We start from the raw sequence: 56032 nt of genomic DNA on the forward strand, positions 1-56032 counted from the left end.
CATCAGTTCGCGTGAATTGCACTGACGTTTGTCGTTATCATAACTGAATGCATAGATAAATCCCGTGGAACTTTAGAGCCTTTTGTTGATTAGCACCCAATGATGTTTAACGAATATTTTAACCAGCCTTCGCGATGGTTTAATGGTATAGATGCAAATGGTAATCCTGACAAACAACAATGGAAACCTGACTTCATTATCATTGATGAAAACATTTTGGATAAAGACAAAGACAGGGTCGAAAACTATGGGAAGTTTGATTCACTCGACAAGATCATTCATGAGGTTAAAAATGGAGCAGATTTGGCTGACACTGTCATTAAATACCGTCAAGAGGTGTATCTTGATGACGATAAAAAAAACTTTGAAGACAAACCAATTACTTTCAAAAGTGCTGACCAATACACAAGGGATTATGACCAAAGAAAAACAATCCGCTTTTCACCCTTGCTGAGGCAGTTGGCAATGTTTGCAAAAACTAAAGATAAAAGCTTATTAAAAGGTATGCGGGTTGAAAATGGTAGCCTTGTTCAATCAGTGATTAAAGTTGAAGCGGGTCGCCATCAAAACATCCCAACACTTTATCTTGATGCTACTGCCAATAAAGAAATCGTTAACCATTTATTACCAAACGTTCAATTCTACTCGATTCAAGTTAAGGCCAAGTCTGATATTAATGTTTATCAACTGGCCAACACAACAATTTCACAAAAGACACTCAATGACCAAATACAGCGAAACCAACTTATCAATGGGCTGAAAAATTTAATAACCAATAAGGGTTACAGAAACATTGGTTTGATTAGCTATAAAAACATAAAAGGTATTTCAGGTAACTTTGCCAGCCATTTGGCAGGTGAACTTGGGATTAAGCTGTTTGGCCATTTTGGTCATCTTAGGGGGGTGAACAAATTCGATGAAGTTGATTGTTTAATTATTCTGGGGCGGTATTCCTTACCTCCAATAGCACTACAAGAATACACCTATGCTGTGTTCGGTCATTGCTTTGATAAAGATAATCATTATCAAGATAGATTGGTAAGAATGAAGGATGGTTCAGTTTCATCAATTAATACCTCCATCCATAATGATCCTGATGTACGGGCAATATATGACCATTTCTCTGTAAGCGAAACCAAACAGGCCATTGGTCGTGGGCGATTGATTTACGGAAAGTCAAAAGACATTTACTACCTTAGCAATGAGAGCATTGGGACTGATATTGAAATTACAGGATTTATCTACAAAGAGGATATTTTTTATAATCCGTTAATTACAGATGAAAATTGGGGCAAGCTAATTAAAACGGGTTTTATACGCGACAATCAGCCTGACCTGATTCAGTACCTTAATTTGAGTAAAAATATTCTACGAATAAATCGAAAGAATCTTGAATTTGATTTGATCGAAAAGGGCTTTGGATATTATTCAGTAAGCTTCACAGACAAAAATAGAAACCTTAGAAATTGGGCTTATTTTGTCAAAGACCAAGAAAAGCTTAAAATTTATTTGGTGGCTAAGGATATTATAAATCCTAAAATAGAATCAAAAGTATTGTAAGAAATCGCTTTATATAGTTAGTAATGCGTAGAGTAAGAGCATTATCTATAGTAATATTATATAGAATATAACACTAAACAACGAAACAACTTAATGTCTATCTTAATTAACATTATAGATTTAACTAATTAAGAAGCAATTCTTATTTTTTTATTTAATCTATTGAAAATATAATCATTATTGATTAATCAGTGAAACTGATATTTTATAGCATATTGTTTCTACGATCCTTTTTGGTAAAAATGTTCATAATCATGTTTTTCATTATACAAACAAATAAATATAGCGATTGCATTTATGAGTTGAATTTACCTTACTTTGAGTCATAGAGATAATGTACAGATTATGCTTAATGTAGAATCAAATCGCTGATAAGAAACAAGGAGAATATGAATTACGACATCATAGGTGACATTCACGGGCAAGCAGAAAAACTTGCCAACCTATTAAAAAAAATGGGTTATTGCAAAAACAACAATGGAGTGTGGTGTCATTCTGAACGACAAGTTGTTTTTTTAGGTGACTTCATTGATCGTGGACAACACCAATTGGCAACAGTGAAAATTGCCCGTGACATGGTGGATGCTGGAGCTGCTTTAGCCATATTAGGAAATCATGAACTCAATGCTATTGCATGGCATACACCTCATCCAAAAAGAGAAGGCGAATTTCTTCGTCCACGACCTCCTCACAAATCAGGTGATAAAAATCGTCACCAGCATGAAGCTTTTCTTAACGAAGTCGAACATCTGCCAGAGATACATAAAGACATCATCGACTGGTTTTTAACCTTACCGCTTTGGCTTGATCTGCCTGGAATTCGCGTTGTACATGCGTGTTGGCATCAGAAATACATGGATTGTCTAAAACCCTATCTTGCACCTGATTTCAGTGTTCCACGGGCATTGTTGTTTGACGTAACTAATGAGTCTGACAATTCAAAAGAAGAAAATGCCAAACCCTCACTGTTCGAAGCAGTAGAGACATTGTGCAAAGGTATAGAAGTAGAATTGCCTCCAGGACATTTTTTCCTCGACAAGGATGGCGTTAAAAGAACCCATACGCGTGTACGCTGGTGGGACAAGTCAGCTTTAACTTATCGTCAGGCTGCCATACTTCCTGATACAGAACGTGAAAAACTGCCAGATTCACTTATTCCAGAACATACCCGTATTAATTTTCCAGTTGATAAGCCCTTATTTTTTGGACACTACTGGATGACAGGCGAACCTTCTCTACTTTCCGAAAATGTTGCCTGTTTAGATTACAGCGCAGGAAAAGGTGGCTCACTGGTTGCCTACCGCTGGGATGGCGAAACAAAACTCGATAATTCAAAGTTTATTTTTTAGTAAACCAACGAAAAGTAAGCAAAAAATAGAGTATTATTCCTGCTCCCCTAAGGGTAATCTATTGCTTACAAAAAACCCCCTCATTTCAGAGCAGCAGCATTGGAATATCGCCAATACTTTACGCGGTACAATGAATAGCTTTGAATGTAGAAATAGCGTTCTAGGCTTTTATCTTCTGAATAATCAACATCACTAGGAAAAAATACCTTGTTCAAGCAAGTCTTTAAAAATATAGACGATATCCTGCATAAAGACGCGGGTTGTGGCAGTGAATTGGATTATGTCGAACAAACCTCTTGGGTCTTGTTTTTAAAGTATCTGGACGATTTAGAACGGGATAAAGCCACCGCTGCTGAACTGACAGGCAAGACCTACATTCCTATCATTGCGCCTGAATATCAATGGACTGTTTGGGCAGCGCCTAAATTAGAAAACAAAAATATCGACCACAACGCACTCACAGGCGATGATCTGGCTGATTTTGTCAACATTCAACTATTTCCCTACCTCAAAAAGTTTAAAACCTCTGCTGATAGTGCGGATACCATTGAATACAAGATTGGCGAAATTTTCTCGGAATTAAAAAACAGAATACACAGCGGTTACAATCTGCGAGAAGTCATCAACCGTATTGATGAATTGCGCTTTAGAACCCATGCAGAAAAGCACGAAATGAGCCATCTGTATGAAGACAAGATTAAAAACATGGGTAATGCAGGGCGCAACGGTGGCGAATATTACACGCCCCGCCCTTTGATTAAAACTATTGTTAAAGTCGTAGCACCCGAAATAGGTAACAAAATTTATGATGGTGCGGTGGGTTCAGCGGGTTTCTTGTGTGAAGCCTTTGAATACTTAAAGCACAGCAAAAAATTGACTACTGCTGATACGATCACCCTACAGAAAAATACTTTTTACGGTAAAGAGAAAAAATCATTAGCCTACATCATTGGCACGATGAATATGATTTTGCATGGTGTGGAAGCCCCCAATATTGTCCATACCAACACCCTTGCTGAAAACCTAGCGGATATACAGGAAAAAGACCGCTACGATATTGTATTGGCTAATCCGCCCTTTGGTGGCAAAGAACGTGCTGAGGTGCAACAAAACTTCCCCATTAAAACAGGTGAAACCGCGTCTCTGTTCTTACAGCATTTTATAAAGATAATGAAAGCAGGTGGCAAAGCAGGTGTTGTTATTAAAAACACCTTTTTGAGCAATACTGATAATGCGTCGATCAGTTTACGAAAATTGCTATTGGAAAAATGTAACCTGCATACTGTGTTAGATTTGCCAGGCGGTACTTTTACAGGGGCAGGTGTAAAAACGGTCGTGTTGTTTTTTGAAAAAGGCAGTGCCACCCAGGATGTGTGGTTTTATCAACTCAACTTAGCTAGAAATTTGGGCAAAACCAATGCGCTGAATGAAAAAGATTTGGCAGACTTTGTTGAGCTACAAAAAACCAAAGCAGAAAGCGAGAATTCTTGGAGCATCAACGTCAAAAACATTGACCCAATCACCTTTGATTTAAGCGCCAAAAACCCCAACAAAAAAGAAGAAACCGCCCTACGCCAACCGCATGAAATTTTAGCAGCTATGAAAGCCTTGGATGAAGAAAGGGAAGCTATTTTAAGCTCAATCTTGGAGCTGATATGAAACAGGGGTGGGAAACAAAAAAATTAGGTGAGGTTTTGACAATTGAACGTGGTGGTTCTCCAAGACCAATTGACAAATATATGACCACTTCTCCCGATGGAATAAATTGGATTAAAATTTCTGATGCCACTGTTTCCGATAAATTTATTTACGAAACAAAAGAAAAAATAACTCGTGATGGCTTACATAAAACAAGGATTGTAAATGAAGGAGACTTCATACTTTCTAATTCTATGAGCTTTGGTAGACCTTACATCATGAAAACAACAGGTTGTATTCATGACGGATGGCTTGTATTAAAAGAGAATGGCAAAAAAATATTTGAAACTGAATTTCTTTATTATTTATTGTCCTCTCCATTTGTTTTTCAACAATTTAATTCTAAGGCTGCTGGTTCAACTGTCCGTAATTTAAATATTGCCTTAGTAAGTTCTGTTAATGTTCCTATTCCCCCACTCCCTGAACAACAACGCATAGTAGCCATTTTAGATGAAGCTTTTGCAGCCATAGCCAAGGCAAAAGCCAATGCAGAACAAAATCTCAAAAATGCCAAAGAGCTTTTTGAGAGTTATTTGCAAACTGTGTTTTCAACTAAAGGGGAAGGTTGGGACGAACGAAGATTAGGGGAAAGTGATTTAATAGAAATAATTGATGGAGATAGGGGTAAAAACTATCCAACTCAAAAGGATTTTTTAGATAACGGATTTTGTCTTTTTATGAATACGAAAAACGTTAGACCAAATGGGTTTGAGTTTAATACAACAATGTTCATAAGTGAAGCAAAAGACAAAGCAATGGGGAAAGGCAAATTAAAAAGAAATGACGTTGTAATGACAACAAGGGGAACTATCGGAAATCTTGGTGTTTTCAATGATGAAGTTGAATATGAAAATATTCGTATCAATTCAGGAATGTTGATTTTTAGACCTAATCAAAAACAAATAACGTCTGAATATCTTTTTGAAATATTAAGGTCTGGAATTATAAAGGAACAAATTAAAAAGCATGTTTCAGGTGCAGCACAACCGCAGTTGCCAATTAAAACCCTTGTTAATTTTGAAATTCCAGTTCCTAAATTAATAAAAGAACAACAAACCATAGTCCAAAAACTCAATTCCCTGTCTGCCCAAACCCAAAAACTAGAAGCCATCTACCAACAACACATTAATGATTTAGAGGAATTGAAAAAATCAATTCTGCAAAAAGCATTTAATGGCGAATTGAAAACCACAACAGCGCACTAACCAGATGAACGAAGCAGAAACCAGAGCTGAACTTATAGACCCCCAGTTAAAAGCCTGTGGTTGGGGCGTTATTGAAGGCTCTAAAATCCTTCGTGAACATACCATTACCGTAGGAAGAATACAGGCAGGTGGTATTCGGGCTAAAAAACTAACTGCTGATTATGTACTGGTTTACAAAGGCATCAAGCTTGCAGTTGTAGAAGCCAAAAGCGATGAATTGGCTGTAGGCGAAGGGGTAGCACAAGCAAAACAGTATGCCCAAAAATTAGACTTACAAACCACGTATTCCAGCAACGGAAAAGAGATATACAGCATCTGTATGCTTACGTGTAAAGAAGGCTTGGTTGCCAATTACCTTACACCCGATGAGTTATGGAACAAAACCTTTGCTGTTCAAAATGAGTGGCGGGAGAAGTTTTCTGCTATTCCGTTTGAAGATAAAGGCGGTACCTGGCAATTGCGGTATTATCAGGAAATTGCAGTAAAAAACACCTTAGAAGCCATCGCCAACAACAAAGATCGTATTTTACTGACTTTAGCGACAGGTACAGGAAAAACCGCCATTGCTTTTCAAATAGCCTGGAAGCTATTCCAAACCCGCTGGAACTTAAAACGCGATGGCAGCAGAAGACCACGGATATTATTTTTAGCAGATAGAAATATCTTGGCTAACCAAGCCTTCAATTCGTTCTCTGCCTTTGCTGATGATGTGCTGGTGCGTATTAGCCCGAAAGAAATCAGCAAAAAAGGCAGTGTACCTACCAATGGCAGTATTTTCTTTACCATCTTCCAGACCTTTATGAGTGGTACTGATAAGGAAGGTAAACCCGCCCCTTACTTTGGTGCATATCCGCCAGACTACTTTGATTTCATCATCATAGACGAATGCCATCGAGGTGGTGCTAATGATGAAGGTAACTGGCGAGGAATATTAGACTATTTTTCACCAGCGGTTCAGTTGGGTTTAACTGCTACACCCAAACGTAAAGACAACGTAGACACTTACAAATATTTTGGTGAACCCGTTTATATCTATTCCCTTAAAGAAGGGATCAACGATGGTTTCCTTACGCCTTTTAAAGTAAAACGCATTCAAACCACGCTGGATGATTATATCTACACCAGCGATGATGACATCATTGAAGGCGAAGTTGAAGCAGGCAAGCGGTATATCGAAGCTGACTTCAATAAAATCATCGAAATAAAAGAAAGGGAGGCCAAGCGTGTCCAGATATTCATGGATGAGGCCAATCAGAACGAAAAGACCATTATTTTCTGTGCCACACAAGACCATGCAGCCATCATTCGTGATTTGGTGAATCAATACAAAAAATCCAAAGACCCGAATTATTGTGTGCGTGTCACCGCCAACGATGGCGAAATTGGCGAGCAATTCTTAAGGGAGTTTCAAGACAATGAAAATAGTATTCCCACCATTCTGACCACCTCACAAAAATTATCCACGGGTGTCGATGCGCTGAATATCCGCAACATTGTGTTATTGCGCCCCGTTAATTCTATAATCGAATTTAAACAAATTGTAGGCAGGGGCACGCGCTTATTTGAAGGCAAAGAGTTTTTTACCATTTACGATTTTGTTAATGCCTATCATAATTTTTCCGATCCTGAATGGGATGGTGAACCTGTAGAAGAAGAGTCTTGCGCCAAGTGTGGGCAAAATCCTTGTGACTGCGAAATCAAACCACCAAAGCCCTGCAAGCTATGCGATAAACAACCTTGTGAATGTGAAGAAACAGCACCGAAAACTTGCTCAAAATGCGAACAACAGCGTTGTGCATGCATAAAGAAAGTCAAAATAAAATTGAAAAATGGCAAAGAACTCGATATTCAAGCCATGATGTCAACATCATTTTGGAGTGCTAATGGTAAACCGATTTCAGCAGAAGAATTTTTAAATACCCTGTTTGGTGAATTGCCTAGCCTATTCAAGAGTGAAGCAGAATTAAGGACACTGTGGAGCAATCCCATGACCCGACGCATTTTGTTAGAGAAGCTAGACGAAGCGGGTTATGGAAAAGAAGAATTAGCCACGCTGCAACAACTCATTGATGCAGAAAAAAGCGACTTGTTTGATGTACTGGAATATGTCTTTAACAGTGATGTTAAGCCCATCACCAGAGAAGAACGGGTTGCAGCAGCGCAAGCCAATATCTTTGCTTTACTTAATGCCCAGCAAAAGGAATTTATTGATTTTGTATTGAGCAAATACATAGAAACAGGCGTGGAAGAACTGGATCAGGAAAAATTACCTATTTTGCTAACCAACAAATATCACTCGTTAGAAGATGCCAAGGACGTTTTAGGCAATGTTGCGAATATCAGTTCGTTGTTTATTGAATTTCAGAAATATTTATATTTAGAGATTGCTGCTTAATTGCACCGATAATAAATTGTTATTTTCAAGGCATTCGTAATTTATCAAAAAGGCTAAAGTCGAGATAAGAACCAGTTACATATTTTTTTTTGCTTGATTGGGTACGCAGATAAATAATGTATGATTTAGTGAGTAATTGAAAATTCGAACTCTTAAATCATGAGAATAAGGTTTCATTTTAATCTCCAAATTCTTGTTTACTACTGAACAATAAGGCAAGTAATGCAATTATAAGCTCAACAAGTTAGTAGCTAATTTAAATTGAAAACGCTGTATCTAGAAACATTATCTTGTATCGCTAATAATTGGCAATAGGAGCGGTTAGCTTCGGAAGGTGCTTTTGTATAGTTGTTATTACATTTGTTAATTTAACTTTTGTGAGTATGCTTTGCTTGGCAGAATAATGTTTCATTATAAGAAGCTAGCATACTGTAAGTATAGTTTTTAATATTTTAGTCGCCAACTAAATTTACTTTATAAATACTCCCTATTTACCAAGTTATAATCAAAAATTAAGGATCACCTCATGAATATAATAGTTTCTTTTCTATCCAATCCTATAGTAGGATTAATTGGTTATGTATTCTCATTTATTGCTGCATTAATAGCAATGAATCAGTTTTTAGAAAAATCTAAAGCGCAAAAAGAAGTAAGAGACTTAAAAATTGAAATCAAAAATTTTAAATCTAATACCTTGAATAAAAACAAAATTAAACAGGGTGATAAATCACAATATTTTCAAGAAAATTCAGGCCCGGTCGTTATTGATAATAGGGATTAAATATGACAAAAGGAGTTACATTTAATGGTAATACTGGCCCTATAACTGTTTTAAATAATACTGGAATTCCTCGCCCATCAATTCTTGGAAAGCTTATAGAAATAATTGCAATAGGCAGTTGTAATAATCTAAGCCTAAATAGAATCCCAGCTGATATTGAGGAAAAAATACATTTCAATAATCTATATAAATACAATTGGTTGATTAAGGAATTTATTTCCTCTTCACTGTTAATAGAAGAATCTATTCAGGAGTTAAATCAAACAATTTTAAATGGAAGCACAAAGTTAAAAAAGCAAATGAAGCTTTTTTATTTTAAAGCTCTAAATAAATTTTCTATAAATACTAGTCCAGTTGATTTAGATAAATTAAAATTACACTCAGATTCCATTGTTGAGGAAGTTATTTCTCTTACAATAAATTTTGTTAAGTCTTCAACTGATCTTAAAGATGGCTATTTTGAGGAGGACATTGAACAAGGCGTAGCTTTAATAATAAGCTATTCAATCATTGAATGCATAGTTTTGGAAAACCCTAATGATCACAATTGATTCTGACCCAAAGCTAAATCCAATAAATATTGGAGCTTTTATTTTGTTAAAAATGTCTAATAATGATTACAATGAAGTAGAAATTGACATGCTATATAAGAGTGTCAAAGATGAATTTAACGCTTCTTATGATATTTTTGTATACACACTTGATTGGCTGTTTATTGCTGGAGCAATTCAATTGAATGAAAAAGGATATATCAAACATGCAATTGCTTGAATTATCTATCTATAAAAACAAAAGTTTAGTTAGAAATATACATTTTAAAAAAGGACTTAATTTAATTATAAATTCAGCTTCAAGTTCAAATAAAACGGGAAATAGCGTTGGAAAATCTACCCTTTCTAGATTATTGGATTATATATTTCTATCTTCAGGTGAAGACATCTACACGGAACCAGAATTTAGTAAGGTTATACCTGAAGTTTACAGCTTTATATCCAATAATATAATTTATGTAGAACTTTATTTTAAAGGACACGATCAAAGAAATTATAAAATAGGGAGAACATTAACTACTAGTCCTAAGGATTCCGTATTTTATGTTGATGGCAAAATCTCAGAAAAAATTAATTATATTACATTAGTTTCAAAACAGATTTTTGGACAAACTTCAGAAAAGCCTTCTATACGGACAATTGCCCATAAATTCATAAGAAATACACATGAAAAAATGCAGAATACTACCAGATTTCTGCATAATACAACTAGACCAGATGTTTATGATCAACTCTATCTTTTTCTATTCGGATTCACTGGTCTTGAATTGCTACGAGATAAGGCATCATTGAATAATCAGATAAAAACTAAAAATAAACATTTGTCTGCATATAGAGCTCCTCATAGGGAAAGCGCGTTGCAAAAGATGATCAGCCCTCTAAAAGCAGAGGGAGCCTTGCTACAAAATAGAATTAATGATTTTGATTTTAAGGAAAGCCAAGAGACAGATGTTAAAGAGTTAGTAGATATTCAAAGAAGAATATCTGATTCAACAATAGAATATTCAAATATAAAAACTCGCTTAAACTACCTAGATAGGTCAATATTGAAATTAAGAGAAAATGCTTCAAGTGTTGATGGGCGAGAGTTGTCAGCAATTTATGAAGAGGCTGGGGTTGTTCTAAACGGAAATTTAAAGCGTTCTTACGAAGATTTACTGGTTTTTCATAATCAAGTTATTTCAAATAAAATTCATTTGTTAATTAGTGATTATGAAGAATATAGATTAGAAGAAAATAAAATTAAAAGGCGTCTCGATAAATTACATGAATTGGAGTCGGGTATTTTTAAGCATATTAAGGAACCAGACACTCTTAAATCAATTGGACAGATTTATAATGAGCTTTCTATAGTAAAGGAACAGATAGCTGGTATATCTACATTGCTTCATAAAATTGAGGATACCAAAGCTTTAATTGAATCACTCGAAAATAAGAAGAAAGAAATAATATTAGAAATATCTAGAAATACTCAAATTCTTGATGAAAATGTTGAGAAATTTAACGAATATTTTGGGGCTTTAAGTAAATACTTCTATGGTGATCGATATATCTTTGACCTTGAGTTTGATTCAGAGAAGGAAAAATGTCGTTTTGAAATTGTAAATTTAGCGCCAAATCCTACGGGCGGTAAAAAGAAAGGTGAATTAAGTGCATTTGATTTGGCCTATATTGAATTTATTAACTTCAAAAAATTGAAGAGGCCTACATTTATAGTTCATGATAGTATTGAAGATGTAGATGTTAATCAAGTATTTGATATATTTCAAAAGGCAAATCAATTAGAAGGACAATACATAGTTTCATTATTAAGTGATAAAATAGCTGGCTCCAAATTTTCTAATTTCAAAAAAGATTCTATTATCCTTGAGCTTTCAGAAGATGATAAGTTCTTTAAAATTTAATCTAAAAATTGAGAAGGTTATTAGTTAGCTTGGCTGTGGTATAAAATTTGGCAACATTATCCATTTGGATGTAATTATAACTTGCCTAGTTGTAATCAAATTTTGAAAATTACTATTTAGCACGAAAATAATTTTTTACTTTATAATTTATGCAAAATAAATGTGCGGACAGGTAAATAGGCAAGTAGACCCTGACTTAAAAATCAATTTTAAGTAACACGCACAAAATAATCTGGAGCAAGGTCATGCTTCGCCAAGCTCAGCAAGAAGAGGAAATTTTTTTTAGAACTACTCAATTTATTCGTGCACATTACTTAGATTACCTAATTAAATTGGTAAAGTCGCTACTGTGGTTGTAGTTTGGAAAATCTAATTCAATGCTACCAAGATATCTGTATAACTAGGCTACGCTCAAACTACACACCTTCAACCTAGACAAAAAGTGTGTAATTTAAGTTCTGTACTTGTTTTTTACACACTAGTATAATAACATCTTAAATTCTAATTATACAGGTGCAGGATGATTTTCAACTATTTGAGGGTTTCGACCATCGTCCAAAATACCGAGCGCCAATTATTAAATATTCACTGTGATCGGGAATATGTTGATAAGGCATCGGGCAAGGATATGAACCGCCAGAACTTCAAGCTGATGATGGACAATTTAAGGGCGGGCGATTTGGTTAATGTCCACTCACTCGACAGGGTTGGACGTAATACTGCTGATATTTTAGAATTGGTCAAACAGATCAAAGCGAAAGGTTGTTCAATCAAGTTCCACAAAGAAAACTTAAGCTTTGATGGTACACAGGCAGATTTATATTCTGACCTGATGCTAACCATTTTGGCTGCTTTCAGTCAATTTGAGAGGAATATCATCCTTGAGCGTCAACGGGAAGGCATTGCGATTGCTAAGGAAAAAGGCAAGTATAAGGGGCGTAAGGCTAAGTTGGACTCAGGACAGTTAGAGTCTATGAAAATTGATTTTAAAGAAGGTATGGAAAAGACTAAAATTGCTGAGAAATACGGTGTCACTCGTTCTTATGTTTACCAGTTGGTCAAAGAAGCGTCAGTTTAAAAAATCGAATGTAAATTTATTAGCAAATGGATAGCAATTTCAGCCTTTGATGAACAGAGAATTTAATGCCACAACTCATTGAATATATCGATGCCATAGCCCGTAAAAAACAGCGTGATGTGTTATACGTAACATTTACTCCAAAATATGCTTCAATTTTTTTCGACTTGATCGCTGGCTGTGACGACGATGTAAATGCCAGCGATGAGCGTAATAGTTACAGCTGGGAGGAAGACCCCATGCGTGAGAAGGTCTGCAAATGGCTTACCGAACATAATGTTACTTGGCGAGAATGTGATCATTTTGCCTCTGAGAATGGATGGTTTAGCTATGAAGGGCAAATTTATCTGGATGTACCGTACGATGAGAACGACCTCAAATATCAGTTGGTACGGAACTTTTTAGAGAATCCCGATGGCAGCATGTGTTTTGAATCGGTTACCCTTTGGCTAGTCCCCCTAGAACAAGCAATGGAAAACAAGCATCATGATGAATCTGGCTTTTGGCGAAAATGGGGAAAGAACTTCTAACGATAGTGCGAAGCTGATTTTTAGTGCCAGACTGTTTTATTCAAGGTTTTACGTTTGTGAATTTTAATTTTGATATGTCGTGAAACCATTATGGAGTTTTTATAAAAAATGAACGAGTCAACGTATTTAAAAGTTGGTGAAAAATGTGAACGCTGTGGTACCGAACGGGTTGAAATAACCCACGCCACACTTCAGAAAATGCAAGAATTGCGACCTAATATTCGTTCTATCCCATATAGTATTGTTAATGAGGGGAGAGATTTATATGCAATATGCCCATCTTGTGATGCTTATGCCCTTGGTGCTGATTTAGTTCAACCATTTCCTTTTAAAGATAAATTTGGCTCAATTAAAACAATTCGTGAATACTGATCGAACAAGACTTGAAAAAGCAGAAAACTAAACAATGAATCACAGAAGGGAAATCTTAGAACAAGTAGCATGAAGCTACTTGAAGAACAGTAAGTAATACATCGTAAGATGAACTTTCACAAATACATAATCAATAATTAATTAAAAACCATAGCAGAAATACACGACAAGGTTAGCCATTATGCCTAACCTTACCCGTAAGGAAACAGTATGATTTTACATATTCCCCACGCTGGAATTAATACATTAGGCAGAAATATTGAGAAATATGATATCGACGAATTAACCGATTGGTATACGGATAAATTATTCCATCACCAAGCTGCTGATTCTTTAATTCAAGATGTTTCCAGATTTGTGTGTGATGTTGAACGATTTCCTGATGATAAAGAATCAATGTTTCTGCTTGGCCAAGGTATCTGTTATACAAAAGGAACCAGAAATAATACTATTGAAGTTATTGATAAAGAATACATCATCAATATTATCTATAATAAATGGCACATCGAACTGAATAAAAAGGTAGCATTTTTACTCTGTTATTTTCCTATAGTGGTCGTTGTTGATTGTCATTCATTTGCAGATAAAGAGGGTTATCCTGATTTTTGTATAGGAACAACAGAGCAAACTCCAAAAGAATTAGTAGATTTAGTTCAAATATTTTTAATTGGTTCTGGATATGACGCAAGAATAAACTTTCCATATAGTGGTGCGATGATTCCAACAAATTATATTGGTAATAAAGATGTTATACCTATCATGATTGAAGTTAATAAAAAAATATATCTTAATAGTGAAAATTATTTTAATAACACTAAGAAGGTGATAAATAGTTTATTAGACGTAATTTCAAACTATGAAGATAAAGAATAACAATGGCAACTATAAAAGCGTTGGATATAAGGCATCACAATCATCCAGTTTTTCTATTGCTTAAATAATACCGTAGTAATAATATGCGGGTTTTTATTTTTAATTTTTTAATCGTTACAACTATCTAAAAATGAACAAAGTCAAAAGAGAAGAAACCAGAAAACATGAAGAAGCCCGTCGTGGGCTTTCTGACGATCAGATTGCAGCATTAAATTTAGAAGACGCCTTGAAAGCGAAGGTTCATGAACTGGCTTTAAGCATTCATGCTAAAAATTTTCATGAAGAATATGATTTAATCTATGACAGTTATGCGGATGTTCTTGATAGGCGTAAAGGAATAAATCCGATGAGCCAGGAATATATTGAACAAATCAGACAAAAGAGAAAAGCACTGGGCGTTTCGCAATTATCTGATGAAGGTTTAGCGGTATCTGAAGATACGTTTATTGTGTGTGAAAATGAGGCAAAGAAACAAATTTACGCTGACGTAACCCTTAAACGACCACCCGCTAAAACCTGTGTTTTTTGCGATAAGTCTCTGGAAGAAGTAGGTGGCAGACGTTTGGTTGCGCAAAGAATTAAAGGCGTTAAACTGTCTGCTGAGTGCATGGGGGGCGGTAATCCTGATTTCCCCTATAAATCAGTGAAGCTGTTTGACGACCTGAAGGCTTATGTCGTTGTTTGGGGAGAGAAAAGTTTATGGACAGAGTCAGCAGTCAACAAAGCAAAAAATGAATTTCTGACGGGACACCGTCCGTGGTTCTGTCAAATTTGTGGGGTGAGAGCTTGTATGCAATGTGGCTCACCCATAAACCACCCGTCTGGTTCGGATGTTTTATGCAGTGATGGAAATACTACTCATGCATCAATCCTTCCTTGTGACTGTGGTTGCATAAATCCGACTTGTAAGAAGTATCAGTCATTCAAATCTGAATCATCACAATAAGCGTATTACTGACTTGATGGTGAACTTCTATGTTCCCAACTCTAGGATATTTTGTAAATAGTCATTTCAAGTTGTTATCGCAATCTGTTTTTTCTGGGTGGTTAATAAATACGTTTTTGTAAGTTAAGATACTCTGTTACAATAGCTTGGATAATTAACAATAACTTATTGTATTTATTAACTTATTTATTTTGCTAGCTGTTCCTCTTCTCGGTACCAAAATTATAAAAATATCAGATAGTTAGGTCTGCTTACTTATAAGCATCCATGGAAAGTACATTTTATCCCTGGTTTTCTACTGTGACATCAATGTAACAGTTTACCTAACAGAATCTTAAGTCATAAATTACAATACAAACAACTAAACCTTGTCTAGTTTTTACTGGATCAAGGTTTTTTATTGCCTTGGGGTTTGGCGCAGTGGAACGCAAGCTGGGTCAGTGCCTTTGCTGATGCGTTTTTGAATCGCCCGCAGTAACCTAGAACACCAGACTTTCTTGCCCGCACAGAAAATTCAATAAAAATTCAATTGTTTATGACTGCTGAATCGCGTAGCGGTCGCGTAATTTATGTACGTTTCTAGACCTCAGTTTTAAATCTTCTGTTTACGTTCCGTTTTTATCCTTATAAATTCAAAAATCTTCCAAAGCAAAACACAAATCTAAAATACCTCGATTAGTTGATCTAATAATAGTTATATCAACTAATAATTTATTAAAATAAATTTATTAGTAATAAACAATTAAAATTATTATAATAACGTGTATTGTCATTTTTCGATGTCTCGCGCCTTGATTAATCAGCTATACCGCTATAAAAAACGATTTACAATTGACTGAAGAGAGTGCTTTATGCCAAAAATTACCGACACCTACGCCAATGCTTATGCCTGCTGTGATCAGGTGTTAATGGAAACAGGCAAATTTCCTACTATAGATGCCATAAAAACGCGCATTGGCGTGAATAGCCCTAACACTATCAACAACGCGATTAAAGCGTGGACGCAAGCTTTTGCCGAAAGGCAGCTAGATAAGCAATCGCGTCCTGATATTCCACCTTGTTTATTGGAGGGGGTTGAGCAAATATGGAAGCTAGCGGCTCTTGAAGCTGAAAAGATATACTCAGAAAAGGAGGTCGCGTTTAAAAATGCGCTGGCTGAGTCGCAAAAAACAATTGAACAACAACAAAAGGCATTGATGCAGTTGGGTGTCCAAGTTGAAGAGCTGCACGCAGACAATGGACAGTTGCGGACTAAAATTTGCAGTGCAGACGCATTGAATACTGAAATAACTCAAGAAAATAAATTACGACAAGAACAAATAGCAGCATTAGAAACTCAATTAATAAGCAAAGAAGCTCATTTTTTGGAGCAGGAAGCAAAATGGCAAGAGCGCCAAGAGCAAGATCAGCAATGGTTTGCCCGTCGGTTGCAGGAAGAAAAAACCTTTATTGAACAAAACTGGCGCGAAAAAAACCAGCGCCAACAAGAGGCCATTCAATCCTTAACGCTTTCGGAAGAATCTTTGCGCCAAACCTGCGTATCATTAAGTCGTGATCACAAAAAAGTAACCGAAGAGCTGAAAACACTGCAAAAAACAGTAGACAAAAAACGCAGGGGCGTTTTAAAAAATAAACGCTTTCCGAAAACTTTCTAAGTAGAATTGGCTATCTAATTTGACGGCACTTTAAAAAAATCGAACACACCCCATCATGGAATTTAAATTAAAAAATACTGACGGCCATGCCCGTCGTGGTCAACTGACTTTTGCGCGTGGTGTGGTACAAACGCCTATTTTTATGCCGGTTGGCACTTACGGCACGGTTAAATCCCTAAGTCCAGAAGAGTTAAACGGTGTTGGCGCACAAATCATTTTGGGCAATACCTTCCATTTAATGTTGCGCCCCGGTACAGAGGTTATAAAAGCTCACGGTGATTTGCATGATTTTATGCACTGGGATAAACCCATTTTGACTGACTCCGGTGGTTTTCAGGTGTTTAGTTTGGGTAAATTACGCAAAATTACCGAAGCAGGCGTAACCTTTAAATCGCCTATCAATGGCAGTAAAATTTTTATGGGGCCGGAAGAATCGATGCAAGTGCAACGGGATTTAGGCTCAGATATTGTCATGATTTTTGATGAATGCACGCCTTATCCCGCAACAGTACAGGAAGCTGCCGATTCCATGCGCCTGTCACTGCGTTGGGCTGAACGCAGTAAAACTGCGCACGGCGATAATCTTTCAGCGCTGTTTGGCATTGTGCAAGGCGGGATGTATGAACATTTGCGGCAAGAATCAATTGCCGGCTTGGTCGATATTGGCTTTGATGGTTATGCGATTGGCGGTTTATCGGTAGGTGAGCCCAAAGAAGAAATGATGGCGACACTTGATGTTGTGCATTCTAAGATGCCCGTCGATAAACCGCGCTATTTAATGGGCGTAGGCACACCGGAAGATTTGGTAGAAGGGGTGCGGCGCGGTATTGATATGTTTGATTGCGTGATGCCGACCCGCAATGCCCGTAATGGTCACCTGTTTACCCGTTTTGGTGTGGTAAAAATCAGAAACCATCAATACGAATCGGATACCCGGCCTTTGGATGAAAGCTGTGGTTGCTATACCTGTCAGCACTATTCGCGGGCTTACCTGCGCCACTTGGATAAATGTAAGGAAATGCTAGGCTCAAGGCTTAATACGATTCACAATCTTTATTACTATCTAGAGTTGATGCAAGGCTTGCGGGACGCCATTGAAAATCAGCAGCTGGCGGTTTTTGTCAAGTGCTTTTATGATCAGCGAGGAAAAGCTGTGCCAGTTGTGGCATAATGCCGAGTTTTGTACTTTCATTATAATAATAATCGAGGATAACAATGAGTTTCTTTATTTCTGATGCGTTAGCGGCTCCTGGCGCTGCTGCTGGACCTGGCATGGAAGGTATGTTACTGCCACTGGGGATACTGGTATTTTTCTATTTTTTGTTTTTACGGCCACAATCCAAAAGAACCAAAGAAAAGAAGCAAATGCTAGCCGCCATGATTAAAGGCACCGAAGTGGTGACTTCTGGCGGTATTTTAGGAAAAGTCGCTGATTTAGATGATAATTTTGTCAAGCTGGAAATCGCTGACAATTTTTTTATTCAGATACAGCGCCACCACATCGAAACCATGATGCCTAAAGGAACCTATAAAGCTGTCACAAAAAAAGGTAGCGTGGAGCTTAATAAGCGATAACGTTCATTATCGCTTTTTGTCGCGCCAAGTTGTCGGCAGACACTTGATGGCGCGACGCAGTTTAAATTATCGGAATTAAAAAATGCAAAACCATTTCCCACTTTGGAAAAATATATTAATAATCATGATTTTTGTGATTAGTCTTGTTTACTCGTTGCCCAATTTGTATAGCGAAGATCCTTCTGTACAAATATCGACTAACTTGTCGACCGTATCGCTTAAAGATCAGGCTTCAAAAATAGAAGCCGCCATTAAAGCCGCAAATTTGCCATTTAAAACCTTTGAAACCCAAGAAAAGCAAATTTTGGCACGCTTTAATAATACCGATGATCAACTAAAAGCAGCGGATTTATTAAGGGATACGCTTGGCAATGATTATACGGTGGCTTTAAATTTAGCACCGACTACCCCCAGTTGGCTACGTGCGCTAGGTGCCGATGCCATGTATTTGGGATTGGATTTACGCGGTGGTGTGCATTTTCTACTGGAAGTTGACATGGATGCCGCTGTTAAGCAGGCTGAAGAGCGTTATACCGACGACATACGCACCGCCTTAAGAAACGCCAAAATTCGTTACCTGGCCGTTTCCAAAGACAGCGACACGATTAAAGTTAAATTAAAAGCTGTTGAGGACAAACCAGCCTTGCTGGCGCTGTTAAACAAAGAGTTACGCACACTTAAAATTACCGAGCCACCTGAGCAAGATCAAGTGTGGTTGAATATTTCTGAAGTGGAAGTGCGTGAGATTAAAAAATCTGCGGTTGCTCAAAACATAACTACCTTGCGTAATCGGGTCAATCAGCTGGGTGTTGCAGAGCCCGTGATTCAGCAACAAGGTGATAATCGTATCGTGGTGCAATTGCCAGGCGTACAAGATACTACCCGTGCCAAAGAAATTTTGGGTACTACCGCAACGCTTGAATATCGTCTGGTCGATACAGAGCATGATGCGCAACAAGCCTTACAAGGTCATGTGCCGGTTAACAGTAAATTGTATTACGAAAAAAATGGCAATCCCATTTTGTTAAATCGCCGCATTATTGTCACGGGTGACCAAATTGTGGATTCATCGTCAGGCGCTGATGAAGATGGCAGGCCGTCGGTGAACATCACGCTTAATGGCGTAGGTGCGACTAAAATGGGTAAATTAACCCAGGCCAATGTCGGCAAACCGATGGCGGTGGTGTTTATTGAATATAAGGTCGATACCAAAATCGTCAATGGCGAAAAAGTACGTCATAAAGAAAAAGTTGAAAAAGTCATCAGTGTGGCCACTATTAACGGTGTGTTCAGCAAACGCTTTCAAACTACCGGTTTAGACAGCCCGCAAGAAGCCAGAAATTTGTCGTTAATGCTACGCGCCGGTGCTTTGGCTGCGCCGATTGATATCGTTGAAGAACGCACCGTCGGGCCAAGCCTGGGGCAAGATAACATCAGCAAAGGTGTACTGTCCTTTATGGTGGGTTTCGCACTGGTTGCGGTGTTCATGGTGCTTTATTACAAACTGTTTGGTTTGTTTGCCAATGTTGCCTTAATATTTAACGTCTTCATTATCATCGCCATTTTATCCATGCTACAAGCGACGCTGACGCTGCCAGGTATTGCGGGTATTATTTTAACAGTAGGGATGTCAGTTGATGCCAACGTATTGATTTTTGAGCGCATTAAAGAAGAGATAGGCAACGGTGTCCCCGCGCAAAGTGCTATTTATATCGGCTTTGAGAAAGCATTTGCCACTATTCTTGACTCTAATATCACCACGCTGCTAGTAGCGGTGATGTTGTTTGCGTTTGGTACCGGCTCTGTGAAAGGCTTTGCAGTTACCTTGATTATCGGCCTGTTATCTTCCATGTTTACCGCTATTACCGGTACACGCATGATTATAAATTGGGTATATGGCAACCGTGACATTAAAAAGCTATCTATTTAACGCTGTCATCTTGGCCGTCTCTTAACACTAACGATTAAAATAACATGTCTAGTAGAAATATTAATTTTATAGGTAATCGAAAAATAGCCCTGATCTTTTCAGGTTTGTTAATGATTATTGCCATCATCTCGCTGGCAACGCGCGGCCTGCAAATGGGTATCGATTTTACCGGCGGCACGTTAATTGAAGTGGGTTATCAAAAATCCGCCGATCTAACTGCATTGCGTAAAACGCTGGATGAGATAGGTTTTGGTGATGCCACCGTGCAAAACTTTGGTACGGCAAAAGACGTGTTAATTCGTTTAAAGCCACGCGAAGGTGTGAGCGGTAACGATATCAGTGCCAAAGTGCTGGAAGCCATCAATAAAACCACGACTGAACCTGCCAGTGTGCGCCGTGTGGAATTTGTTGGCCCACAAGTCGGTGATGATCTTGCCGAAGATGGCTTTTTAGCGCTGCTGTATTCGACTATTGGTATTTTAATTTATGTCGCTTGGCGTTTTGAGTGGAAATTTTCGGTAGGGGCGGTTATCGCCACCTTTCATGACGTGATTGTGACCTTGGGCGTGTTTTCAGTCTTTGGTCTGGAATTTGATTTAACGGTATTGGCAGCCATTTTGGCGTTGATCGGTTATTCCTTAAACGATACCATTGTGGTCTATGACCGGATACGCGAAAATTTTAGAGACATGCGTAACACGTCAACGGAAGATATCATGAATCTCTCGGTTAACGTGACTTTAAGCCGTACTATCATGACTTCGTTTACCGTATTTTTGGTATTGTTGTCCCTGTTTTTCCTAGGCGGTGAAGTGATTCATAATTTCTCGATTGCCTTGTTATTCGGTGTGGTTTTTGGAACCTATTCTTCTATTTTTATTGCTAGCCCAATGGCGCTCATATTCGGCATTAGCCCTGAAGATTTAATGATACCCATCAAAGAAGGTTCTGATCTGGATCAGATGCCTTAACCGCACAATCACTAATCGGGTATAATTACCCGCTTACCCTATATTAACTGGAGTTTTGAAACACATGGCGATAGAACGCACTTTCTCAATCATTAAACCCGACGCAGTAGCTAAAAATGTTATCGGTGACATTTACAGCCGCTTTGAAAAAAACGGCTTAAGCATTGTGGCAGCAAAAATGTTGCACCTGACTCAAGCGCAAGCCGAAGGTTTTTACGCTGAACACAGTGAGCGTGGCTTTTTTAAAGACTTGGTAGCATTCATGGTATCAGGCCCTGTGATCATGCAAGTCTTGGAAGGCGAAAACGCTGTACTGAAACACCGCGAAATCATGGGCGCAACTAATCCTAAAGAAGCGGCAGCTGGCACCATTCGCGCAGATTTCGCCAGCAGTATTGATGAAAATGCCGTACATGGGTCCGATGCGGTAGATACTGCTCAGCGCGAAATTGCTTATTTTTTCTCAAATGACGAACTTTGTGCTAGAACCCGTTAAAACCAAAACTATCAATCTGCTGGATTTCGACAGAAAAGGCCTTGCGGATTTTTTTGTCGCGTTAGGCGAAAAGCCGTTTCGTGCCACCCAATTACTCAAATGGATTTATCAGGAAGGCGTTGAAGACTTCGACCTGATGACCAATTTCAGTAAGACTCTACGGGCTTACCTGAACGAGCATTGCACGATTCTGACACCGGAAATTGTTGTCGAACAAGTTGCCAGTGATGGCACCTGTAAATGGGTAGTACAAACGCATTGTGGCAATCGTATTGAAACGGTTTTTATCCCGGAAGAAAATCGCGGCACTTTATGCGTTTCCTCGCAAATTGGTTGCGCGTTAGCCTGTACGTTTTGCTCAACCGCACAGCAAGGCTTTAATCGTAACCTAGCAACCTCGGAAATTATCGGCCAGCTTGTGGTGGCGCAAAAACGTTTGGGGGCTGACAAAAAAATCACCAATGTCGTCATGATGGGTATGGGTGAACCGCTGCTTAATTTTGATAATGTGGTTGCAGCCATGAACCTGATGATGGATGATTTTTCATTTGGACTATCCAAACGCCGCGTTACTATCAGTACATCAGGTGTTGTACCGGCCATGTACCGATTAACCGAAGTCTGTGATGTCAGTCTGGCGGTGTCTTTACATGCTTACCATGATGAATTACGTGATGTGTTGGTGCCAATCAACAAAAAATATCCGCTAAAAGAACTCATGGAAGCGTGCCGCGATAACGCCAAGATTGCACCACGGCGTACGGTTACCTTTGAATATGTCATGCTAAAAGACATTAATGATTCTATTAAAGACGCGCAAGGCTTGGTAAAACTGTTGAAAAACGTGCCCGCCAAGCTTAACTTAATCCCGTTTAACCCGTTTCCCAATTCAAATTATGTCTGTTCGAGCAAAGACACTATGTTGCGTTTTAAAACATTTTTGAATGATGCGGGCATTATTACCACGATAAGAAAAACGCGCGGTGAAGATATTGATGCGGCCTGTGGTCAACTCGTAGGGCAAGTAGCCGATAAAAGCCGCAGACACCTTAAGCTGCAAAAGATGGCCGCTGAACATGTTGCTTAATCGTCGAATTCTACAATTTGTGGCTTGTTCGGTAGCATTAACACTCTCCGGTGGTTGCGCACTATTTTCTGGGCAAAGCGCAGCAGAATCTGCTGATGTTTATGTACAGTTAGGTATGCGTTATCTGAGCATGAATAAATTTGATTCTGCAAGAGATAATCTAAGCAAAGCACTGGAAAAAGATCGTAATAATGTGCAAGCCCACAACGGCATGGCATTTTTATACGAAAAAATGAATCTGCCCGCCGAGGCGATAAAACATTACGAAATAGCGCTACATTTGGATGCTACCGATATGGGTGTGCAAAACAATTATGGCCGGTTTCTCTGCGAACAAAAACAGTACGAAAGAGGCCTGTCGTTATTAAAGCAGGCCGCTACCACACCTTTCAATAACAGGCCTTGGTTAGCCTTAACCAATGCCGGGCGTTGTGAAATGGCAATGGGACAACAGCAAAAAGCTGAACCGTACTTTCAACAAGCTTTATTAACCAATAGCAGCTACGCGCCCGCTTTAGCGGAACTGCAAAAACTCAGTTACCAGCGCAATGACTTTAATGCCGCAAACGACTATTTACAACGCTATTTAACTGTATCATCCCATACGGCAGAAACCTTATGGATAGCCATTCATACTGAGCGTGCTTTAGGCAACAACGAATTAGCGACTGAGTACCAAAATTTATTGCTAAAAAAATTCCCGCTGTCAGACGAAGCCCATAAAATTAAATCTGTATTGTGGTAACCGCTAGAAACAAATATGGCCAATAACATACAAGCAATTCGGGGTATGCACGATGTATTACCCCACCAAACCCCACTCTGGCAATCCACCGAACAGACACTGAGAGAAGTGCTCGGTGCTTACGGCTATAGCGAGATACGTCTGCCGATTGTCGAAAAAACCGAACTCTTTAAGCGCTCTATCGGAGAAGTCACTGATATTGTCGAAAAGGAGATGTACACCTTTGAAGACCGCAATGGCGACTCTTTAACGCTGCGTCCGGAAGGTACCGCAGGATGTTTAAGGGCATGTTTAGAACACGGTTTATTACACAACCAGACGCACCGTTTATGGTATTACGGCCCCATGTACCGTCACGAAAGACCGCAAAAAGGCCGCTATCGGCAGTTTATTCAACTGGGCGTTGAAACTTACGGCATGGCAGGACCTGATATTGATGCCGAGCTGATTTTGCTGATGGACAGATTATGGAAAAGATTAGGTATCCGTAATAAGGTCAGCTTGCAGTTAAATTCTTTAGGCACGATTGACGAACGCCTGGTATACCGTAAAAGTTTGGTTGAGTATTTCGAACTGCATCTGGAACAATTGGATGAAGACAGTTTGCGGCGCTTAAAAACCAATCCGTTACGCATCTTGGATACTAAAAATCCGGCCATGCGCGATGTCGTTGCCAATGCACCCGAATTAATGGCCTTTTTAGGCACTGAAAGTCTTGAACACTTTCATGCCATCACTGCCGTGCTTGATGATTTAGCAATCGACTACACCATTAACACGCGCTTGGTGCGCGGCCTTGATTATTACAGCAAAACCGTGTTCGAATGGGTGACTACTGAACTGGGTTCACAAGGTACAGTGTGTGCCGGTGGCCGCTACGATACCTTGATTGAACAATTAGGCGGCAAGCCTAATCATGCCGTTGGTTTTGCGATGGGCATGGAGCGTTTATTGGCGTTGCTCGAAACAGTGACTGACACCAGCACTGCCAATAACATCGATGTTTATATGGTACGTACCGGTGCGGTTGCTGAGCAGGAAGGTTTGCGTTTTTCCGAAACACTGAGAAACGAAATGCCGCGCTTAAAGTTGCAAGTTAATTGCGGTGGTGGTAGCTTTAAAAGCCAATTTAAAAAAGCCGATAAAAGTGGCGCCAAATATGCGATTATTCTGGGTGATGATGAGGTGGCTCGTGGCGAAGTGGCTATTAAATCTTTACGCGATGAGCAAGCACAGCAGAACATGTCCCAACAAGCGGCGCTTGAATTTTTGCAAACTAAACTGTCTGGCAGCACTATCTAGCAGCCTCTTATTCACTAGAAAGATATAGAGAAAATAACGTGGAAATATACGATACAGAAGAAGCGCAGGTTGAAGCTTTAAAACGATGGTGGAAGGAAAATAGCCAGTCCGTCGTCATTGGCCTAGTGATGGGTATTGCTTTGATTTTGGGCTGGAATTATTGGCAAGATCATAAAAAACAAAATCTTAACAAAGCCTCGTTATTATTTGAACAATTGCAAAAAGCCGCTGAAGCCGATAAAAAAGATTCAGTAGATAAATTGGCAGCTCAAATTAAAGACCAATTTGGCAGCACAGAATATGTCGGTTTTAGTGGCTTGATACAAGCCAAATTAAAAGCGCAAAGCGGAGATTTGGCGGGTGCTAAAGAAATCTTAAAAGCTATTGCTGCCGGCCAAAATAAAGAACTCAGCAATATTGCCAAACTCAGATTGGTACGATTAATGTTGGCTACCAAAGAATATGAACAAGGCTTGCAATTAATCAACAGTATTGATCCTGCGGCTGAGTCCAGTTTTTCGGGCAATTACGATGAATTGACCGGTGATTTATACGTGGCATTAAATCGTGTTGATGAAGCGCGTACTGCTTATCAAAGTGCACAAAGAAATGGTCATCAATCGCCGTTGCTACAATATAAAATTGATGATTTGGCGACTGCTGAAAGCTTGGCTCCTAAAAAATAATGCGCCGTCTTACCTTATTTATTATCTGTTTGTATCTCACCGCTTGCGCTAGTGATAGCGGAACTCCTGTAAAAGACTTTTTTGGGGGTATTTCCGATTACTTTCATGGCGGTGCAGACAATTCTGAACCACCGGCTAAACTGGCAGACTATACCGAAGAAGTTAAAGTTGATACTTTATGGGACGAAACCATTGGTGTCGGTGCGGATGATCAATCTTTAAAATTAGTGCCCGCTATTGGTTTTGGCAAAATTCTGGCCGCTGATAAAAACGGCTTGGTACAAGCCCGCGATTTAACCACCGGCAAGCTAATCTGGGAAGCGGAAGCGCAAGATGCCCGTGAAAAAGATGTGCATTTTTCCGGCGGCCCTGGCATAGGTGCAGGCACAGCAATTTTGGGGTCTAGTGATGCGGAAGTCGTTGCCTTAAATATCGAAACCGGTGCTACGCTGTGGAAATCCACGGTATCCAGCGAAGTATTATCGGTACCGGTAATTGCCCACGGTATCGTCGTGGTCAGAACCATTGATGGCGCAATTGTCGCCTTCGACGAAAAAACCGGCAAAAAACTATGGCATTACGAACAAACTATTCCTGCATTAAGTGTACGCGGCGTGAGTGCGCCACTTATCGTTGAAGACAAGGTTATTTGTGGTTATGACAGTGGCAAATTAATCGCCTTGCGTTTAGAAGATGGCAAATACGTGTGGGAAACCAGCGTAGCAATGCCCAGCGGTCGTTCTGAAGTGGAAAGGCTAGTCGATTTGGATGTTGATCCGGTGGAAGAAGCGGGTGTTATTTATGTGGCCAGTTATCAAGGCGGTATCAGTGCAGTCACGCAATCTAATGGCGAAGTGACTTGGCGTAATCCGGAAATATCTTCACATACCGGTTTAAGCAAAGATTCTCAGTACCTGTACTTATCTGATTCCGAAGGCGATTTGGTACAGATTGAGCAGCAATCTGGCCGATCCTTGTGGAAACAAAAAGAACTGCACCAACGGCAACTCACCGCCCCCGCTGTCTATGGCAGTTATGTGGTGGTGGGTGATTATGATGGCTATGTCCACTGGCTTAGCAACAGCGATGGCAGGCAGTTGGGGCGTATACGTATAACCCACGCTGCTATTGATACCAAACCTCTCGTTGTAGACGATATCGTTTATGTTTACGCAAAAGACGGCACTCTTGCCGCATTAAAAGCAAATTTACCTTAAAAACTTATGTTACCTGTAATCGCCCTTGTGGGCAGACCCAATGTTGGTAAATCAACCTTATTTAACTATTTAACCCGTAGCCGTGAAGCATTGGTTGCTGATTTTCCAGGCCTTACCCGTGATCGCCAATACGGGCGTATCAAACACGGCAATCGTCCCTGTTTGGTTGTCGATACCGGTGGGATTGCCGATGATGCTGAAGGCATAGAAAGCATCGCCAGAGAACAGGTGCAAATCGCGCTTGAAGAAGCTGATGTCATTGTGTTTATGGTGGATGCCCGTGAAGGCTTAAGCGCCTCAGATCGCGCTATTGCCGCCACGGTCAGAAAGCTGGCCAAACCGGTTATCTTAGTCACCAATAAAGTCGATGGTATTGATGCCAGTATCGCCGCTTTTGATTTTTATGCTTTAGCACTGGGCGAACCTGTATTAGTCGCAGCCTCTCATGGACGCGGCGTACCTGAGCTACTGGAGCGTGTTAATGCCTTGTTGCCGCCAGAGATTCCAGTTGTTGAACATGATAGCAAAAGAGACATTGCCATTGCCGTTGTGGGCAGGCCTAATGTGGGTAAATCTACCTTAATCAATCGGTTATTGGGTGAAGATCGGGTTATTGTCTATGATGAACCAGGCACTACGCGCGACAGTATCTACATTCCTTTTGAACGTAACGGCAAAACCTATACCCTGATTGATACTGCGGGTATGCGCAGGCGCTCTAAAGTTTCTGAAGTTATTGAAAAATTCAGCGTGATTAAATCATTGCAAGCCATTGAAAAGGCTAATGTGGTGATTTATTTGGTGGATGCCAATGAAGGCATCACCGATCAGGACGCACATTTATTAGGCTTGGTGCTGGAGGCAGGCCGCGCTTTGATTATTGGTTTAAATAAATGGGATGGCATAACACAGTCACAAAAAGAAACGGTTAAGCGCCATATTGAAATTAAATTGGCGTTTCTGGAGTTTGCCGAAAAACACCCGATTTCAGCGTTGCACGGTAGCGGTGTAGGTAAATTATTTGAAGTTGTGCACTCGCTATATGATTCGGCGATGGTGGATATGTCAACACCCGTGTTAACGCGTATTCTTAAAGAAGCTACGGCCGAACATCAACCGCCTATGGTGCACATGCGTCGTATCAAACTTAAGTATGCACATCAAGGCGGTAGAAATCCGCCGGTGGTTATTGTGCATGGTACACAAACTGATGCCTTGCCGATATCGTACAAACGCTATTTAACCAATTATTTTCGCACCAAGTTACATTTATCCGGCACGCCAATACGGGTAGAATTTAAATCAACAGCCAATCCGTTTGATGGTCAAAAAGTGAAGATGACTGACTGGGAAACCAAAAGAAAACTGATTATTGCCAGACGCGTAAAAAACAAAGAATAGAACCGTGTAAACTCAACAACAGGAAACTCTCATGGCAAGTATTACATTTCAAGGCAATCCACTTCATACCTCTGGCAACTTACCTGCGGTAGGTAGCAAAGCGCCTGCTTTTACACTGGTCAACAGCAAGCTTGAAGATGTCACTTTGGCAAGCTATCCAGGAAAAAAGAAAGTCCTGAATATTGTGCCTAGTTTAGATACACCTACCTGTGCGGCATCTACACGTAAGTTTAATGAAAAAGCCGCTGATCTGGATAATACTGTGGTATTGGTTATTTCTGCCGACTTGCCTTTTGCACAATGCCGTTTTTGTGAAGTCGAAGGTTTAAAAGACGTTACGGCTTTATCGACCTTTCGTTCAACATTTTCGGATGATTATGGCGTAACGCTCATGGATACCATTCTTTCCGGACTTACTGCACGCGCAATTGTTATTATTGATGAAAATGATACCGTCATCTATACACAATTAGTGGCTGAATTGGCTAATGAGCCTGATTATGACGCTGCATTAGCGGCACTTTAAGGGTTGTAAGGTCATTTCAAGCTAAGATGCTTTGTGCGTTTTAACACCAGCTTAAGCATTGAGCTTATTTTACGGAACTGCCGCACGCTATGATCCTATCATTTTGGCTCCATGAGTATTTGCCTATTGAATAGTAATGCCTTTAAGGCGTATGCTATTTGCAGTGAATGTTTAAAGGAGTTCTGTCATGAGCCATCATTTAAACCTGCTGCGAGCCATATTTCAGGATCCGGTCAGCGGTAACGTCCACTGGCGCGAGATTGAATCTTTGCTTCATCATTTAGGGGCAACGGTTGAGCCAATTCATGGCGCCCGTTTTCGAGTAGTGCTGAATAACTTTGAAGGTATTTTGCACCATCCGCACCATAGTAGTGTATGCACCAAGCAAGATATCAAAAAACTACGAGAATACCTTGTCCATGCCGGCGTTAGTGCATAATCATCCTGAAAGCGGACTCCGGTTGTACTTGTAAGTCACAATGGATAAGGTAAGTGCCTTATTTAATGTAAGTTTTGTTTTGCATAAACTAAAGATTTGAACATTAAAATTAAAAGACTGACATGAGTCGGCTTAAACCTCGCTGTAAAAATCTTAACATTATTCCTCAGTAAATCTAACCATACTCAAAGAACTACCCATGAAAAACCGACTACTTCCATTCTTGTGTATCCTAAGCCTAGTCGCCTGTACAACACCAGTGCTCATACCTCCACAAACAGCCATACACGCACCACATCAACAGCCAGTGCAATCCGAGGCGGCTAAAAAACTACAGATGGCCGAAGCAAAGTGGCAACAAACCAAGCCGGTGCATTATTCTTATACTCTACAACGTACCTGTTTTTGCCCCAGAGAATATAATCATCCGATTGAGATTAGAGTGCTGAATGGCGTAGTTCAAAAAGCTATGCTGCCGCTAGAGCAAGAACCCTTACCGAGTGTACGTATGGATGAAGCGCTCACTATCAACGACCTGTTTATGCTTCTCCATAAGGCTGTCGACAAAAAAGCCGCCAGCATTGACGTTAAGTACGATTGGAAATATGGCTATCCTAGTTCAATTGCTATTGACTGGGAAAAAAAAATGGCAGACGAAGAAACTTATTTTACTGCGCGTGGTTTACGGGCAAGGTAAAGCAAATAATAGACGATCAAAACAATAGGATGAGCCGGAAATTTAAACTCCAATGGTTAATAATTATCAGTTACGAAAAATCCCGTAACCGTTCGCTTAAACTAACGCTCATGCGGCTTAAAAAGGCCAGTGAACTGATATTAAGGCTTCTATCCAAAAACCAGAATAAAGCAATGATAGCGATGGCTCCGGAACCAAAACCCAAGGTGAGTTTTTGATAATACCAACTGCGTCTAACCCAAAAAGCGATCGGTAAAAAAACACTCACAATGGCAAATTGCCCCATTTCCACTCCTACATTAAAACCTAATAGCGCCACAATCAGCGAATTTTCAGGCAAACCTAAATCGGTCAACACGCTGGCAAACCCCAAGCCATGTATTAAGCCAAAACCAAAAGCCACCATCCAAAGCCGTGTTAATACCATGGGGTAAATATTGTTTAGTGCGGCTAACAAAACGGATGCCGCAATTGCCGATTCTACCCAGCGCGATGGTAGGTTAACCAGCCCTAGCGTTGCTAAACTCAAGGTAATGGAATGCGCCAGCGTAAATGCCGTGACAATTTTTAACACATCAAAAAACGCTGTGCGAAAGCGTAATACCGGCTGCCACTGCTGGTTATTGCGCCACACCACGGCAGGTAACAATAGGCTAATCAAAAACAGAATATGATCATAGCCTATCCAGATATGCCAGACCCCCTCTTTGGCAAATTCAAAAAACTCACGCAGACTGCTTTTTGTACCTAATTCAAACGTGCGGGCGGGTTGCTCTGGGCTAAAAATGGCAGTTTGAGTCGTGCCAGCTTGTTGCAGACGTAATAAGCCACGATGGCTGGGATCAAGATCAAAAAACAGCTTGTAGCTGAGGCCAAGTGCTTTCGGCAGCACGGGGCAAACCACAGCGAATCGCAACACAGCGTAAGCGCCGTCAGTGTGTTTATCAACTAACTGCTCCAGAGCTTGCGTTGTACACGCTTGGTTATTAGCATTAATACTTAAATGGCTTAACGCATAAGCCGATACCTGTTGCTGATGTTGTTGCAATTCTCCCCAGGTAATTTTGTTATCACGGTTATCATCCAGTCCCACGGCGTAATCAAGATCGCGCAATGCAATGTCCCATTGTCCAGATATTTTATTATTTTGCGTTCCAATGGCCAGATAACTGTCGCTGGGTTTGTGTCCAAAAACGGTAGATGAAAACAGTTCAAGTAAAACCAAAATAAACATTTTCACGAGCCTTGCTCCAACTGCGCAACATGCTGTTGTAAGATTTTATCTTGTAATTTTTTTTCTTTCAACCAAGCTAAAAGCGGTTGTGCTGCAACCCTATCCTGGCATGCCAAAGCGGCATCGATTACCAATCTTGCATCCGCTGGTTCACGTTGTACCTGCCAATTCTGCAATGCTAGCTTTAGGGCTTCCTTCGGTTGTTTGAGTAATTCCAGGTAAAAGCGGGCTTCTTCGCGTTGATGAATATTTTCATCGCGTAATCGGTATGCTTCAATACGTTGTTGCATTTCTTCTTGGTGTTCAGTTAAAGAAGCAGTGCCTTCAATTTGCTCAGCCAATGCCAAGCGCAGTAATAAACTGTCGGGACGCGTATCATTTTTCAGTAATTCAATCACCTGCTTTGATCTTCCTTGATCAAGCAAAAAATCACAATAGCTGGACAATAAATATACATCACGTTGATTTAATGCCAAGGCCTGTAAAAAATGCGTTTCAGCCGCTTTATCGTCACCGAGTCTAACCGCGATTTCGGCTAATAATGTCAGCGCCCAGCGTTGTATTTCTGTATCGGGTGTTGATGTGTTTTCTACCGTTTGCTTCAGTAGTGCATAAGCTTGTTGTGCGGAGCCGCTTAAACTGGCAGCATTGCTCAGACAGGCTATTTCGGTCAAATGGCTGGATAGCCGCTTTAAGTGCAAACAGCTGATGCGCGCATCCTCATAATTACCCTGCACACTTTGAATAACGGCGAGACTTAGCCACGCTTGGCCATTGCTAGGGTTTTCAGTAATAACAAGGCGTAAATCACGTAAAGCCGCTTCAAAATCATGGCGATGCTGGCGTAAATTAGCACGTATCATTAACACAGAAATCGGCGGTTCAGGTTGACGCCACCATTTTTGCACGGCAGCTTCCGCATAACCGTAGTAGCGAGGGTCAGATTCGGAACGTGCCAGTTCAATAAAGCGGTTGGCCACCGCTGAGGCTACTTGTAAGTTATTGGGTTCGGCACTGAGTTGGCGTTGCAGCTGCTGTAATTGCTTATCGGTGCGATTATTGAGCAGAGGCAGTTGCTCTAAAATTTCATCCGATGATTGCGGAATATAAGGCTTAGCGCAGATTGTATTGGTTAAGCCCAAAAGCATCAATATACCCACAATCCCAAAACTATTTTTACCGGTAAACACAAGCATGACGCTTACTCAAGTTAATAGGAGGAGTGTGAGCCCAAAGTTTCTTTGGACTCACAAGGTTAATAATTCCCCAGCTATTTTTTAATTAACAAGGGTTTGCACCGCTTTCATCACAGTCTATGTGTCTACGATCACGGCCATCATGCGGTGTGGGTAAAAACGGAAATACCGTATAAATACCGTTGGCGGTAACATTACTGCTTTCAGTACCAATATTGAAGTTAACGCCGTCTCCCAGATTAGGTACGGTTGCGCCTTTTAACAGTCCGGCTACCACACGCAAAGCCACGTCGGTAACATCATCATTAGGACGACGACCATTCGGAAAACCTGCTTTATCACCTGCAAGTACAGTTAAACGTTTTTGGTTGGCGGGCAGAGTAGGGGCAACACTGGTATCTAAACGCAGTAATTCCGAGCACGGGTTATTATCAGTACAGCTTTTAGGATCTTGGCCGGGGTATTTCAGTAATGCACCTACCAAATCAGTACGGCCTGTGGTAGGGAAACTGGTTCCAAAAGCGGCATTTAATAAAACCGGCAAAGTTGGGCTTGTGTAATAGTTAATAAATTTCTTTTCTTGCAATGGCTCGGTGGCATTCCACATATCTTTATCACCTGTGCCAATAATCACTTCATTAATAAGTGGGTTACCCATACGCGAAACTTGTTGCAACCAACCCCAGGTTTGGCTCTTTTTACCGGAGTTCAGCATCTTGTATTGCGATCTACTGGTGGAAGCGTACATGCCTATAATGGGTTGTTTGGCATCGAGAATGACTTCGCTAATGGGGACTTCAATGGCAATAGTATTAACATTAAAACCTGAGAACATATCATTGCCAAACGGATTGGCGCTATCGTTGGCATCTTGGGCAGCGGTTAATATGGGTGTTTTTCTGAAATTAAGCGTGTCAAAGGTGGCGCCCAAATCAATGTAAAACGTTTCATCGCGTTGGCCTGCAAACACCCTGCCGCCATTCTTTAGATTATAAATACCTTGTTGACTTAATGCTTCATAATTAGGCATCGTGCGTGGGCCAATATTGGAAGGCACCGCAACTTGCAGACCCTTATTTAAACTATGGCTGTGGCCATTTTTAATTTCAGTAACGCTGTAAGTTTGCCGCATTCCAAGTCCCAGTGAGGCAGGGCCATCCAGTGCAGTGATCGCTGGCGGTAATCCAGCAACCCCGTTGACACCGGCATAAGCGACGGGTAAACCGGTAAACGGTGGGCGAATTTCGGTTTTAAAATTAACCCGATAAACCACATCGCCAGCCTTACCATTTTTATTGTTGTCAATATTAATATCGTAAGTGACATCATCGGCAAAGTTAAAATAATTAGGTCCTGAACTGGGTTCTTGTGCAGGGATGACATTCATGATGAACACCACTTTTCCGGGGTTTTCCCAGCTACGGAAAGCATAGACATCAGTAATGTCCGCGGCTGGGTCAAATGCCATCGCTGGCGCTTCGCGGTGGCTAGCGGCAAAACTGACCGAGGATAATGCAGTCGCAATGGCTACAGTGAGTAATTTACAGGCTGTTTTCATGGTGGTATTCCTTTTAAAGTTGAATAGCTGAGTTTTTAATTCAGTGTTGTAAATCAAGATGTGAAATTTTGTTTCTCCTCTGGCTCAAAAATGACATATAACGTCCTGACTCTTTACAAGGTTCCGCTTTTTCACTGATAGAGTCCGTGCGATAACGAACATAGTCGCAATTCATCACTAAATTTATTATTAATATATGTTTTATAAGATAAAATATTAAAAAATAAGACATTGATGCTATTACTTGAAAACCTCATATTTGTGTCTTGGATGGAAGTTAATAAATAAAAATAAAATATTTTTTACATTGTTGGGCATTGGCACAGATCTATACGGAGTAATTGAAAAATTAGATGCAGCATGTACAAAAATACTAAAAATTTAATTTATGAGTGTGGCAACATGAGATTTAAATACAGTAATAACATCAGCCATAAGTAAACGTATAATTGACTCTTTCGCTCATTTTGGTACTGTTCTAATTATTGAGCATTTTTGTCGGGTCTTTTTCTATGTCTAGTTTGCTTAACTCACCTTCCACTGATGCTTTGCAGGATTTTATCTCTACGCCGCTAGATAGTTTGCTAGCAACGAACAAAAGCATTGGTCCTGAAGATAAAGTCTTCGCTTTGTTTCATCGTTGTGTCGCAGAGGTTCCGGCCTACCGGCAGTTTTTAAAATCACATGACGTAAATCCGCAGGAGATTACTAGCTACTCAGCTTTTAAGAATTTACCGCTGATGAATAAACCTAACTATATGCAGGCTTATTCTTTACCGGAACGTTGTTTAGGAGGGAGTCTTAAACATGCGGATCGTGTTGCAGTATCGTCCGGTTCTACCGGCCAACCGACTTTTTGGCCACGCTCTGTTAAGCATGAGCTGGATGTGGCCGTGCGTTTTGAGCAGGTATTTTCTGACAGTTTTAAAGCCCATGAACGCAGCACTTTGGCTGTGGTTTGCTTTGCGCTGGGTAATTGGGTAGGCGGTTTATACACGACATCGTGCTGTTGGCATTTGGCCACTAAAGGTTACCCGATAATGGTAGCGACGCCGGGCAACAATAAGGCAGAAATTTTTCGCGTGGTACGTGAACTGGCTCCACATTTTGAACAAACCGTATTACTGGGTTATCCGCCTTTTATTAAAGATGTGCTTGATGCAGGCAGTGCCGAGGGTATCCATTGGCCAGACCATAACCCTAAACTGGTTTTTGCCGGTGAAGTTTTTAGCGAGGAATGGCGTAGTGTGTTGGCACAGCGAATAGGTTCAACATCTTCGTGCTTTGATTTTGCCTCGCTGTATGGCACTGCCGATGGTGGCGTACTCGGTAATGAAACGCCCTTGAGTATTTCGATTAGGCGCTGGTTGGCAAACCATCCTGATGCTGCCCGGGGATTGTTTGGTGAATCACGATTGCCTACCTTGGTGCAATATGATCCGGCCAGCCGATTCTTTGAAACCCATGAAGGCACGCTAGTGGTTTCTGCGGAGAATAGTGTGCCGTTGCTGCGTTATCATATTGCCGACAAAGGCGGTTTGTTGAGCTTTGATGATATGTGGGATTTTTTAAAAGGGCAGGGGATAGATTCTCTTGGCGCGTTAGGGTTGGATGAATCTTTTCAGCCGCGTAACTTGCCGTTTGTGTATGTGTTCGGGCGGGCTGATTTTACTGTGTCTTATTACGGTGCCAATATTTACCCTGAGAACATCACTGTTGGGTTGGAACAGCCGGAAATCATGATTTGGGTGACCGGAAAATTTGTGCTGGAAACACAAGACACCAAAGATGGCGATAAGTATCTGCACATTATTGTGGAATTATTGCCGGGCATTGATGCTGAAATAGCATCCATCCCAACGATAGCTGCATCCATTCAAACCCAGTTATTACGTTTGAATAGCGAATTTGCCAACTACACGCCAGCAGAGCGACAACTGCCGCGTATTACCCTGAAAACTTTTGCCGATCCAGAGTATTTTCCAGTAGGCGTTAAACATCGTTATATCCGTAAATAAACTTGAGATTATCGCAGTGCAATTAAGCATACAAGAGCTTGTAAAGACAGCATGGCAGTAGAGAAGATGATAGAGCTAATATCACTGGAGAATGTATCGGCATTTGATCAGATAGCAATCCCGTTGGATTTAAGCGGAAGCGAGGGAGAAAATCGTGCGACTGAAAGCTGTCGCATTGATGCCGATAATGATCTTGCCGCTATTAAAAGCTGGCTGCGTATTAAAGGCGAAAATCCCAAAACCTATCAAGCCTATCAAAAAGAATTAGAACGGTTTTTGCTGTGGGCAGTTATTGAACGCGGCAAAGCCTTTTCATCTTTAAACACCGATGACTGCCAAGCCTATATTAACTTTATTAAGCAACTGCAAGCTGATAACAGCCGTTGGGTAGCGATAACACCTACCAACAAAGGCCACGGGCGCTGGAAACCGTTTCAATATCGGGTGTCCAAAAAAAACACAGATACTACAACCGTGTTATCTATTCGGTCTGTTAATTACGCCAATACCGTGATTTCAAGCTGCATGGATTGGCTGGTTAGCCAAAATTATCTTAAATACAATAGTTTTTCGGGCATTGCCGCGAGTAAATCGGCATCTTCTGGTATGCAAGTGAGCCAACGCTTATTTACCCGTCAACATATACAATTAATGCTGGATTATGCGCACTCACTGTGTGATAGCAGCCAGCCTGATCATTATGCACAGCTGCGGGTATTGTTTATTTTGAAATTTGCTTTTAATACTGGGCTACGATTGCATGAGCTGGCAGCAGCAAGTTACGGTGATATAGAAGCACTGGAGGATGCCGATGGCGAACAGTATTTTTTGCGAGTGGTCGGTAAAAATTCCAAATTACGTAAAACTTCGTTACCGACCGCATTTATAGCGGATATTCGTGCTTACCGGATAGCGATGAAATTATCTCCGGTACTTGAAAATATAGCTGATGATACACCGCTGATTAATAGCCTAAGAAAAAAAGTCGAGCTTCAACTTAGTCCGGCTGCGCTCCATAAAATACTGGCTGATTTTTTTAAGCGTTGGCATGCGCATTTAATGGCCGCTGACCAACTTGATAACCGCTTAATCAACAAGGTAAAGCAAGCTTCAACGCATTGGTTACGACACAGTTACGGCAGTTTTTTAGCCAATGATTGTAAGATACCTTTGGCTTATATACGAGATGAATTAGGCCATGCCAGTATATCGACCACCTCGATTTACTTAAATGCCGATGATAAAAAGCGCCAACAAGCGGTAAGTGCGGCGTTTGTGGTTAATACGGATGCTTAGGGATGTGGTTGTTTAAACGCTTAACTTTTTAAGGGTTTGTGCCAGCTTAATACCTAAATTCATAACTGCTTGGTGTTGAGTTGTATCAATTAATGCGTCTTTGTCGTCAAACGCTTTAAGGGCAAACGGAATAGTTTGCTGTTGCGGTAATACGGTAACCCCAATATTACTTAATAAAAGCCTTAAATGCACTAAGCCCCTCATGCCGCCTAATGCGCTGGGCGAAGTCGCCATAATGCCTGCCATTTTACCTTGAAATGCTATCAGTGACGTTTCATCAGTGGGTTCGCTACGTGAAGCCCAGTCGATGGTGTTTTTTAATACCGCACTGAATGCGCTGTTATATTCAGGTGATGCTATCAAAAAACCATCGTGCGCAATCAGCAGGTTTTTAAAACGCTTTGCATGGCTAGGCATACCGTCTTTTTGCTCTAGATCCTGATCAAATAAGGGCATGGGAAAATCGGCCAAATCAATAAAATTAACTTCGGCACCGACCGTTTCTGCACCTATCGCGGCAATTTTTACTAATTTTTTGTTAAAGGAATCTTTTCGGGTACTGCCGGCAAAAGCTAAAATTTTAGACATAATGGTTGTGGTAAAACAAGTTCATAAATCGGAATCCGTGGCGGCTGTGAAAAAAACCGCCACGGCAATAAACTGCTTATGGGCCGGTTCAGGCTTTAAGCTGGCTTTCCAATTCTGCGACAAGTTCAGGCGCTAAATTCATTTCTGTTGCCAATTGGCTTAAATAACTGCGCTCTTGTTCGTTGTCTACGTTCAAAATTGCACGGGAAATTAGATAAATTTCTGCGGCAGCGGCATGGGTATCTGCATAAGCGGCGACAGCTTTGATATCCAGAGGTTTGTTAAGTTCTTCCGCAAACAGACTGGCAGAATCACCCAGATTGAGCTTGGCCAGTTGCTCACTAATCAGGGCTTTTTCCTGCTCATCTACCTTACCGTCTGCCTTGGCGGCTGCAATCATGGCTATTAATAATGCTTTGCCGCGTTGTTCACCAGCAGCACCTGAAAGTTCAGTAACGGGTTTGCCCGCATCTGCCACTGGCGTAGTTTGCTGGCTTTGCCATTTTTGATAAGCGTTGTAAGCCACACCGCCAATAGCGGCTAAGCTGCCCAGTTTTAAGCCGGTACCGGTTAATTTTCTGCCTATATTGGTGCCTAAGAGGATGGCCAATGCACTGGCTGCAATAGCACCGGTGCTTGCGCCTTTTATCATTTTTTCGCGCTCTTCCTGGCTTTCAGGAATATTCAATTTTTCATCAGCAATAGCTTTGCCTTTATTAACGAGTTCTTGACCTGAGTTTAATAACATATCTAAAATTTGTTGTGCATCCATCAGTGTGCTCCTCTAGGTTAAATTACCTGCCGATTATAACGTTTAATTTCTTAAGTAATTATTTTATGAGATTAAATAATTAAAGCTACTCGTGAATGAGTAAATACTTTTCGGCATAAAGACTGCCTTGATCTTAAATTATGTATCCGTTATAGCTATCAAATTTTATAATTTGCTACGTTCTTCGGAATAAGATACATCATGATAACCGGCTTCAGTGCGGCGTAATCAAAAAGGCATCGGCATAAATATCACCACTTGAAGCGCCTTTGAGAAACACCTGTTTTTTCATTTGATTAACCATATCAGGATGGCCGCATAAGAATACACGCCAGCTTTTTAAATCCGGAATGTGCGATAAAGCAATTTCGTTGACACGCCCTGCCGCAAAACCTTCAGACGCTTGCTTGCCCGATAGACACGGTATGTAATGAAAATTGGGGTGCTGCTTTGCAAGTTGGCGCATTTCATTTATTCGGTACAAATCTTCAATGTCACGGCTGCCATGAAAAAGATGAATCGGCCCCGTATGACCCTGCATCAGAGCATCGGTGAGAATGCCTGCCAGTGGTGCTAATCCGGTTCCTGTTCCTACTAATAATAAACCCTGTTCACGTCGTTCCGGTAAATAAAAACAATGGCCGCGCGGCTCAGAAACGGCTATTGAATCGCCAACGCTAACTTCATCGTGCAACCAGGCACTGAATTTGCCATCTGGCAAGCGGCGGATATGAAATTCCAGGGTATTGGATTGTTGCGGAATGTTGGCAATAGAATAACTGCGCGTTACACCATCATTTCTTTGTAAATTAACAAATTGACCTGCTTTAAATTCGAAGGCATCTTCAAAGGCTATAACCAACAGGATGGTATTCCTGTTGAGCAGCGTATTATTGATGACGGTTCCCATACGATAAAAGTCCGACTGATCGGGTAATTTTATCGCCATATCCTGTTCCGGATAGCACCGGCACGGCAGGAAATAATTTAATTTTTGCAGGGTATTTTTGAGCCCGGCCTGAGCAGAGTGTGGCGGCACAACCTCAATACTGCGCACCATGCAGCTATGACAGGTACCTTTTTTGCAAGCATAGGGAATATTAATGTTTTCCCGTAGTAGTGCGTCGAGTACGGTTTCATCAGGCTGGCAGATATAGCTGTTTTCATCAATCGTTAACGTAAACATGCTGTGTTCCTATAGTGCCAAGCTACAAGGGCGATAAGGCTTGCCCTTGTAGCTTGATGATGGGATAGTGTTATTTACCCAAAACGTCATTTCGGGTGCTTTCTGCAATAGCGGCAGCCTCAGCAATCAAGTCCGCTGGTACATTCAATTCAACGAGCGTTGCGCCTAAGTGTTCCATAACAGCATTAAAATGCTCCTCATTAAGTCCCGTTTTTACCATGTTGGAATGAGCATTACGCATATCTTGACCGGTATAACTATTGGGGCCACCGAAAGCCATGGTAAAAAATGCCTTTTGCTTGGTAATTTGTTTATCCATATCTGTGTTGGCAAAAAAACGATTAACGCGATGATCGTTTAGAACTTTGCGGTAAAAAATATCAACTGCGGCATTAACAGCCGGTTCGCCGCCAATTCTTTCATATAGTGTTGCGCTCATAGATACCTTTTCTTCTTGTTTTTTAAGTGGCGTGTCATTGCTGTCTTAATAGAGCAATAACCAAAATGTGACCAAACGCTGCTGAGCACAATTAAATAATAGCGAATAAAAATAACTAATACAATATAAATATGTCATAACATATATAGAATAGGTAATATTTCACAGACAGTGGTTTACCAAGCTGTTATGCTAAAAAAAATAATTATTGTTAGGAAAATTTATGGTTGACCATATTGGCTCGCGCCAGCGCCAAATTTTGGAATTGTTGCTGGAAAACAAGAAAGGATTGTGTATTGATGACATAGCCAAGGCATTGAATATTTCACGCAACGCGGTTCAGCAACATATTTCCGTACTGGAATTGGAGGGCTACCTTCAGGCGGGTGAACTTAATAAAACCGCTGGCCGTCCGGTACGGCTTTATGTATTGACAGAAGCAGGCATCAACAGTTTTCCAAAACAATATGCTTGGTTCTCTATGCTTATGCTGGGAGAATTAAAAAACGAAATCGGTTCCGAGGCGTTTCAGCGGTATATGTCTAGACTGGGTGATAACTTGTCACAAAGCCACCAATACCGATTTACTGGCAAATCAGCAGACGGACGGCGCGAAGAGCTATTAAAAATAATGGATGAACTGGGCTTTAAGACCGCCAGCAAAACGGATTTGGGTGGTAATGACCCAACGACTATTAAAGCCTATAATTGCATATTCCATGACTTGGCTCAAAAGCACAGTGAAATTTGTCAGTTTGATATAGCCCTGATTAAATCTTTACTGGAGAAGGATGTTGAGCTTGTCGAGTGTATGGCTAAAGGTAGCGGGGCTTGCTGTTTTAAAATCCTTAATAAATAATATGTTAATCGGGGTTTGACTTTACGTTAAATTTATTCGTTTGTATAAATTCGTGCAACCAGATTTTTAAACCATTGCGGCCTAAAAATAACCACGTAAACCCCTAACAGACTGGTAACCGGAAAGGGGCCAAGGCCAAGAATTGCAAAAAGTATTAAAACCACCGCACATTTTAGTCGGGTAATTAAAGAGCTAGTATTCATAAGTACCTTGCTGTTAAACCAATTACTAATTCTATAACGGCAAGTGCAGCGCTCTGTTTTTAAGCGCTAACGCGGCTTCGTATAGGGTTTCGGATAAGGTAGGATGGGAATGTATAGTTTGTACTAAATCTTCAGTGCTGGCTGAAAATTCCATTGCTAATACGGCTTCGGCCAATATTTCGGAAGCATGCGCACCAATAATATGGACACCCAAAATCGCATCGGTTTCTGCGTGGGCAATAATTTTTATTATGCCTTCGTTCTGCGGCTCTGTGGCGTGTACGCGCAAATTGGCATTCAGCGGAAAAACCCCGACTTTAATAGGCTCAGCTATCGCTCTTAATGCCTGCTCAGTTTGTCCCACCCAGGCAATTTCAGGATCAGTATAGATAACGCTGGGTAGCGCATCGTAATTGATGGGGTTATGTATACCGGCGATTTGTTCAGCAACAAAGATACCTTCGGCGATGCCCTTATGCGCCAACATAGGGCCTAGCACTGTCGAGTCACCTACGGCATACACACCTGGCAAATTGGTACGGCAATTTTCATCGACGTGGATAAAATCATTTTCATCCAGTAACAAATTGGCTTCCGGTGCGGCAAGGTTGTCCGTGTTAGGTTTGCGGCCTGACGCGACAATTAATTTGTCGACAGATAATGTATGTGTGCCGTGCTGATCTTGGTAGCATAAAGTTACTTTATTATCATGGGCTTTTGCGGTAATAACGCGTGCGCCTAAACGCATATCAAGACCTTGATTTTTAAAGATACGATACGCTTCGCTAGCAATCTGATGATCCGGCAAGTATAAAAAGTTTTCTTGCGCTTCCAGCAAAATAGTTTTGGCACCAAACCGGTTCCATATACCGCCAAGTTCCAGGCCGATGACACCGCCACCGATAATAGCCAGTGTTTCTGGTACGGTTTCAAGATTTAACGCCATCGCCGTATCAATAATAAATTCTCCGTCTATGGGAGCATACGGTAATTCGATAGGCGATGAGCCGGTAGCCAGAATAATATTTTTGGCATCCAGTATTGATGAAGTGGGGTGCTCGCTTGAATTTACAGAGATATGCTTGTCGTTAAGCAGTTTGGCTTTGCCGTGAATATAAGTAATATTGTGATGGGTAAATATATCGGCAATTTTAGCGGCAAACGTTTCGATGATATGGTCTTTGCGTCTAATCACCTTGCCAATGTCCAAGGAAATATTACCCGCGTATATGCCATGGTCATTGATGCCGTGGGTCATCAGATGGTAAATTTTCGACGATTCCAGTAAGGCAATGGTAGCCACACAGCCTGCGTTTAAGTGAGCGCCACCTAAACTATTTTGGCCTTTTTTGTTACCCCAATTATCTACACAAGCGGTTTTAAAACCCAGTTGCGCACAGCGAATAGCACTGATATAGCCTGCAGGGCCTGCACCGACGACAACGACATCAAACTGGCTGTGTTTTTTTGACATAATTTAAATATTAAGTAAAAGATGGGCCGGCGCTTCCAGGCATTCCTTAATGGTCACTAAAAATTGTACGGCTTCACGGCCGTCTACTAAACGGTGATCGTAAGACAACGCTAAAAACATGATAGGCCGGATTACAATTTGGCCGTTTTCAACGACAGCACGTTCTTTAATGGCGTGCATACCCAAAATTGCGCATTGCGGCGGATTTAATATGGGCGTAGACAGCATCGAGCCAAAAACGCCGCCATTGGTAATGGTAAAGGTGCCGCCTTTTAGGTCATCATAGGTTAATGTGCTGGAACGGGCTTTTTCACCGTAACTGGCAATGCTTCTTTCAATACCGGCAAAATCAAGTTGATCAGCATCGTGCAATACTGGCACGATCAGCCCGCGTGGTGTACTGACGGCAATGCCTAAATCATAGTAACCATGATAGATAATATCGTTACCGTCTATGGAGGCATTAATAGCCGGAAAACGCTTTAAGGCTTCAATAGAGGCTTTAACAAAAAAGGACATAAACCCCAGCTTAACCTTGTGCTTTTCTTCAAACCGCGCTTTGTATTGATTACGCAGATCAATGACACTTTGCATGTTAACTTCGTTAAACGTGGTTAACATGGCAGCATTTTGCTGTGCTTGTAATAAGCGTTCGGCAACCTTGGCACGCAGGCGCGTCATGGGTACGCGCTGTTCCGGCCGAAGATTATTAGGCGTTGCCACGACCGCAATAGGTTTAACAACTTCTTGCTCAGGTTCGGTGCTGGGCAACAACACGGTTTCGGTCTTGGCGGGTTCTTGTTTATGCAAATGCTCCAAAACATCGGTTTTGGTCAAACGGCCACTTTTGCCCGTACCGGTAATTGCCGCAGGATCTAAGGTGTTTTCATGTACCAAACGCCTCACAGACGGACTAAGAGGAATATCTGCGGCCTTATTAGTGGGTGTTGTTGGTTCTGGCTTTACATCAGCAGGCGGCGCAGAAGCTACTTGAGCACCCTGTGGCTCTATGAGTGCCAGCACTTCACCGGCCTTAACAATGCTGCCATTTTCTTTAAGAATTTTACCCAGTACACCGGCTTCTTGTGCTGTTACTTCCAGGACAACTTTATCGGTTTCAAGATCAATCAGATGATCGTTTTTGTTAACGATATCGCCAGCCTGTTTATACCAGCTAATCAAGGTTGCATCAGAAACAGATTCGGGTAAATTGGGAACTACAACTTCAATGCTCATGTTATTTTCCTGAAGGATCGCCATATAGGGCCGAGTGTACAACTGCTTTTTGTTGTTCTATGTGAATGTGAAACTTGCCCACAGCAGGCGATGCCGAGGCTTCGCGTCCAGCATACGTCACCCTGATATGGGATTGCAAATTATCGGAGAAGTGGTGTCTGGACTGATACCATACGCCCTGGTTTTTAGGTTCTTCCTGGCACCAGATAAAATCCTTGAGTTGCGGATATTTGGCAATTTCCATTTTAAATAAAACATCCGGAAAAGGGTATATTTGTTCAATGCGGGCAATAGCCACATGCTGTAAGGTGTCGTTCTGGCGGCGCTCTTCTAAAAGATCATAATAAACTTTACCGCCACAAAACACGATACGGGTGACGTTATTGGCATCAAGTGCATCCTGTTCGCCAATAATGGGATAAAACTGCCCTTCAGTGAATTCTTCCAGTGTCGATACTGCCAGCTTATGGCGCAACAAACTTTTGGGGCTCATCACAATCAAGGGTTTTCGGAAACAACGTAACAATTGCCTGCGTAACAAATGAAAGATTTGTGCGGGTGTTGTGGGTGTGCATACTTGAATATTATGTTCGGCACACAGCTGTAGATAACGCTCTAAACGCGCGGAAGAATGTTCCGGCCCCTGGCCTTCATAACCGTGCGGCAACAGCATCACCAAGCCGCACAGCCGACCCCATTTGGTTTCGCCTGAGCTGATGAACTGATCGATCAGCACTTGTGCGCCGTTAGCAAAATCACCAAACTGCGCTTCCCAAATTACCAGCGTGTTGGGCATAGTGGTACTGTAACCGTATTCAAAGCCCAATACACCTGCTTCTGACAGCAAGGAATCGTAAATTTGCACACGGCCTTGGTCTTTTTCCAGATAACGCAACGGCGTATAGGTTTTGTTATTAATTTGGTTATGCAATACGGCATGACGATGGACAAACGTGCCGCGTCCGACATCCTGGCCGGTTAAACGTACATCATATTTTTCTACCAGTAGAGTTGCATAAGCCATGTTTTCGGCAAATCCCCAATCTATCGGCATGGCACCGGCGGCCATTTTACGGCGATTTTCCATCACCTTGGCCACTCTGGGATGCAATTCAAAACCCACCGGCAAACGTAACATACGCTCATTGCAAAAACGCAAACGTTCCATAGGGACAGCCGTATCGCAGGCAATATCCCAGTGTTTATTGAGATATTCATTCCATTGTGCTGTGTATGAGTAACCTGCATTTTCCAGCACGGGTCTTGAAACAACCTTACCTTCATCCAGCCGTTTTTGGTAGTCCTGTTCCATGTCTAACGCCTGCTCTGGCGTAATGACATTTTCTTCAATCAATCTTTCAGCATAAAGTTTGCGCGTGGTTTTATGGTTACGGATTTTTTTGTACATGATCGGCTGGGTTGCCGCCGGTTCATCGGCTTCGTTATGGCCAAGGCGACGGTAACAAATTAAATCAATCACTACGTCCTTGTTAAACGTCATGCGGTAATCAATCGCCAGCTTGGTGACAAAAAGCACTGCTTCAGGATCGTCGCCGTTAACATGAAAAACGGGAGCTTGAATCATGCTGGCAACATCGGTGCAATACAATGTAGAGCGTGCATCTTGCGGATTGCTAGTCGTAAAACCAATCTGATTATTAATGACAATATGCACGGTTCCGCCGGTAGAAAAAGCGCGGGTTTGTGACATGTTCAAGGTTTCCATGACAATGCCTTGTCCAGAAAATGACGCGTCACCATGAATTAACACCGGAATAACCGTATGGATACCGTCTTTTCCGGTCCGGTCTTGACGCGCTTTCACCGAACCTTCCACGACCGGATTAATAATTTCCAGATGCGAAGGGTTAAACGCCAGTGTTAAATGGACTGCGCCGCCCGGCGTTGCCACATCCGAGGAAAAACCCATGTGATATTTAACATCGCCAGAACTGACTCCAGGATTGGGCATGGCGGTGCCAGCAAATTCGTCAAATAAACTGGCCGGACTTTTACCCAAAATATTAATCAGCACATTCAGTCGGCCACGGTGCGCCATGCCGATAACAATTTCTTTAACGCCTTTAGTGCCTCCGTCTTGAATCAATTCATCCAAAATAGGAATTAATGATTCACTGCCTTCCAGAGAAAAACGTTTCTGGCCGACAAATTTATTCTGTAAATGGCTTTCTATGCCTTCCGCTGCGGTTAATAATTTCAACAGCCACTGCTTTTTTTCTGGGCCTATGGCCAAATTAGTCGGTGAATTTTCCAGACGGTTGATAATCCAGCGCCTAATATTTGAATCCACAATGTGCATGTACTCTGAACCAATACTGCCACAGTAAATGGTTTTAAGCGTGGCAATAATATTGCGTAACGACATGCGCGGGATGCCGTAAATCATTTCGGTATCGAAAACGGTATCCATATCCGGCTCAGAAAAACCGTAGTAGGCAGGTTCCAGATCGGCGGGGGTTACTGTGGATTTCCCTAAGGGATTATTTTGGGCGATTTGATGGCCGCGCACCCGATAATGATTAATCAACCGGGCCACTGCGGATTGTTTTTTAACCGTTTCTTCGGTAAAGCCTTGCAGCTGCACAAGCCGTCCCGGAGATTTTACTGCCAGCTGTGCAAACCTTTCCACAATGGGGCTGTGCGGCGTTTCATAGCCTGCGTTTTGATGAATCTCACGGAATTCTTTTTGCCAACTGGCATCAACAGATTCCGGATCGTCTAAATAATGTTCATACAAGTCTTCGATAAAATTGGCATTGCTGCCATACAAACTCGATGAATCTTGAAAAAATTTAAGCAGCTCACTCATTTTGGTAGATGTCCGGTAAATTCTGCGCGGGTTTTTTTCTGTGCTAGTGGTATATTACCAAGTGTAACGCATTGCCTCAAAAAAACATGTGAGCCTAAGTAATAATCAACCATGATTTTTCCTTTTAGTTAAGAGTAAATATAAATTCTATGGCCGAAAAAAAAACTATTGTTATTAAACTAAAGTATCCCACTGGACAGGTGGCTGGAAAAAAAATTCCGCCTCCTAAAATAATAACCCAATGGAATTACAAACGTATCGCCTTTGCTGTGATGGGTATTGCTGCCCTAGTGGCACTGGTTATGTATTTTTTTTTCACTCCCCCTGAAAAAGCGCCAGTTGCCAAAGAGCTTGCAACACAATCGACGACTTCCGTTGCCGTTGCTAATGCGCCGACACTATCAACTGATGTTTCTCAAAAACAAGATGCAGGCGCAGAGCCACTCAAAAAAAAAGTAATTAGAACGCAGCTCACACCAAAAATTGTAGACAGCGAACCGGCAGGGGAAATCAGTTTGCCTTTAAAAGCCGGCGAAAAGACACCGGTGCCGATTTATTACTTTGCTGAATTGGCCGACATGAAAGGTAAAACGATATATCATGAATGGTTGCTGGACGATAAGATTATCTCCAAAAAGACCGTTAATATCTCCGACAATACCTGGCGTACTTCAAGTCGGCAAATGGTGGCTTATACGACTAATAGCAACTGGACTGTGAGGTTAGTGGATGATAAAGGGCAGGTATTAACGGAAAAGAAATTTACGGTAATTTTAGATAAATAACCAAAGTAACTTTTATTTATAACGCTGAATAATAGGCAATAACCATCCTTTTAACAGGCAAGTGATTTTTTGCGCTTGCTGGTATAGCTTTCCTCGCATTAAAGCGAATACTGATAAAATCCAGGTGCGTCTTTGCGGCGTGATAATTGCCGTATAGACTGCTTTCAATTTTTGCCCGTAGATACCGCCAGCTTCAATAAATATTTGTTGATAACCCCACATTTCCAATAGGGAAATTACCCACATAAATATAAACGATATACCCATTCCCATGCCGGCAAAAACAACCAGCCAAGCAAACATCGGATGAATTTTTGTCAGCCACCAAGACAAAATATCAGTCACTAAAAAGATATACGGCATACCGACAGCAATACATTTGTATTTTGTTGAGGTTGTTTCTGAAAAGCTAAAAATCAATCCCACAAACATAAAAATAAAGCTAATACCAAATAAATGAACGTGCGAGACCCGGGTTAAGGAGCTAAATGTCACGCCGGTATCTTGAGTGGATAAGGCTTTTAAATTTTCAAATTTATTAAAATCCGGCATGCCGGTTGGAGCTTGTGCGTTATGGCACATCACACAACGTTCTTGAATAATGGCTTCAATCCCAGCTGATTTATAAGTGTTTAGTTCTGCACCGTCCCTGACCCATTGGATGATTTTAAAACGCTGTTCTTCGGAAGCATTTTGTTTCATGGCGCCATTAAGCTGGGTTTCCAATACTGTCCCCGAACGATTGCCATAATAACTGTAGACAATATCATCTATGGATAAACCAAATTTGCCATCGGCCATACCGTGGGTAAATAAAATTTGCAGCAAAGCGAAAAAATAGCCGATACCTACCGCACATAGATAGCCAGTAAATAATACTTTAATCGGAGTATCGTGATCTTTAAGGGGTAAATACTTTTGCGTCATATAATTAATTCCAGAGTGATTATTGTGGCTAGATCATACGCCTTTATCGCAGGAATTAACTATTAGACCTTTAGTAAATAGTATTTATCTGTTTTAGCATATAGTGAAACAGATTAGTTAATGCTATAATTACAGTATTCGTTGTGGAATTTTAAAGGAAAAACAAATGACTGATTATGAAAAAATGAATGTAAACGAGTTACAATCACTTATTGGAAATGCCGAAAAAGCATTACGTAACTTACAAGTTAATCAACGCAAAGATGTTATTAACCAAATTAAAGAATTGGCAGCCTCTATTAACGTTACAGCAGAAATCATAGAAAATGATAAGAAATCATCTGTGCGCAAAGGTACGCCAGTCCCTGTCAAATATCGCCATCCTGATGATTCATCAAAAACCTGGACAGGTCGCGGCGTTATGCCAACATGGTTAAAAACTTTGGTTGATGCAGGACGTGATCGTTCTGAGTTTAAAATTTAAAGGTAATAAACCCTTTTAAGATCACTGGAACGCCTTGAGAAACTCACGGGATAGCTCTAAATAATACACAAAGGTACGCCGACCAGATATTACTGTTACTCAGCGTACCTTTAAAATAAAATACCTTACCAGACAAACAATAAATCAAACTGGCTGTTAACAGCAGCGCCCGTTGACCCATAGCATTTTACACTTGCAGTAAAATCAGCGCCACCGGTACCCCAGTTTTGGACTTTACAAGCGCTGTTAGTGTTACCGTAAGCGGTAACTTGAACATGGCCGCCTGGGGCTCCCCAACCGCCGCCACCTACCCCTTTACAATTAACCGTGTAAGTACCTGTAGCTGTTCTGGTGACCATATTTTTTGTTGCGGCATCACCATTTGTATTAAATGAATAGGGGGAGGATGGATTGTAAGCAGCTCCTATATTGGAAGTTGCGTTATTAGCCCACACATAACATTGTGTATCTGCTCCATGCCCAGGCCCCGCCGCTGCCGTTGATGCCCAAGCACCCAAAGCAATGATAAACGATATAACTAACAATTTTTTAATCATGATAGCACCCTTAGTTTATGAAAGTTCGCCCTATTCTTTTAAAATAGCAAGCTGAAAAAGGAATTAGGCATACAAGTCCTAGTCAAAAAGACGGCTTCACAAAGTTACTTCATAATTTTTGGTTCGCGTTACCATCATTCGAAAAGACGTTACACTGCAATAATCTATGTATAGCACAAGCTTTTTCCTGCGCCACACAGCTTCTTATACCACATAATATATAACAGATCAATATTTAAAATCATGTTTAACATGTAATCAATAATAGTCTTTAATCTACCGGTGAGTGTAATTTGAAAAGTAATGTAAAATAACACTTACGTTAGCCAAGCAATCCCCAAAATCGGGGAAAAGTGTTGAAATTGCGCTCAAAAAATATCATTTATTTCAAATAGTTGAAATGAGCGCATTGAGAGGCTAACGTTTAAGTGCGAGTCTGGTTTAAAAACCGTTAGTATTTATTACACTCCTTCCGATCAACAAAATTCAAGCCAAACCACTATTGTGCAAGATCAAACTTTAAAATACTTGGTGGGTATCGATTTAGGTACCACGCATACGGTTGTTGCTTTTGTTCAAGCTGATAAAAAAAATCAAGATATCGAGATTTTTCAGATAGAACAACTGGTGGCACCTGGGCAAGTTACTGCCAAATCATTATTGCCCTCGGTACGCTATCATCCTGCAGAAGGTGAATTATCCGATAGCGATACCTTGTTTGCAGCGCCCGGTGAAACCGGCGTAGTCGGTGTAGCAGCAAGATTGTTAGGTGCAAAAACAAAAGGCCGCTTTGTTACCAGTGCCAAAAGTTGGCTATCGCATCCTTCGGTAGATCAAAGTGCAGAAATTTTGCCTTGGGGTGGTGGCGATGACGTTAACAAAATATCCCCTATTGATGCCAGTGCCAGTTATCTGGCGCATATCCGTATGGTGTGGAATCACCGTTTTCCTGATGCGGTATTGGAGCAGCAAGATATTGTAATCACTGTTCCCGCGTCTTTTGATGAGGCCGCACGTTCCCTCACCCTGGAAGCAGCCAAAATCGCCGGCCTCAACCGTGTGCGTTTATTAGAAGAACCGCAGGCCGTATGTTACGACTGGTTACGACGCAATAACGACAATATCCATCAGGCGTTAGCCAATGTGCATCTGTTGTTAGTGTGTGATGTGGGCGGCGGCACAACGGATTTAACCTTGATTGAAGTTCAACACAGCAGCCAAACCGATATCGAACCCAAACTGACTCGGATAGGTGTTGGCGATCATTTAATGTTGGGCGGTGATAATATTGATCTGGCCTTGGCGCATTTGGCGGAAAGTCGTTTAGACAGCGCTGAAAAACGGCTATCCGTTGCTGATTTATCACAATTGATAGAACAATGCCGCGTCGCCAAAGAAAAGCTGTTGGCTGATGATGCGCCCGAGCAAATTAAAGTAACTTTGCTCGGTGGCGGCGGTAAATTAATCGGCAGTACGCGTTCAGTAGTATTAACCCGTGATGAAGTGCGGGAAATTGCCCTGGATGGTTTTTTCCCTTTATCGGGTTTGGATGATCTCCCCGACAGAAAACGCAGTGGCGTAGTGGAATTTGGCTTGCCGTATGCCGCAGAGCCTGCCATTAGTAAGCATATTGCGGCTTTTTTAAAACAGCATAAAGACAGGGCGCGATTGGCCTTAAAAGGGCAGGGCATTGTCCCCGATGCTTTATTACTCAATGGCGGGGTATTTCGTAGCCAACCCATCACGCAAAGAACTTTAGATTTAATCAGTTCCTGGTCGGCAAAGCCGCCGACTTTACTGGAAAACAATCACCCCGAACTCTCGGTAGCCTTCGGTGCAGTTAGTTACGCCATTGCACGGCGCGATAAAAAGCTCAAGATTGGCGGTGGTGCGGCGCGGAGTTATTTTTTACTAGTTGATACCGATGCTAATGCAGCACAACGCGGTGTGTGTATTTTGCCGCAAGGCAGCGAAGAAGGCGATGAAGTTATCTTAAAAGATCGGCGCTTTGCTTTGCGTTTGGGCGTACCGGTGCGTTTTCATTTAGTGTCTATGTCGGGGGACAGCCACTTTAAACCCGGCGACATTACTGACATTACCGAGCAGTTTCATTCGTTGCCACCTTTGGCCGTGGCTTTTGAGGGCGATGCTAGCGTCGCAAATAAGGAAGTTACCGTGCAACTGGCGGTCACCCAAACTGAACTCGGTACGTTAAAGATTGAATGCGTTTCAGCGGAAGATAGCCAACAGCGCTGGAATGTTGAATTTCAAATCAGAAAAAAAGGCAGCAGCAGCGCCTTACAAGCCGATGCCGCGTTACCCCATAACATCAACGCGATTATTGAAAAAATACAAACCAGTTATGGCTCAAAGTCTAAACAGGTTGATCCCAAAGCCGTCAAAAATCTGCGTGTTGATCTGGAAAAGCTGATCGGAACGGCACGTCCTGAATGGCCAACCCCGTTAGTGAGAACTTTGTTTGCGACTTTATTGGAGGGTGCGAAATACCATAAACGCTCCGAGAGCCATGAAAAAATCTGGTTGAATCTGGTCGGGTTTTGTTTGCGTCCAGGGTTTGGTTATCCGCTGGATGATTGGCGGGTAGAGCAATTGTGGAAGCTATACCCACAAGGCCTTCAGTTTGTCAATGAATCGCAAAACTGGAGCGAATGGTGGACGTTATGGCGACGCATTGCTGGTGGTTTAAATGTGCAGGCGCAAGAACAGCTGTTTGCCGATATTGAAAAATATATTAATCCAGCCGCAGCAAAACAAGCGGGTGTTCTTAAGCAGCTTAAAATTCGCAGTTATGATGATATTGTGCGTTTAGCTGCGGTGTTGGAACGTTTGCCGGTAGATAAAAAAATTCAGCTGGGCGAATGGCTGTTAACGCGTTTGCAAAAAGCCAGCGAATCCAGTCAAACGTGGTGGGCAGTAGGGCGTATTGGCGCACGCCATCCTTTTCATGGCAGTAGTCATAACGTGATTCCTGCCGTTATTGTAACTGACTGGCTAACGCGTATGTTGAGGGAAGATTGGCGAAAATCCCCGCATATAGGCTTTGCTGCTACACTTATTGCCAGAATGAGCGGTGATAGAGCCAGGGATATTGACGATGATATTCGCAGCTTGGTGACTGATAAGTTAAAGTTGAGCAAGGCGCCGCAATCTTGGGTAGACATGGTTGAGCAGGTTAAGGTGCTGGATGAAAAAGAAGAAAAACAGATTTTTGGTGAAGCATTACCGCCAGGATTAAAATTAATTGATGATACGTAACAAGACAGAAAGGTCACAATGAAAGCGTTGGCTATTGCACTGGGTATAGGCTTGCTGCTACTGTATTTTGTAGATGCGGCGTTAAAAATAAACGTGTTTACCACAGAAATGTTAATACACAGTGGTATACGCTTTTTTACCGGTTTTGTTATTTTAGGCGTTGGGATTTTTCACCAACATATCATTAAGTTTAAAATTGCAATCTACCTCGTATTAATACTCATGTTAGCGGATGACGTCCTGGATTATTACCGGAATATTGAGAGTTTTCATTTTGAAGTCATGTTACACAGCATTTATATGTTGCTTTGGGGTGCGGTAACCGGCTACGCATTTATTAAAAGCAGAAAAGCTAAGCCTTGATGGGATCTAAAAAAACCATTATGCGTCATTTTGTTAAATCGGCAGGGATGTGCCTGTTGCTTGCTCATAGCTCAGTTCATGCGTTAAGTATCAGCAACATTCGAGTCAGGTCGACACTAAACCAGCGCTTTAATGCCGACATTGTCTTGTCGTTAAATGCTGGCGATAATCCTAATGATATTCATGTGCAGCTGGCACCTTATGATAAGTTTTCTGAACACGGCGTACCGTGGGATAAAGAATTACTGAAGCTTAGGTTTGAGCCGGTACAAAGTAACCATCAAGCGATTATTATCAGAGTAAAGTCAACTGGTGCAATTTCTGAACCGGTAGTGGTGTTTTTACTGCAAGTGTCCTCACAAAAAGCCGCTATCTATCGGCAGTTTACTGTTTTACTGGATCCGCCTGCCGATTATGAACCGATACGCATCAAAAAACAGGTGGATATGAATGTAAGGCCGACACGGCAATATCACGAACCACAAAGCGGTTTTTATACACCGCCATCTGAAAGAAGATTACCCACACCTCCACGCGCTAGAGTATTTAAACCTGCGCCAGAAGTGAAAAGAAAACCTGATTGGATCAATGTCCGCAATAACGACAGCCTATCAAAAATAGCCAGGCGACTGAATGAGGCAGTGACTCCTGAGCAAATGACCATGGCTTTATATCATGCCAATCCAAAAGCCTTTTTTAGCCCTAACATTAATGCCTTAAAAGCGGGGCAGATATTACGGGTACCTGAACGTAAAGTATTGAATGATCTTAGTGCATCAGAAGCGAAAACCGAGTTTTATCGTCAAAATAGAGCCTGGAAAGATCATTTGTCAACCCCTGCTGAGCCACAAGGAGAGGCGCCGGCAGTCACTGAAGCGCCCGTTCAAAAAAAGTTGATCTTAACAGCCCCCACGGAAGCAGCGGTTGATCAAAATGCTTTATTAATCAGTGACGAGATAAATGCGGCCATAAAGCCATTAAATAGCGTGGAGGTATTAAGTGAGAAAGTGCAAGGCTTGCAAGAGCGTTTAAACAAAATGGAACAGCAAATGGCCAATATGCAAAAGCTGCTGTTAGTAAAAGATGCGCAGCTCGCACTATTGCAAAATCAAGAAAGTATTGATCCTAAAATACTTGAGCCTGCGCATTTTTTAAGTATTTTTACTGACTTTTTTACCGCCGCCAGTAAAAATCTATGGTACGTGATTGTCGGCTTTTTGGAGTTGGTAGGATTTGGCTTGATAGGTTATTACGGCGTTAAAAAAACCAAGGCCAAAAAAGTTAAATCCGAGCGTTATTAATACCCCTCTTTTCAATAATTTTTCTGCCTATTATCCTTGCGAACAATAACATAACGGTTCGATGTTCAATTCCCTCCTTGAAAAAGAAGGGTAGGGAGATTTACCAGAAAAATCCCCCCCTCAACCCTAGTAAACTCTCCCTACTTTTCAAAGGGAGGAGTGAATACTTACGCGGTTCGATAGATTTGCACCGAGCTAATACCTTTAATTTTTACCTCGACGTCCAATATTGTGAGTGAATTATTCGTCTTTAATGCCCCATATTAATTTTTTAGTTTTTTGATAAAACACTGCAAATAAATAGCTAAAGAGTAATACCTCAAACCACAAGATAGGATAATAAAACCAATAATTATAATTAATTGAAGAAAAAACGAGTATTTTTGAAAGCAAAAATAATATGAACGCATGAATTAGATATATTTCTAATGAAAATTTTCCTATTAATTTCAATGCGATAGTTATATTATTTTGTTTTTTTATTATGTCGGTTGATATTTTATAAAAGAGCAGTATTTCTATTAAAAAAAAACCGGGTTGACTGCGCTTAAAATATTGAAATAGTAAGTTGGAATGGTTTCGTAACTAAAATACTGTAGTCCATAATAATAGGGCAATGTCCTAATGATATTAATCGAAATAACTAAAAATAGTGAAATTTTTATATTTATATAATTAAGTATTTTTTCTTTTTTTTCTAGAAAAAAGAAACTTAGTACAAATAAAAAAATATTACTAAAAATAAATGGAATTGATATAGAGTCATGGCCGAGTAGGCTTATAAAAAAATCAATTATATTTTTTCCAAAAAAACCCCAAATATATTGTATTAAAAAGGTAGACAGTAATACTATTTTATAATTTTTTTTGTATAAAAATAATAAAAAAGGGTATGCCAAATAAAATTGAAAAAGAATACAAAAATACCACAAATGATAAAATGCACCCCCTGTCAGTAACCGGTAAAATATTTTTATTAAATTAATTTCAATCTTATGGGTATTAAAAAAAATAATTACCATCGAAAAGCATAAATAAAATATGGAAAATATAAGATAGGTTGGCATTATTTTAATAAAACGTGTTCTATAAAATGCACAAATATCAGATAAGTTATTGTATTTATTATATAAAGATATGCCGCTAATAAAGATAAAGCCTGAAACAGAAAACTGTGAGATATTGTTAATATAGACCAGTGTTATTTGTAAAATACTAAATGATTTTATATTTGTATAATCAGCGGTAACATGAATAGCAATCACAGCTAGCGCACAAATGGCACGTAATACATCAAGCTCAATAATTTTCTTATTAGTCATATTAATCAATTCTTTCTACTCCCATTTGATTTTAAAACCGTCCGCCCCCAAATTGTAGGGAAAGCAGAAGTAGATTTGGGGAGGATAAAATGTACCGCAGAATACGACTTCAGCATTATGCACCACAGGATCGGGACATCTGGCAAAGACAGTACTACA

The 56032-nt window shown here is 40.9% G+C and carries 51 protein-coding genes; 37 read left to right on the top strand and 14 right to left on the bottom strand.

The annotated features are described in order from the left end of the window. The first annotated feature begins 99 nt into the window (after positions 1 to 99). The 29 genes from ACHZC4_RS15480 (at position 100) to ACHZC4_RS15620 (ending at position 29969) form a co-directional block, all read left to right on the top strand. Positions 100 to 1560: a hypothetical protein gene (locus ACHZC4_RS15480; protein ID WP_394754773.1), complete on the top strand. Its 1461-nt coding sequence runs from the start codon at positions 100 to 102 to the stop codon at positions 1558 to 1560. A gap of 389 nt (positions 1561 to 1949) precedes the next feature. Next, positions 1950 to 2909, top strand: a complete 960-nt coding sequence (locus tag ACHZC4_RS15485) for a metallophosphoesterase (protein WP_394754774.1) — start codon at positions 1950 to 1952, stop codon at positions 2907 to 2909. Positions 2910 to 3116: 207 nt separating this feature from the next. After that, entirely contained in the window at positions 3117 to 4568 is a 1452-nt protein-coding gene (locus ACHZC4_RS15490) for an N-6 DNA methylase (protein WP_394754775.1), read from the top strand. After that, entirely contained in the window at positions 4565 to 5812 is a 1248-nt protein-coding gene (locus tag ACHZC4_RS15495; RefSeq protein ID WP_394754776.1) for a restriction endonuclease subunit S, read from the top strand. Before ACHZC4_RS15490 ends, ACHZC4_RS15495 begins: the two co-directional genes overlap by 4 nt. 4 nt (positions 5813 to 5816) lie before the next feature. Then, the gene (gene hsdR, locus ACHZC4_RS15500) at positions 5817 to 8207 is read left to right on the top strand and encodes an EcoAI/FtnUII family type I restriction enzme subunit R (protein ID WP_394754777.1); all 2391 of its coding nucleotides are present in this window, start codon (positions 5817 to 5819) and stop codon (positions 8205 to 8207) included. 526 nt (positions 8208 to 8733) lie between these two features. Next, positions 8734 to 8988, top strand: a complete 255-nt coding sequence (locus ACHZC4_RS15505; RefSeq protein WP_394754778.1) for a hypothetical protein — start codon at positions 8734 to 8736, stop codon at positions 8986 to 8988. 2 nt (positions 8989 to 8990) lie between these two features. After that, on the top strand, positions 8991 to 9539 hold the full coding sequence (locus tag ACHZC4_RS15510; RefSeq protein WP_394754779.1) for a hypothetical protein: 549 nt from the start codon (positions 8991 to 8993) through the stop codon (positions 9537 to 9539). Beyond that, positions 9526 to 9759 carry an ABC-three component system middle component 6 gene (locus tag ACHZC4_RS15515; RefSeq protein WP_394754780.1) on the top strand — a complete coding sequence of 78 codons (234 nt, stop codon included), beginning with the start codon at positions 9526 to 9528 and terminating at the stop codon, positions 9757 to 9759. Before ACHZC4_RS15510 ends, ACHZC4_RS15515 begins: the two co-directional genes overlap by 14 nt. Further along, the gene (locus tag ACHZC4_RS15520; RefSeq protein ID WP_394754781.1) at positions 9746 to 11443 is read left to right on the top strand and encodes a DUF2326 domain-containing protein; all 1698 of its coding nucleotides are present in this window, start codon (positions 9746 to 9748) and stop codon (positions 11441 to 11443) included. Before ACHZC4_RS15515 ends, ACHZC4_RS15520 begins: the two co-directional genes overlap by 14 nt. 520 nt (positions 11444 to 11963) lie before the next feature. Then, positions 11964 to 12521, top strand: coding sequence for a recombinase family protein (locus tag ACHZC4_RS15525; RefSeq protein WP_394754782.1), 558 nt, complete (start codon positions 11964 to 11966; stop codon positions 12519 to 12521). A 65-nt stretch (positions 12522 to 12586) separates the two neighbouring features. Continuing rightward, positions 12587 to 13051, top strand: a complete 465-nt coding sequence (locus ACHZC4_RS15530; RefSeq protein WP_394754783.1) for a hypothetical protein — start codon at positions 12587 to 12589, stop codon at positions 13049 to 13051. A 108-nt stretch (positions 13052 to 13159) separates the two neighbouring features. Continuing rightward, positions 13160 to 13423: a hypothetical protein gene (locus tag ACHZC4_RS15535; protein ID WP_394754784.1), complete on the top strand. Its 264-nt coding sequence runs from the start codon at positions 13160 to 13162 to the stop codon at positions 13421 to 13423. 210 nt (positions 13424 to 13633) lie between these two features. Beyond that, entirely contained in the window at positions 13634 to 14296 is a 663-nt protein-coding gene (locus tag ACHZC4_RS15540; protein ID WP_394754785.1) for an N-formylglutamate amidohydrolase, read from the top strand. Positions 14297 to 14426: 130 nt separating this feature from the next. Then, positions 14427 to 15242 carry a hypothetical protein gene (locus ACHZC4_RS15545; protein WP_394754786.1) on the top strand — a complete coding sequence of 272 codons (816 nt, stop codon included), beginning with the start codon at positions 14427 to 14429 and terminating at the stop codon, positions 15240 to 15242. An 851-nt stretch (positions 15243 to 16093) separates the two neighbouring features. Next, positions 16094 to 16897 carry a DNA-binding protein gene (locus ACHZC4_RS15550; protein WP_394754787.1) on the top strand — a complete coding sequence of 268 codons (804 nt, stop codon included), beginning with the start codon at positions 16094 to 16096 and terminating at the stop codon, positions 16895 to 16897. Between the two features lie 55 nt (positions 16898 to 16952). After that, positions 16953 to 18068 (top strand): tRNA guanosine(34) transglycosylase Tgt, encoded by a 1116-nt coding sequence (tgt, locus tag ACHZC4_RS15555; protein ID WP_394754788.1) that lies wholly within the window; start codon positions 16953 to 16955, stop codon positions 18066 to 18068. A 44-nt stretch (positions 18069 to 18112) separates the two neighbouring features. Continuing rightward, entirely contained in the window at positions 18113 to 18472 is a 360-nt protein-coding gene (gene yajC / locus ACHZC4_RS15560) for a preprotein translocase subunit YajC (RefSeq protein ID WP_394754789.1), read from the top strand. Positions 18473 to 18554: 82 nt separating this feature from the next. Then, positions 18555 to 20402 (top strand): protein translocase subunit SecD, encoded by a 1848-nt coding sequence (gene secD, locus ACHZC4_RS15565; RefSeq protein ID WP_394754790.1) that lies wholly within the window; start codon positions 18555 to 18557, stop codon positions 20400 to 20402. A gap of 44 nt (positions 20403 to 20446) precedes the next feature. Further along, complete coding sequence (gene secF / locus ACHZC4_RS15570) at positions 20447 to 21373, top strand: protein translocase subunit SecF (protein ID WP_394754791.1); 927 nt, start codon at positions 20447 to 20449, stop codon at positions 21371 to 21373. 64 nt (positions 21374 to 21437) lie between these two features. Further along, on the top strand, positions 21438 to 21869 hold the full coding sequence (ndk, locus tag ACHZC4_RS15575; protein WP_394754792.1) for a nucleoside-diphosphate kinase: 432 nt from the start codon (positions 21438 to 21440) through the stop codon (positions 21867 to 21869). After that, positions 21841 to 22956, top strand: a complete 1116-nt coding sequence (gene rlmN / locus ACHZC4_RS15580) for a 23S rRNA (adenine(2503)-C(2))-methyltransferase RlmN (RefSeq protein WP_394754793.1) — start codon at positions 21841 to 21843, stop codon at positions 22954 to 22956. Before ndk ends, rlmN begins: the two co-directional genes overlap by 29 nt. After that, complete coding sequence (gene pilW / locus ACHZC4_RS15585; RefSeq protein ID WP_394754794.1) at positions 22946 to 23701, top strand: type IV pilus biogenesis/stability protein PilW; 756 nt, start codon at positions 22946 to 22948, stop codon at positions 23699 to 23701. The genes rlmN and pilW overlap by 11 nt, the downstream gene beginning before the upstream one ends. A 15-nt stretch (positions 23702 to 23716) precedes the next feature. Then, positions 23717 to 25003: a histidine--tRNA ligase gene (gene hisS / locus ACHZC4_RS15590; protein WP_394754795.1), complete on the top strand. Its 1287-nt coding sequence runs from the start codon at positions 23717 to 23719 to the stop codon at positions 25001 to 25003. A 38-nt stretch (positions 25004 to 25041) separates the two neighbouring features. After that, the gene (locus ACHZC4_RS15595; RefSeq protein WP_394754796.1) at positions 25042 to 25689 is read left to right on the top strand and encodes a YfgM family protein; all 648 of its coding nucleotides are present in this window, start codon (positions 25042 to 25044) and stop codon (positions 25687 to 25689) included. Then, positions 25689 to 26906 (top strand): outer membrane protein assembly factor BamB, encoded by a 1218-nt coding sequence (gene bamB / locus ACHZC4_RS15600; protein WP_394754797.1) that lies wholly within the window; start codon positions 25689 to 25691, stop codon positions 26904 to 26906. Before ACHZC4_RS15595 ends, bamB begins: the two co-directional genes overlap by 1 nt. Positions 26907 to 26912: 6 nt before the next feature. Next, on the top strand, positions 26913 to 28307 hold the full coding sequence (gene der / locus ACHZC4_RS15605; protein ID WP_394754798.1) for a ribosome biogenesis GTPase Der: 1395 nt from the start codon (positions 26913 to 26915) through the stop codon (positions 28305 to 28307). A gap of 31 nt (positions 28308 to 28338) precedes the next feature. Next, a complete protein-coding gene (gene tpx, locus ACHZC4_RS15610) occupies positions 28339 to 28833 on the top strand; it encodes a thiol peroxidase (protein WP_394754799.1) in 495 nt (164 codons plus the stop codon). Between the two features lie 187 nt (positions 28834 to 29020). Then, positions 29021 to 29272 carry a type II toxin-antitoxin system HicA family toxin gene (locus tag ACHZC4_RS15615; protein ID WP_394754800.1) on the top strand — a complete coding sequence of 84 codons (252 nt, stop codon included), beginning with the start codon at positions 29021 to 29023 and terminating at the stop codon, positions 29270 to 29272. A 199-nt stretch (positions 29273 to 29471) separates the two neighbouring features. Continuing rightward, the gene (locus tag ACHZC4_RS15620) at positions 29472 to 29969 is read left to right on the top strand and encodes a DUF6174 domain-containing protein (RefSeq protein ID WP_394754801.1); all 498 of its coding nucleotides are present in this window, start codon (positions 29472 to 29474) and stop codon (positions 29967 to 29969) included. A gap of 70 nt (positions 29970 to 30039) precedes the next feature. On the opposite strand, the gene ACHZC4_RS15625 is transcribed toward ACHZC4_RS15620, so the two are convergent. From ACHZC4_RS15625 to ACHZC4_RS15635, 3 genes are all read right to left on the bottom strand, one after another. Beyond that, positions 30040 to 31203 carry a HupE/UreJ family protein gene (locus ACHZC4_RS15625; RefSeq protein ID WP_394754823.1) on the bottom strand — a complete coding sequence of 388 codons (1164 nt, stop codon included), beginning with the start codon at positions 31201 to 31203 and terminating at the stop codon, positions 30040 to 30042. 2 nt (positions 31204 to 31205) lie between these two features. After that, positions 31206 to 32399: a tetratricopeptide repeat protein gene (locus ACHZC4_RS15630; RefSeq protein ID WP_394754802.1), complete on the bottom strand. Its 1194-nt coding sequence runs from the start codon at positions 32397 to 32399 to the stop codon at positions 31206 to 31208. An 85-nt stretch (positions 32400 to 32484) separates the two neighbouring features. After that, on the bottom strand, positions 32485 to 33957 hold the full coding sequence (locus ACHZC4_RS15635) for a DUF4331 domain-containing protein (protein ID WP_394754803.1): 1473 nt from the start codon (positions 33955 to 33957) through the stop codon (positions 32485 to 32487). 512 nt (positions 33958 to 34469) lie between these two features. On the opposite strand from ACHZC4_RS15635, the gene ACHZC4_RS15640 reads away from it, so the two are divergent. Both ACHZC4_RS15640 and ACHZC4_RS15645 read left to right on the top strand, forming a co-directional pair. After that, complete coding sequence (locus ACHZC4_RS15640; RefSeq protein ID WP_394754804.1) at positions 34470 to 35975, top strand: phenylacetate--CoA ligase family protein; 1506 nt, start codon at positions 34470 to 34472, stop codon at positions 35973 to 35975. Positions 35976 to 36041: 66 nt separating this feature from the next. Further along, on the top strand, positions 36042 to 37271 hold the full coding sequence (locus tag ACHZC4_RS15645; RefSeq protein WP_394754805.1) for a tyrosine-type recombinase/integrase: 1230 nt from the start codon (positions 36042 to 36044) through the stop codon (positions 37269 to 37271). 12 nt (positions 37272 to 37283) lie between these two features. Here ACHZC4_RS15645 and ACHZC4_RS15650 read toward each other — a convergent pair whose 3' ends face one another. The 4 genes from ACHZC4_RS15650 to ACHZC4_RS15665 all read right to left on the bottom strand — a co-directional run bounded on the left by ACHZC4_RS15650 (position 37284) and on the right by ACHZC4_RS15665 (position 40256). Beyond that, positions 37284 to 37859, bottom strand: coding sequence for an NADPH-dependent FMN reductase (locus tag ACHZC4_RS15650; RefSeq protein ID WP_394754806.1), 576 nt, complete (start codon positions 37857 to 37859; stop codon positions 37284 to 37286). Between the two features lie 88 nt (positions 37860 to 37947). Beyond that, positions 37948 to 38631: a tellurite resistance TerB family protein gene (locus ACHZC4_RS15655; protein ID WP_394754807.1), complete on the bottom strand. Its 684-nt coding sequence runs from the start codon at positions 38629 to 38631 to the stop codon at positions 37948 to 37950. Between the two features lie 214 nt (positions 38632 to 38845). Next, positions 38846 to 39817 (bottom strand): FAD-binding oxidoreductase, encoded by a 972-nt coding sequence (locus ACHZC4_RS15660; RefSeq protein ID WP_394754808.1) that lies wholly within the window; start codon positions 39815 to 39817, stop codon positions 38846 to 38848. Positions 39818 to 39887: 70 nt separating this feature from the next. Further along, positions 39888 to 40256 (bottom strand): group 1 truncated hemoglobin, encoded by a 369-nt coding sequence (locus ACHZC4_RS15665; protein WP_394754809.1) that lies wholly within the window; start codon positions 40254 to 40256, stop codon positions 39888 to 39890. Between the two features lie 223 nt (positions 40257 to 40479). Here ACHZC4_RS15665 and ACHZC4_RS15670 point away from each other — a divergent pair, with 223 nt between their 5' ends. Beyond that, positions 40480 to 41115 carry a helix-turn-helix transcriptional regulator gene (locus tag ACHZC4_RS15670; RefSeq protein ID WP_394754810.1) on the top strand — a complete coding sequence of 212 codons (636 nt, stop codon included), beginning with the start codon at positions 40480 to 40482 and terminating at the stop codon, positions 41113 to 41115. Positions 41116 to 41147: 32 nt separating this feature from the next. Here ACHZC4_RS15670 and ACHZC4_RS15675 read toward each other — a convergent pair whose 3' ends face one another. Genes ACHZC4_RS15675 through ACHZC4_RS15690 form a run of 4 tightly spaced genes read right to left on the bottom strand, consistent with a single transcriptional unit; the run spans position 41148 to position 46858 of the window. Continuing rightward, a complete protein-coding gene (locus ACHZC4_RS15675; RefSeq protein ID WP_394754811.1) occupies positions 41148 to 41318 on the bottom strand; it encodes a hypothetical protein in 171 nt (56 codons plus the stop codon). Between the two features lie 31 nt (positions 41319 to 41349). After that, a complete protein-coding gene (gene lpdA / locus ACHZC4_RS15680) occupies positions 41350 to 42792 on the bottom strand; it encodes a dihydrolipoyl dehydrogenase (protein WP_394754812.1) in 1443 nt (480 codons plus the stop codon). A 3-nt stretch (positions 42793 to 42795) separates the two neighbouring features. Continuing rightward, complete coding sequence (gene odhB / locus ACHZC4_RS15685) at positions 42796 to 44028, bottom strand: 2-oxoglutarate dehydrogenase complex dihydrolipoyllysine-residue succinyltransferase (protein WP_394754813.1); 1233 nt, start codon at positions 44026 to 44028, stop codon at positions 42796 to 42798. Position 44029: 1 nt separating this feature from the next. Then, complete coding sequence (locus ACHZC4_RS15690; RefSeq protein ID WP_394754814.1) at positions 44030 to 46858, bottom strand: 2-oxoglutarate dehydrogenase E1 component; 2829 nt, start codon at positions 46856 to 46858, stop codon at positions 44030 to 44032. 149 nt (positions 46859 to 47007) lie between these two features. Here ACHZC4_RS15690 and ACHZC4_RS15695 point away from each other — a divergent pair, with 149 nt between their 5' ends. Next, complete coding sequence (locus ACHZC4_RS15695; protein WP_394754815.1) at positions 47008 to 47643, top strand: DUF2914 domain-containing protein; 636 nt, start codon at positions 47008 to 47010, stop codon at positions 47641 to 47643. A gap of 12 nt (positions 47644 to 47655) precedes the next feature. Here the strand turns inward: ACHZC4_RS15695 and ACHZC4_RS15700 are convergent, their stop codons facing one another. After that, positions 47656 to 48570: a hypothetical protein gene (locus ACHZC4_RS15700; protein ID WP_394754816.1), complete on the bottom strand. Its 915-nt coding sequence runs from the start codon at positions 48568 to 48570 to the stop codon at positions 47656 to 47658. Between the two features lie 166 nt (positions 48571 to 48736). Between ACHZC4_RS15700 and ACHZC4_RS15705 the strand changes: the two genes are divergently transcribed. Next, entirely contained in the window at positions 48737 to 49054 is a 318-nt protein-coding gene (locus ACHZC4_RS15705; protein ID WP_394754817.1) for an H-NS family nucleoid-associated regulatory protein, read from the top strand. A 125-nt stretch (positions 49055 to 49179) separates the two neighbouring features. Here ACHZC4_RS15705 and ACHZC4_RS15710 read toward each other — a convergent pair whose 3' ends face one another. After that, positions 49180 to 49611 (bottom strand): hypothetical protein, encoded by a 432-nt coding sequence (locus tag ACHZC4_RS15710; RefSeq protein WP_394754818.1) that lies wholly within the window; start codon positions 49609 to 49611, stop codon positions 49180 to 49182. 504 nt (positions 49612 to 50115) lie between these two features. On the opposite strand from ACHZC4_RS15710, the gene ACHZC4_RS15715 reads away from it, so the two are divergent. The 3 genes from ACHZC4_RS15715 to ACHZC4_RS15725 are packed head-to-tail and all read left to right on the top strand — an operon-like array spanning position 50116 to position 54551. Continuing rightward, the gene (locus tag ACHZC4_RS15715; protein ID WP_394754819.1) at positions 50116 to 52887 is read left to right on the top strand and encodes an Hsp70 family protein; all 2772 of its coding nucleotides are present in this window, start codon (positions 50116 to 50118) and stop codon (positions 52885 to 52887) included. An 18-nt stretch (positions 52888 to 52905) separates the two neighbouring features. Then, the gene (locus tag ACHZC4_RS15720; RefSeq protein WP_394754820.1) at positions 52906 to 53250 is read left to right on the top strand and encodes a hypothetical protein; all 345 of its coding nucleotides are present in this window, start codon (positions 52906 to 52908) and stop codon (positions 53248 to 53250) included. Next, positions 53250 to 54551: a FimV family protein gene (locus ACHZC4_RS15725; protein WP_394754821.1), complete on the top strand. Its 1302-nt coding sequence runs from the start codon at positions 53250 to 53252 to the stop codon at positions 54549 to 54551. Before ACHZC4_RS15720 ends, ACHZC4_RS15725 begins: the two co-directional genes overlap by 1 nt. Positions 54552 to 55072: 521 nt before the next feature. Here ACHZC4_RS15725 and ACHZC4_RS15730 read toward each other — a convergent pair. After that, positions 55073 to 55873 (bottom strand): acyltransferase family protein, encoded by an 801-nt coding sequence (locus ACHZC4_RS15730; RefSeq protein WP_394754822.1) that lies wholly within the window; start codon positions 55871 to 55873, stop codon positions 55073 to 55075. Positions 55874 to 56032 lie beyond the last annotated feature (159 nt).

It is taken from the genome of Crenothrix sp. (assembly GCF_043729335.1).
Lineage (GTDB): Bacteria > Pseudomonadota > Gammaproteobacteria > Methylococcales > Methylomonadaceae > Crenothrix.

What these genes read in the sequence shown, in the direction of transcription:
- ACHZC4_RS15505 (WP_394754778.1), top strand. Translation starts at nt 8,734, where the DNA reads ATGAATATAATAGTTTCTTTTCTATCCAATCCTATAGTAGGATTAATT.
- ACHZC4_RS15630 (WP_394754802.1), bottom strand. Translation starts at nt 32,399, where the DNA reads ATGCTTGTGTTTACCGGTAAAAATAGTTTTGGGATTGTGGGTATATTG.
- tpx (WP_394754799.1), top strand. Translation starts at nt 28,339, where the DNA reads ATGGCAAGTATTACATTTCAAGGCAATCCACTTCATACCTCTGGCAAC.
- ACHZC4_RS15520 (WP_394754781.1), top strand. Translation starts at nt 9,746, where the DNA reads ATGCAATTGCTTGAATTATCTATCTATAAAAACAAAAGTTTAGTTAGA.
- ACHZC4_RS15535 (WP_394754784.1), top strand. Translation starts at nt 13,160, where the DNA reads ATGAACGAGTCAACGTATTTAAAAGTTGGTGAAAAATGTGAACGCTGT.
- ACHZC4_RS15695 (WP_394754815.1), top strand. Translation starts at nt 47,008, where the DNA reads ATGGCCGAAAAAAAAACTATTGTTATTAAACTAAAGTATCCCACTGGA.
- ACHZC4_RS15710 (WP_394754818.1), bottom strand. Translation starts at nt 49,611, where the DNA reads ATGATTAAAAAATTGTTAGTTATATCGTTTATCATTGCTTTGGGTGCT.
- ACHZC4_RS15670 (WP_394754810.1), top strand. Translation starts at nt 40,480, where the DNA reads ATGGTTGACCATATTGGCTCGCGCCAGCGCCAAATTTTGGAATTGTTG.
- ACHZC4_RS15720 (WP_394754820.1), top strand. Translation starts at nt 52,906, where the DNA reads ATGAAAGCGTTGGCTATTGCACTGGGTATAGGCTTGCTGCTACTGTAT.
- ACHZC4_RS15645 (WP_394754805.1), top strand. Translation starts at nt 36,042, where the DNA reads ATGATAGAGCTAATATCACTGGAGAATGTATCGGCATTTGATCAGATA.
- ACHZC4_RS15635 (WP_394754803.1), bottom strand. Translation starts at nt 33,957, where the DNA reads ATGAAAACAGCCTGTAAATTACTCACTGTAGCCATTGCGACTGCATTA.
- ACHZC4_RS15690 (WP_394754814.1), bottom strand. Translation starts at nt 46,858, where the DNA reads ATGAGTGAGCTGCTTAAATTTTTTCAAGATTCATCGAGTTTGTATGGC.
- ACHZC4_RS15510 (WP_394754779.1), top strand. Translation starts at nt 8,991, where the DNA reads ATGACAAAAGGAGTTACATTTAATGGTAATACTGGCCCTATAACTGTT.
- bamB (WP_394754797.1), top strand. Translation starts at nt 25,689, where the DNA reads ATGCGCCGTCTTACCTTATTTATTATCTGTTTGTATCTCACCGCTTGC.
- ACHZC4_RS15705 (WP_394754817.1), top strand. Translation starts at nt 48,737, where the DNA reads ATGACTGATTATGAAAAAATGAATGTAAACGAGTTACAATCACTTATT.
- ndk (WP_394754792.1), top strand. Translation starts at nt 21,438, where the DNA reads ATGGCGATAGAACGCACTTTCTCAATCATTAAACCCGACGCAGTAGCT.
- secD (WP_394754790.1), top strand. Translation starts at nt 18,555, where the DNA reads ATGCAAAACCATTTCCCACTTTGGAAAAATATATTAATAATCATGATT.
- yajC (WP_394754789.1), top strand. Translation starts at nt 18,113, where the DNA reads ATGAGTTTCTTTATTTCTGATGCGTTAGCGGCTCCTGGCGCTGCTGCT.
- ACHZC4_RS15700 (WP_394754816.1), bottom strand. Translation starts at nt 48,570, where the DNA reads ATGACGCAAAAGTATTTACCCCTTAAAGATCACGATACTCCGATTAAA.
- ACHZC4_RS15480 (WP_394754773.1), top strand. Translation starts at nt 100, where the DNA reads ATGATGTTTAACGAATATTTTAACCAGCCTTCGCGATGGTTTAATGGT.
- ACHZC4_RS15515 (WP_394754780.1), top strand. Translation starts at nt 9,526, where the DNA reads ATGATCACAATTGATTCTGACCCAAAGCTAAATCCAATAAATATTGGA.
- odhB (WP_394754813.1), bottom strand. Translation starts at nt 44,028, where the DNA reads ATGAGCATTGAAGTTGTAGTTCCCAATTTACCCGAATCTGTTTCTGAT.
- rlmN (WP_394754793.1), top strand. Translation starts at nt 21,841, where the DNA reads ATGACGAACTTTGTGCTAGAACCCGTTAAAACCAAAACTATCAATCTG.
- ACHZC4_RS15640 (WP_394754804.1), top strand. Translation starts at nt 34,470, where the DNA reads ATGTCTAGTTTGCTTAACTCACCTTCCACTGATGCTTTGCAGGATTTT.
- secF (WP_394754791.1), top strand. Translation starts at nt 20,447, where the DNA reads ATGTCTAGTAGAAATATTAATTTTATAGGTAATCGAAAAATAGCCCTG.
- ACHZC4_RS15530 (WP_394754783.1), top strand. Translation starts at nt 12,587, where the DNA reads ATGCCACAACTCATTGAATATATCGATGCCATAGCCCGTAAAAAACAG.
- ACHZC4_RS15730 (WP_394754822.1), bottom strand. Translation starts at nt 55,873, where the DNA reads ATGACTAATAAGAAAATTATTGAGCTTGATGTATTACGTGCCATTTGT.
- ACHZC4_RS15495 (WP_394754776.1), top strand. Translation starts at nt 4,565, where the DNA reads ATGAAACAGGGGTGGGAAACAAAAAAATTAGGTGAGGTTTTGACAATT.
- hsdR (WP_394754777.1), top strand. Translation starts at nt 5,817, where the DNA reads ATGAACGAAGCAGAAACCAGAGCTGAACTTATAGACCCCCAGTTAAAA.
- der (WP_394754798.1), top strand. Translation starts at nt 26,913, where the DNA reads ATGTTACCTGTAATCGCCCTTGTGGGCAGACCCAATGTTGGTAAATCA.
- ACHZC4_RS15550 (WP_394754787.1), top strand. Translation starts at nt 16,094, where the DNA reads ATGCCAAAAATTACCGACACCTACGCCAATGCTTATGCCTGCTGTGAT.
- ACHZC4_RS15540 (WP_394754785.1), top strand. Translation starts at nt 13,634, where the DNA reads ATGATTTTACATATTCCCCACGCTGGAATTAATACATTAGGCAGAAAT.
- pilW (WP_394754794.1), top strand. Translation starts at nt 22,946, where the DNA reads ATGTTGCTTAATCGTCGAATTCTACAATTTGTGGCTTGTTCGGTAGCA.
- tgt (WP_394754788.1), top strand. Translation starts at nt 16,953, where the DNA reads ATGGAATTTAAATTAAAAAATACTGACGGCCATGCCCGTCGTGGTCAA.
- ACHZC4_RS15625 (WP_394754823.1), bottom strand. Translation starts at nt 31,203, where the DNA reads ATGTTTATTTTGGTTTTACTTGAACTGTTTTCATCTACCGTTTTTGGA.
- ACHZC4_RS15615 (WP_394754800.1), top strand. Translation starts at nt 29,021, where the DNA reads ATGAGCCATCATTTAAACCTGCTGCGAGCCATATTTCAGGATCCGGTC.
- ACHZC4_RS15665 (WP_394754809.1), bottom strand. Translation starts at nt 40,256, where the DNA reads ATGAGCGCAACACTATATGAAAGAATTGGCGGCGAACCGGCTGTTAAT.
- ACHZC4_RS15485 (WP_394754774.1), top strand. Translation starts at nt 1,950, where the DNA reads ATGAATTACGACATCATAGGTGACATTCACGGGCAAGCAGAAAAACTT.
- ACHZC4_RS15725 (WP_394754821.1), top strand. Translation starts at nt 53,250, where the DNA reads ATGGGATCTAAAAAAACCATTATGCGTCATTTTGTTAAATCGGCAGGG.
- hisS (WP_394754795.1), top strand. Translation starts at nt 23,717, where the DNA reads ATGGCCAATAACATACAAGCAATTCGGGGTATGCACGATGTATTACCC.
- ACHZC4_RS15525 (WP_394754782.1), top strand. Translation starts at nt 11,964, where the DNA reads ATGATTTTCAACTATTTGAGGGTTTCGACCATCGTCCAAAATACCGAG.
- ACHZC4_RS15655 (WP_394754807.1), bottom strand. Translation starts at nt 38,631, where the DNA reads ATGGATGCACAACAAATTTTAGATATGTTATTAAACTCAGGTCAAGAA.
- ACHZC4_RS15660 (WP_394754808.1), bottom strand. Translation starts at nt 39,817, where the DNA reads ATGTTTACGTTAACGATTGATGAAAACAGCTATATCTGCCAGCCTGAT.
- ACHZC4_RS15650 (WP_394754806.1), bottom strand. Translation starts at nt 37,859, where the DNA reads ATGTCTAAAATTTTAGCTTTTGCCGGCAGTACCCGAAAAGATTCCTTT.
- lpdA (WP_394754812.1), bottom strand. Translation starts at nt 42,792, where the DNA reads ATGTCAAAAAAACACAGCCAGTTTGATGTCGTTGTCGTCGGTGCAGGC.
- ACHZC4_RS15545 (WP_394754786.1), top strand. Translation starts at nt 14,427, where the DNA reads ATGAACAAAGTCAAAAGAGAAGAAACCAGAAAACATGAAGAAGCCCGT.
- ACHZC4_RS15675 (WP_394754811.1), bottom strand. Translation starts at nt 41,318, where the DNA reads ATGAATACTAGCTCTTTAATTACCCGACTAAAATGTGCGGTGGTTTTA.
- ACHZC4_RS15620 (WP_394754801.1), top strand. Translation starts at nt 29,472, where the DNA reads ATGAAAAACCGACTACTTCCATTCTTGTGTATCCTAAGCCTAGTCGCC.